Origin of the sequence: Streptococcus suis (genome assembly GCF_046032515.1) — a bacterium.
GTDB classification, from domain to species: Bacteria; Bacillota; Bacilli; order Lactobacillales; family Streptococcaceae; genus Streptococcus; species Streptococcus suis_AL.
The window spans coordinates 1-42,475 of the sequence record NZ_JARQPJ010000019.1; the positions used below are offsets into that span (position 1 = coordinate 1).

At 41.2% G+C, this 42,475-nt stretch carries 38 protein-coding genes; all 38 read right to left on the reverse strand.

The window, feature by feature from the left end:
• On the reverse strand, positions 1–243 hold a 243-nt coding region (locus tag P7J49_RS08725; protein ID WP_408570454.1), incomplete at its 3' end, for a hypothetical protein.
• A complete protein-coding gene (locus P7J49_RS08730; protein ID WP_029997235.1) occupies positions 243–1,061 on the reverse strand; it encodes a ParA family protein in 819 nt (272 codons plus the stop codon). The genes P7J49_RS08730 and P7J49_RS08725, both read right to left, overlap by 1 nt.
• A gap of 151 nt (positions 1,062–1,212) precedes the next feature.
• Positions 1,213–1,800 (reverse strand): hypothetical protein, encoded by a 588-nt coding sequence (locus P7J49_RS08735; RefSeq protein WP_408570455.1) that lies wholly within the window; start codon positions 1,798–1,800, stop codon positions 1,213–1,215.
• Between the two features lie 12 nt (positions 1,801–1,812).
• On the reverse strand, positions 1,813–3,150 hold the full coding sequence (locus P7J49_RS08740) for a CHAP domain-containing protein (RefSeq protein WP_408570456.1): 1,338 nt from the start codon (positions 3,148–3,150) through the stop codon (positions 1,813–1,815).
• A gap of 13 nt (positions 3,151–3,163) precedes the next feature.
• A complete protein-coding gene (locus P7J49_RS08745; protein WP_029175399.1) occupies positions 3,164–3,424 on the reverse strand; it encodes a hypothetical protein in 261 nt (86 codons plus the stop codon).
• A gap of 13 nt (positions 3,425–3,437) precedes the next feature.
• Entirely contained in the window at positions 3,438–5,387 is a 1,950-nt protein-coding gene (locus P7J49_RS08750; RefSeq protein WP_104930931.1) for a virulence factor, read from the reverse strand.
• A 15-nt stretch (positions 5,388–5,402) separates the two neighbouring features.
• Positions 5,403–6,050 carry a hypothetical protein gene (locus P7J49_RS08755; RefSeq protein WP_024389282.1) on the reverse strand — a complete coding sequence of 216 codons (648 nt, stop codon included), beginning with the start codon at positions 6,048–6,050 and terminating at the stop codon, positions 5,403–5,405.
• The gene (locus tag P7J49_RS08760) at positions 6,050–6,355 is read right to left on the reverse strand and encodes a hypothetical protein (protein WP_104930932.1); all 306 of its coding nucleotides are present in this window, start codon (positions 6,353–6,355) and stop codon (positions 6,050–6,052) included. Before P7J49_RS08760 ends, P7J49_RS08755 begins: the two co-directional genes overlap by 1 nt.
• Before the next feature lie 137 nt (positions 6,356–6,492).
• Complete coding sequence (locus P7J49_RS08765) at positions 6,493–6,777, reverse strand: BRCT domain-containing protein (protein WP_024389280.1); 285 nt, start codon at positions 6,775–6,777, stop codon at positions 6,493–6,495.
• A 4-nt stretch (positions 6,778–6,781) separates the two neighbouring features.
• Positions 6,782–9,079, reverse strand: a complete 2,298-nt coding sequence (locus P7J49_RS08770) for a pLS20_p028 family conjugation system transmembrane protein (RefSeq protein WP_408570457.1) — start codon at positions 9,077–9,079, stop codon at positions 6,782–6,784.
• 118 nt (positions 9,080–9,197) lie between these two features.
• On the reverse strand, positions 9,198–9,677 hold the full coding sequence (locus P7J49_RS08775; RefSeq protein WP_408570458.1) for a hypothetical protein: 480 nt from the start codon (positions 9,675–9,677) through the stop codon (positions 9,198–9,200).
• Positions 9,678–9,775: 98 nt separating this feature from the next.
• Positions 9,776–12,925 (reverse strand): VirD4-like conjugal transfer protein, CD1115 family, encoded by a 3,150-nt coding sequence (locus tag P7J49_RS08780; RefSeq protein WP_408570459.1) that lies wholly within the window; start codon positions 12,923–12,925, stop codon positions 9,776–9,778.
• Entirely contained in the window at positions 12,918–13,175 is a 258-nt protein-coding gene (locus P7J49_RS08785; RefSeq protein ID WP_024389276.1) for a hypothetical protein, read from the reverse strand. The genes P7J49_RS08780 and P7J49_RS08785 overlap by 8 nt, the downstream gene beginning before the upstream one ends.
• Positions 13,176–13,367: 192 nt before the next feature.
• Entirely contained in the window at positions 13,368–13,790 is a 423-nt protein-coding gene (locus tag P7J49_RS08790) for a single-stranded DNA-binding protein (RefSeq protein ID WP_408570460.1), read from the reverse strand.
• A 14-nt stretch (positions 13,791–13,804) separates the two neighbouring features.
• Positions 13,805–14,368 carry a hypothetical protein gene (locus P7J49_RS08795; protein WP_408570461.1) on the reverse strand — a complete coding sequence of 188 codons (564 nt, stop codon included), beginning with the start codon at positions 14,366–14,368 and terminating at the stop codon, positions 13,805–13,807.
• 3 nt (positions 14,369–14,371) lie between these two features.
• Entirely contained in the window at positions 14,372–14,998 is a 627-nt protein-coding gene (locus tag P7J49_RS08800) for a hypothetical protein (RefSeq protein ID WP_253220231.1), read from the reverse strand.
• 15 nt (positions 14,999–15,013) lie between these two features.
• The gene (locus P7J49_RS08805) at positions 15,014–17,578 is read right to left on the reverse strand and encodes an SEC10/PgrA surface exclusion domain-containing protein (protein WP_408570462.1); all 2,565 of its coding nucleotides are present in this window, start codon (positions 17,576–17,578) and stop codon (positions 15,014–15,016) included.
• 12 nt (positions 17,579–17,590) lie between these two features.
• Positions 17,591–17,947, reverse strand: a complete 357-nt coding sequence (locus P7J49_RS08810) for a hypothetical protein (RefSeq protein WP_024419443.1) — start codon at positions 17,945–17,947, stop codon at positions 17,591–17,593.
• Between the two features lie 167 nt (positions 17,948–18,114).
• Positions 18,115–22,509, reverse strand: a complete 4,395-nt coding sequence (locus P7J49_RS08815) for an SspB-related isopeptide-forming adhesin (protein WP_408570463.1) — start codon at positions 22,507–22,509, stop codon at positions 18,115–18,117.
• A gap of 26 nt (positions 22,510–22,535) precedes the next feature.
• A complete protein-coding gene (locus P7J49_RS08820) occupies positions 22,536–23,399 on the reverse strand; it encodes an LPXTG cell wall anchor domain-containing protein (RefSeq protein ID WP_408570464.1) in 864 nt (287 codons plus the stop codon).
• 21 nt (positions 23,400–23,420) lie between these two features.
• Positions 23,421–24,497 carry a hypothetical protein gene (locus P7J49_RS08825; protein WP_408570465.1) on the reverse strand — a complete coding sequence of 359 codons (1,077 nt, stop codon included), beginning with the start codon at positions 24,495–24,497 and terminating at the stop codon, positions 23,421–23,423.
• A 10-nt stretch (positions 24,498–24,507) separates the two neighbouring features.
• Complete coding sequence (locus tag P7J49_RS08830) at positions 24,508–24,855, reverse strand: TrbC/VirB2 family protein (protein ID WP_408570466.1); 348 nt, start codon at positions 24,853–24,855, stop codon at positions 24,508–24,510.
• 90 nt (positions 24,856–24,945) lie between these two features.
• Positions 24,946–26,778 (reverse strand): AAA family ATPase, encoded by a 1,833-nt coding sequence (locus tag P7J49_RS08835; RefSeq protein WP_408570467.1) that lies wholly within the window; start codon positions 26,776–26,778, stop codon positions 24,946–24,948.
• Position 26,779: 1 nt separating this feature from the next.
• Positions 26,780–28,528: a type IA DNA topoisomerase gene (locus P7J49_RS08840; protein ID WP_408570468.1), complete on the reverse strand. Its 1,749-nt coding sequence runs from the start codon at positions 28,526–28,528 to the stop codon at positions 26,780–26,782.
• 167 nt (positions 28,529–28,695) lie between these two features.
• Positions 28,696–34,059 carry a PBECR4 domain-containing protein gene (locus tag P7J49_RS08845; protein ID WP_408570469.1) on the reverse strand — a complete coding sequence of 1,788 codons (5,364 nt, stop codon included), beginning with the start codon at positions 34,057–34,059 and terminating at the stop codon, positions 28,696–28,698.
• Between the two features lie 18 nt (positions 34,060–34,077).
• Positions 34,078–34,335, reverse strand: coding sequence for a hypothetical protein (locus tag P7J49_RS08850; protein ID WP_408570470.1), 258 nt, complete (start codon positions 34,333–34,335; stop codon positions 34,078–34,080).
• Between the two features lie 124 nt (positions 34,336–34,459).
• Positions 34,460–36,826: a MobP2 family relaxase gene (gene mobP2 / locus P7J49_RS08855; protein WP_408570476.1), complete on the reverse strand. Its 2,367-nt coding sequence runs from the start codon at positions 36,824–36,826 to the stop codon at positions 34,460–34,462.
• 18 nt (positions 36,827–36,844) lie between these two features.
• Positions 36,845–37,405 carry a hypothetical protein gene (locus P7J49_RS08860; protein WP_408570471.1) on the reverse strand — a complete coding sequence of 187 codons (561 nt, stop codon included), beginning with the start codon at positions 37,403–37,405 and terminating at the stop codon, positions 36,845–36,847.
• Between the two features lie 10 nt (positions 37,406–37,415).
• On the reverse strand, positions 37,416–37,871 hold the full coding sequence (locus tag P7J49_RS08865; protein WP_099871174.1) for a hypothetical protein: 456 nt from the start codon (positions 37,869–37,871) through the stop codon (positions 37,416–37,418).
• Between the two features lie 7 nt (positions 37,872–37,878).
• On the reverse strand, positions 37,879–38,670 hold the full coding sequence (locus tag P7J49_RS08870; RefSeq protein WP_408570472.1) for a DNA/RNA non-specific endonuclease: 792 nt from the start codon (positions 38,668–38,670) through the stop codon (positions 37,879–37,881).
• A complete protein-coding gene (locus P7J49_RS08875) occupies positions 38,667–39,014 on the reverse strand; it encodes a hypothetical protein (protein WP_099871169.1) in 348 nt (115 codons plus the stop codon). The genes P7J49_RS08870 and P7J49_RS08875 overlap by 4 nt, the downstream gene beginning before the upstream one ends.
• Complete coding sequence (locus tag P7J49_RS08880) at positions 39,007–39,342, reverse strand: hypothetical protein (RefSeq protein WP_099871186.1); 336 nt, start codon at positions 39,340–39,342, stop codon at positions 39,007–39,009. Before P7J49_RS08880 ends, P7J49_RS08875 begins: the two co-directional genes overlap by 8 nt.
• A gap of 417 nt (positions 39,343–39,759) precedes the next feature.
• On the reverse strand, positions 39,760–40,035 hold the full coding sequence (locus P7J49_RS08885) for a hypothetical protein (protein WP_099871166.1): 276 nt from the start codon (positions 40,033–40,035) through the stop codon (positions 39,760–39,762).
• An 84-nt stretch (positions 40,036–40,119) separates the two neighbouring features.
• On the reverse strand, positions 40,120–41,124 hold the full coding sequence (locus P7J49_RS08890; protein WP_408570473.1) for a hypothetical protein: 1,005 nt from the start codon (positions 41,122–41,124) through the stop codon (positions 40,120–40,122).
• An 18-nt stretch (positions 41,125–41,142) separates the two neighbouring features.
• Complete coding sequence (locus tag P7J49_RS08895) at positions 41,143–41,373, reverse strand: hypothetical protein (protein ID WP_099871161.1); 231 nt, start codon at positions 41,371–41,373, stop codon at positions 41,143–41,145.
• The gene (locus tag P7J49_RS08900) at positions 41,366–41,812 is read right to left on the reverse strand and encodes a thioredoxin (protein WP_408570477.1); all 447 of its coding nucleotides are present in this window, start codon (positions 41,810–41,812) and stop codon (positions 41,366–41,368) included. Before P7J49_RS08900 ends, P7J49_RS08895 begins: the two co-directional genes overlap by 8 nt.
• A complete protein-coding gene (locus P7J49_RS08905; protein ID WP_408570474.1) occupies positions 41,812–42,222 on the reverse strand; it encodes a hypothetical protein in 411 nt (136 codons plus the stop codon). The genes P7J49_RS08900 and P7J49_RS08905 overlap by 1 nt, the downstream gene beginning before the upstream one ends.
• Positions 42,206–42,388, reverse strand: a complete 183-nt coding sequence (locus P7J49_RS08910) for a hypothetical protein (RefSeq protein ID WP_408570475.1) — start codon at positions 42,386–42,388, stop codon at positions 42,206–42,208. The genes P7J49_RS08905 and P7J49_RS08910 overlap by 17 nt, the downstream gene beginning before the upstream one ends.
• Between the last annotated feature and the right edge of the window lie 87 nt (positions 42,389–42,475).

Consider the following 42,475-nt stretch of genomic DNA (forward strand, 5'->3'; position numbering starts at 1 on the left):
CTCCCATTCCTGGATAATCAATTTTTCCAAGTAATCAGATGCTGACCTCGCTCTATTGTGAACTACTAGGTCTTCTAGCTTGCTGTGACGTACGTCATGGTGTAGCGAAAAGACAAAACGCCCTTTTCTATCATAGCTATCAGGTGCTTTTCGATTAGCTCCTGCACGTGGAGCTGGCGTTCGTTCTTTTGGTGGTTCTTTCTCAAAGCTTTCTTTTAATTGAGCAAAACGATTATTTGGCATTATGCAACTTCTCCTTCCAGTACTCTTAAGATATTTTGATAGACATACTCTATATTATCATAAAATTTTTGGTGTGCTTGTTTTTGTTTGTCTGTCATTTGTTCACGCTGCTCAAACACACTCTGGTTAATGACCAAGCTCTTAGCGACCAACTCTTTCTTCTGAATAGAACCCAGGTACGCCTCATCTTCTTGAATAACATCCAAGAATTGGTTACAAGTATCTGTTACATTGTTTCCGTAATACTCGATTTTATTGCCAATAATATAAGGCTCTGCTTTGACATAACTCTTCTTGGTGATAACCTCAATTGCCTCACTCTTAATCCGATCTACAAACCTTTTGAGAGCAAGCCAGGCACGAAAACCATTCGTTGAAGCATCAGTTACTCCTAAGACGATATCAGAAACAGCAATAAAGTTAGCTGTCACAAGACTTTCGTCATTGTGGGTATCGATCAAGATAATATCAAACTGTTCTGCTAGCTCATCGTAATGCTCACTAAACCACATGAACAGCTGAAGGTATTTATTATTTCTACTGGATAGGTCTAATTGTTCATCCGTTAAGCGTTCATCCCCACGAATGAGACTAAGATTATCGTTGATGCGACAAATTTCATACTCGCCAGATGTAAAAATATCATAGATAGTCTTCTCACTGGTTACGTCGAAGGAATGCGTTAAATTACATTCTCTTGCGCCATCAATCAACAGGGTCCGTTTATTTTTAATACGTGACAACCAATCACCCTGGTTGTAGGTCTGGCTGCTTTTTCCACCGCCACCCTTGTCTAGGTTTGTTGTTTGAATTTTCATGAAGAGACTCCCTTATCTTTGATATTGTTATATAAAAAGTTATATAACTTTTTATATACTTATTTTACAACATACAACTCCTTTTGTCAACAAAATATGCACAAATTGTTATATAACTTTTTGTCATATTGTTATGCATTCTATTGTTTAATTAACCAAAAGTTCCACCAATGTTTCCACCAACATAATTCTTCAGCTGAATCTGATTGACGGTAGTGTTGAAGTTTCCAACAAAGTAACAATTATCTTCCCCAGCCTTAGTCAATACAATAAGGAATTGGACAACGTCCTCGCTTTCTGACTTTGTCACTTCCAACCGAGAGGCTTGGTAGCTGTATTCATTTACCAGGAGCGCCATCGTCAAAGTTTGAACCATAGCATCCTGACTCATTGACAGATGATTCTCTATCGTTCCTTTTACTTCAGTCAGGTGACTGGCTTGACCGATCATCTGAATGGCTTCTTCAAATGCTTGGGCTACCTGTTCTTTCTCCTCCTCACTGCTTTCTGTATACGGGTGCTCTAATTTCAATTTGGCAGTTCTATAGTTCTTTTCATCCGCAGTTTCTGGGACTAGTTCTGACTCAGTTTCAGCCTCTGACGGGCTAGTTTGCTCACTTCTTGGTTCTTCCTGAAGCTTGCTGCTCGTGAAGTTCTTGGAGGCTGCTACTCCTGAGAAAATAAGCATTAATCCAACAACGATTACATATACCCAATTTTCTTTCATCCATTCTTTCATTGATTTATCCTTCTACTTTCCTAGCTTTGGTTCTTTACCATCTGGGTAGGCAAAGGTAGTGATCGCTGCCTTTTGCTGTTCTGGACTCCATACACGGTAGTTCCAGGTATAAGGCTTCTTGAAATAATCCCAACCTGATAGCACTGTATTTTGTTCTACAATCAAGATTGAACCATCTTCAAACACATGGCAGACAATCCCTGTGTGGCCATATCCTCCGCCTCCAGTCTGCGTAGAGAAGATAGCTCCTTTTTTAGGTGTTGTTGTAACAGTATTTCCAAAGATGTTAGCCCAAGCTGCAGCCTGGTCTTTCCCGTTTCCAATAACAGATCCTGAATGATCCCAGAGGTGATTACCCATGCTGATAGTTAGGTTGACACATTGACCTGCAAAAGAATCACTACCTGGGTTAAACCATCCCGTAGAGCTTGCGTATGCCATACCGAGACTTTTCGGGTCAATAATATACTGCTTCAAACTCTCTGGAATATTATCTGGACTATAGCCCCAGGCAGTTGCATCTGCTGGAACCTTCCCTGTCCCATCAGTAGCGACAGCTGAAGAAGAGTCACTACAATCTTTGCTTGTACTTGTTAAAGTATCTGACGGACTACTATCACCAGAACTAGCAGCAGCCTTGTATGGCTTGTCTCCATGAGCACTGATAGCCTCTTTATCCAACCACTGGTACTTTTTACCAAGGGTGTTATACATATCTATCAGCTTGGTCTTATAAGTGGTATCTGTAGCCCATCCACCATCAGCAATGGCACTTAAAGTAGCAATGCCGTCTGTATTATTGATCGCTCCAGTATAGAGAGTCTGATGGGCCATAAACTCTGCCTTACCGACGATCCCTGCTGCATAACTTGAAAACCAGGTATAAGCTCCACCTGTTCCATCTCCAACATTGGCTCCAGGCTTAGTACCCGATAGGTCCACACTATCTTCGCCATAGGTGGCAATTGTAACTGGAAAGTCGCTCTTCGTAGAGGTTTTTACCCCTCCCATATTGTGAGCTTGCCAGAAAGAAGTGCCGTTAGGATTAGAGAAATTGAATCCATTTTCAATCATCGTTTGAGTAATGGAGGCAGATGGCAAAAAACCACCTGCCTTCCAGGAGAGGATATAAGCCTCCTTGTGCTCCTTAACAAATGAATCGATGGAACCGTCACCTGAATATACAGAAGACTGCGTAGAGGTCGATGTTACTATTTCCGTTGAACAATTTTCTTGTGTCCCACCAATAGCAGCACCTAAAACCCCTACTAATATCGTTACGCCTATGCTGATTAGAAAAAGGAATGAAATCAGTGGAACCAGTATTTTTAAGAAAACAACTTTTTTCACGTCACCCTACTTTCTACCACAAGCCTAGAATAGTTTTTATGACAGCATAGAACATTAGAAAGACAATGAATCCGATGCCTAACTTCTTCAGACTTTTTAGAAACTCTCGATCACGGGCTTCTTGAGCAGCCAAACGTTCAGGGTCAGATTCTCCTTCAGAGGCAAAATATTCTCTAATTTCTTGGTTTCTAATTCTACGGACCGTAAAATAGTTATTGATAGCTTGTTTTCGTCTTGCAATTGGGCCAAGTTTGTATTGTCTCTTATTTGACATACCCTCATCCTTTCTACTGAATGCCACCATAACGTTGAATTTCTGGTGTCAATAATTGTTGGTTGAAGACTAAGTTCCCAACTCCTGCAATGTTCATAAAGAGCTGGCCCTTAGCTAATCGAGGTAGTGTTTCCAACTCAGATTGGTTCATAGACCCTGCTAGAGCATTAGCAAGCAGAGGGATGCTCGTCTCATCTGTTTGTGCAAACACACGATACTGCATCAATCCAAAGATACGCTGGACTGCTGTCACGTAGGGATCCTTATGAGTACCGATTCCTGATTCAAAAAGGATACCTCTCAGTGAGTTCACTGACAACACTACACCTGCAAAGTTCTCTCCCATAGAATCAATCATATCAGCTAGCAATTCCACACTGCTTTCATACTTGGGATTAATCAAGGTTTGAGCTTCACTGATATTCACAATATAATGCTCCATATCCATTTCCGTCAGACTTGGATTAGCCTTGATGAGCTGCTTACAGCGTTTACCATTATTGACAATATCAGCTGATACCAAAGATAGAACCGAAAAGATCTGAGCATTGAGCAAATGCGGTGTCCCCTTCAATCCTGAAAAGTCAAAGGTGACTACTTGCTCCGAAGAAATGTCCTGAAATTCTGTTGTACCTTCAAACATCTCAGCATTTGTTGTTAGCAGTTCATTGAAGGTCTTATGAATACGATTGACTGATTTAATTTCTATTTCATCAGGGTTACTTTGGCTCATCAGACTACGCTTATAGTCCTCTGCATACAAAATAAAATCAGATAGGATAGGATATTCTTCGTTTACCAAGTCCGTAGCCTTCAGTCTCTCTGGATTCAGCTTAGGATTACGGGCCCACAAGCCTTCTTCAATGTAAAATTCATTAAGCATATCGCCAAAAGTCGTCAGATCATCACCTGTTACTTCACTATTAAGTAGCTTGAAAATGCTCTTGAGTTTTTGAATATGAAGATTATAGGATTTCTTCTTATCAACTTCTGTCCCTGCCTCGTTGGTAACTGTTGGAAACACCTGAAAAATGTTAATGCGGTTGGCTTCACCTGATAAATCAAGTATGATGCCATGTTGCTGCCTTGTTTGATCTAGGAATGTTCCATTGGCATCAAAATTACGAATATAGTTTCCTTTGGAATAGAGGCCGTCTGTATGCTTCAGAAGGAAGGAGCGTTGTCCCATCTTCGGATTCCCTGAAATAATCATAAACGAGCGAGTCCGACGTTCATCCCGTTCTAGGAAATTGAAGTTTACAGCTCCCTTGGTCGGTGTCCATCCCATATAGACACCCCTTTGGTCTTCTAGCTTGGTATGGTTAAAGAAGTATCCACCTGCCAAATCACGTGCTCTAATCGGAATACCTCTTCTATGATTAGGCAAATCTATTTGATATTGTGCTGGTATGAATGGTGCATGGTACTCAAAATCCAATTCACCTGAGAGAATTGTTGATTTGAAGTTAGAAGTCTTATCTTTAATGTCCTCTACTTTCTTAAAGAGACCTTCTTTAGTCGATGCTGAAGAATAATTCCGAACATACATACCAAGCATTGCAATATTCTTCTTGGAGATCTCTCTATCCAATTGAGTCAAATCTTTAATTTCATCCATTTCTCGCTGGTTATCAACGATCTTGCTGTTGCCTGTAATACGAGTTGACTTTTCCTCGATGGCATCTTTTATGTCTTCCTTCAGTTCCTTATTATTTGCACGGTAAAGCGATAGAAAAGAACGTGTTCCTGGAATCAGCATGAGGTCGGATAACCAAAAACGGTCCAAGTCTTCTGAGGGGTACTCATAAAAATGAAGCACTGTATGGTAGCCATCTCCACTTACCCAGGAACGGTCATCCTTTTTGAAATCAATATTTCCTTGTGGTTGAATCCGACTGAGAAAGGCCAGGTCATATCCCTGGGCTTTTAACTGTCTCTGTCTACGCTTTGATAGTTCTGGCATCTTATCCTTCCCTTCTTAAACCTTTTCATTCATGTTGTTATACTGCTTGATAATTTGTTCCTTCTTAACCCTAGTAATTTCACGTGGAACAAAATCGCCATTTCCATTCGTCTTGGCCTTACGAACCAGATCGTCTAGTTCTGTTGTAGTAGGTGCAAAGAGCCAGAGGATAAACTCTGTATTATAAATTTCTTGTTGAATGCTCTCCTCAACCTGAATTTCATTGATAAGCAATGTTTCACGATCCAATAGTTGCAAGTATCGGCGAGAGTCAGGAAGCAACTTCGCTTTTTCTTGCCGAACCTTGCTCAAATGGTGTCGAAGATCCATTATCTGAGTATCAGTGTTAGTTGGCAAAGTCGTGGTCTCGATCTGAATATCTGTGTTAAAGTTGGTTAGCCAGGTTTCAAAGTTATCAAGAGTACGTCTAATCTCGTTATAAGAGAGCGACCCCAAGTCTTTCCCTGGAATCTCCATCAGCTGAAGATAGCCATAATCAACCAATTGAATATAAGCTTGACGGTTATCAATGATTGATTTGACATCGAGCAGTTCCACACAGGAATGAAGGTCAAAATACTCTTGACCGCCTTTCTTCGTATCCTGTTTTCGTCCCAACGGACGTTTTTCAATTGGCTGTGTTTGTGCTTGCTTAATAGCCATTAGTGAACCTCCCTTCTTTGATAATTAAGGCTAATATAACGTTTCCTTCGTCTTCTGAAAAAGAGAAGCATACTATGCCAATTTTTCTTTCCACCATTTGTTGGTAGAACCAAGTAAAGGCACATCAGAGGTGTTAAGAGAATAAAAGCAAGCAACTGTGGCCACTGGCCAGTTGGAAATATCTTCGTCCCAACAGATACCGCAGCAACCGCTGAACCTCCTACAAAGACTATATCAGCCATAAAGAGCCCTATAATTTTTACTTTGGCATAGATGTCACGTGGAACACCGTATTTTTCATCCATATATCTAATTCCTTTCTCTTAATACTTCCATCATAAGAGATAATGACATTTCCTGCGTTAAGAGGACAAACTGCCTAGCTGACAATCACGATATTTGTTATATAAAAAGTTATATATCTTTATGCATAAAAAGAGCCTCAAAGCTGAGACTCTTTAACCATATTGAAAAATTCTTCTTCTGACAAAATGATGATTGACTGGCCTTCTGCTATTCTAGACATAGCAGCCTCATATTTCTTGGAACGTTTATCAGGATCAAAGAGATTTAATTGCTTATGACCAGCAATAAGAATATCTGTTTGAGCCGAAATGTAATTCTGAACAACCGCCCCTCTACGCTCCAGAAAGGCAATCACATCTTGCCTGGTCATTGGGCGTAAACTCCCTGTGATCACAATAACCTTACCCGCAACATCAAACATTGATTTACTCCTCATTTTCATCAATCTCTGCACCGCTGATATGCGATTGACCTTGCATGTATTGACCTGCTTGCTGCATTTGGTGCTTCATGTAGTTCATTTGCTGCATCGATTGATCGAGACTACGTCTAGGAGGGGTTGAACCGCCAGTTGGTCGAGAGTCGTTGTGGGGATTATTTGGAAGTGGGCTATTTTCAATTGGATGAGTGCTTTTTTCAGATGAAGAAGCTGGGTCTTTAATTCCACCAGAGGAGTTACCAGATATTCCTGAGGGAGTTCCAGTTGGGTCACTGATGCCTCCAAAGGCTTCACCAGTTGGCTCTGTAGGCGGTGCCGTTGGATCTATAATACCTCCACCACTTGGACCGCTGTCGGTGTTGTCAGACACTTCTGCTGACTGTATGTTTGGATCGGTAATACCTCCGTCATTCGGACTACTATCGCCCTTGTCAACCGCCTGGGATTCATAAGGAGCTTCAGGAGATAGTCCTTCACCACCGTACTGACCTGAAGGATTTAAAGTATACTCCCCATTATCATTAAAACCTGGTCGTGGCGGAACCGCATCATTATTCAAACCTTTGTAGACAGCATCATGAGCAGCTTGTTCTTTTTTACCTAAATTGTCCGCTATAGCACCTGTAAAGTCTTTCGCCTTACCTACTGCTTCTTTGCCCATCACATCAGCCAGGTCTACCATGTTGCTGACACCACCTTTAGCTGCATTCCAAGCTCCTTGATCCCTAGCAGCGTTGAAAGCTCCTCGAATACCGCCACCTGTCGTTGCTAGACTATTTCCAAGGACTTTGCTTCCTGATACAACTGCACCTGGGGCTTTCTTAGCCATATCAAGACCAAAACCACCCAGTGCCATAGCACCGCTACCAACTGCACCTGCTCCAGTCGCAAAAGCATTTCCCATCATCATCGCACCTAGCAATTGCTGTGCAGTGTCACTATGTCCAGTAGAAACACCCAGCCAACGTTCGATCATGGTCACACCCTGCATGGCTGCCAGGAAAACGCCAATATATACCAAGGAGGCGGCTAGACACTGTTCCCACATGTTCAGTCCATCAAAGAAACCGCCTGAAAGTTTTGTTACTGCCGAAACCGACAAGGTTGGCAAATCTCGGAAGATTTCAAGAGTTACACGCATAATCACAACCTCAAAGAAGATGCCTGCCAGTGCGCCCCCGATTGTACGTAAAAGCTCTTTATACTTCTTAGAGTTGGACAAGGAAGAGTACCCTTGGATTGGTGAAATCATGGCTTCCACTACAATATCGAAGACCGACTTAACAAACTTGATTGACATAGAAATCAACAAAACAATCAGGATAATGTACTGCATGAACATCCCTATCCAGTTGACCTTGTACCGCATATAGACTGGCTCAAAGGCATTTAACTGACCGACAACACGGTGTTCAGTAATCGTCTCCACTCCTGTCTGACTAGCATTAAGTTTATGAAGAAATAATCCCTTTAATCCCTTTTGTTTGTCATCCATTTCATTCAACAGTTCAGAATTGGCGGCACCATAGGTAGCACCAAAATCAATTCGTGTTGGAAAATCGCTAGTATCTCGTTTACCAGGACTATCCGTAATATTATTTACGGGTGTTGAACCTTCTTTTGGCGGCTTAATGTAGCCATAATCATCTAGAGGAAAAAGCTCCGTTGAAAAGTCATTGTCGATCAACACCTTGAGATCTACGATATTGTTCTTCATAGGCTGGATCGCCAAGGATGAATAATGCTTACTCCCATCTGTGCCTTCACTAGAAATCGTCTGGATATTCATCGCATCTTGGGCCATGACAGATGAAATAGTCGTCAAGGCTAGAGGAAGAACGGCCGTCACCATTGTGACTAGGAGGAAATTGGTAATCACCCCTTTATACTTGACTGGCTTTGTAAAGACTCCAGTTATCGCCGAAACAACCAGAATTAGGCTAAAGAGGCTTGTTCCTACAACTTGAAACCAAAAATAGAACTGACCTATAACCGTGTTGCTATCTCCTAAGTAACCAAACAAACCAAAGAGCTTGAACATATTGTTAAAGACACGCTCAAGGCTAGCTGTAATGGAATACAGAGCTTTAGCAATTCCTCCTGGAATATAAGCTAAAAAGGATAAGAAGGCTGGAATTGATTCAAGATAGCTACTCCAGTATTTATAAAAGGAAGCAAGCTTTTCCGCATTATCCCCTGTAATATTTCCATTTATCGATCCATTAATATCTAAAAATCCTGTTTCTAGATCGTTGACCAAATCGGAAAAAGTATCATAATTCAATTAAAGGCACCTACTTTCTATATCAGCTACCTTCATCATAAGAGATAATGAGGATCCCTGCGTTAAGGGGACAAGTTACGGGAGGTATCAAAAAAAGCCTCAAATTTGAGACTTTTCTTTATTTAGCTTTGCCTGAGAAATCATAGTAGCCAAAACTGCGTGGCTCTCGTCCTAAGTAAAAAATACGAATAGATTCTCCGCCGTCTGACAGTGCAATTTGATAAGCTCCCTCAGAATCTTTTAAAGTTGGATTTTTTTCACGACTAACAATTATTGTAAAATTATCAGTCCCCTCTAGTTCATTTGATAGTTCGTCAATTACACGCTGTGTGTCCGACGGTATATCTTCTTCAGAGACGACAGAAAAGTATTTCATGTCTCCGTAGCTATTCGTTATTGAATTATCTTTTTTATCAAAGGTTAATATATCATCCCCAGCTCTAAACGGATATCCACCGCCTGACTCCTCAGAATAACCAACGTAGCTATCCTTTAATTCAGTTTTGACAATATCTTCAGTGGTTTTTTGACCACAAGCTACCAAAACAACTAGAGCGATGCCAAGTACAAATAGACTTAGATAACGTTTAAACTTCATAGTGAACTCTCCTTGATATTTCTTGGCTTCATTATAACAGAAATATTATGTTCACTCAATGGGTATATATTTTGTTATATAACTTTTTATTTACCTTGTTATATAACATCATCTACAAAGAAAATATCATCTTCGTCCTCATCATCGAAAACTTCAGCAATTACAGCTTGAGTTAATTCAACTGGAGAGGTGAAACGGGCCTGACTAAATGGTTTATTCTCCTGCCTTCTCGTAGCCAATTTAGGTGTTTCTCCATTGGTCCTCATACGGTCCGTCAGAGCTATCCGCCAATCAATAATCTTACCAAAGGTACTTTGGGCCCCTACTGCAATATCCTGCAAGTCAAGCTCTCTATGGCCACTTTCTACAGGAATATCAGCCAAGGTCATCGAATGATCAAACTCTTCTTGAAGGAACATATAGCGATACGGTAGACTGGTTTTCTCGTGTAGGAAAATTGGGTCCGTTGTTATCTTGCGACCTACATTGTCACGGCCCTTAACTCCACGTAAGATAACCGCTTCTCCTTCTTGTAGCTTGGCTAACTGTGTAGGCGTTAGAAGTTCCTGTTTTGGATTTTCAATGGCTACATTTGGATTAGCCTCATCTAGGATATTGCTTGACCGTCTCCGACGTGTGATGGTCCGAGTACCGAGGTCCTTACTAATGGAAGTGTTCGTAGTATTAGACGTTGATTTGATATAAACTGTGAGCGAACAGTTCTCCTTAATGGTTTCAGCAGTATTCTCACCGTACTTGTCAGTTAGCTGCTTGAGGTTCTGAATCCAGAGATAGTATAAGATATTTTGACCAAGACCGATTGAAATCTTGGTGTCCATATGAGGAATGGCTGGAATATTGGTGAACTCGTCTAGAATATGGAGGATGCGATTAACACATTTACGACCATTCGACAGGGCCAGCTCATAATTGGCATTAAACAGCTGATCCAGGAACAGAGATACAATACTGTTGTATTCTGTTCGGTTTGGCGGTGTGACCAGGTAAATCACTTTTGGATTATCTGAATACACAAATTCAATATCCTCTTCCTGGAGAAGACTGTCTGCTTGCTTATCTAGGATGGAGACTTTGATATAATCCAATATTGGTTTCTTCGTATACTCGTCCAGAGCAACTACCTTACCAAGTTTCTTATAAACTTTTTCAGCTGAAAATTGGAGGGTGCTATCACGAATAATAGAGTCACCATTGTTCTCCTGATCAAAATCGATCGTTACTACAAACTTATCAGGAAGTTTTGGCTCAATCACATAGGTTAGATAGCCCTCTCCATCGATAAGAGCCGTAGCTGCGTTTACGTGAACAACTTGTCTAGTTGATTTGCCCCAAGCTGTTTGACTGATAATCGTAACCTTGGCCGTCTTGTGGGCGTATTCGTTACGCATAGCGACATTAGAGCTTGATCGGAACTTAATCGACAGGCGACGTGGGAAACCAACCGATTCCAAGTCAATAGAATTTTTAGACGTGAGCTTGGCAATATTGTCTTGTAAGAAGAGGTTGATTCCAGACATCATACTGGAGAAGACGTTCCCCTTGGTCTCTTCAGAGGCAAAATCTGAGGACCTGAAGTTCAAGTCTGCCATATCTCTAAACTTAGAAAACTGTTCCTGGTTAATCTTACGTAAGTTATCAAAGTAAACTGTTATTTTTGATTTCTTCTTAACTGGCTGATCACGGTCTGGATTCTCAACGATTTCTCCAAAGTCATTAACAAATACTTCTTCTGAACCCAAATCAGTTAGAAACTTGGCAATGTTACGAACAGTGACCGTGTCCCAAGCATCCGTTTCTCCATTCTTAAAGGTTTCATTAGCACGATCAATTAAAGCCATAGCAATCGCATTGAAGAGGGAAATAGACGTATCTTCCCAGTATTTTGCGTTACCATTGCCAACACCTGGTTTTGTTTTACGATAGATTGCTTCAGCGACTGCATTTACCCTTGTCTGAGTCATTTCATAGTAGCCCTTCTTTGCAGCTGCAATTGCTAGAGCTAGAGGGTTATAAGACATTGACCAGTCCATATTCTGGAAAGATAGGACATTGACATCATAACCACGTCGACGCATGGTTTTGTAAGAGGATTGATAATGCTCACCTTTCGGATCAGCCAAGACCATAGACGGCTGTATCTCAGCCCGACTATTAATATCAATTGTTGTCGTGATATGGCCCTCACCTTTACCTGAACGAGTCATACCAATACCCAGCATGTTTGTTGTGCTGTCTTCTATATAGTAGTCTCCTGAAGGTTTGGAATAGATCCCTAGTATTCTTTCTGCGTTCGTCAGATAACGGCTAAACGTCCGATTTTGCCAGAGCATTTGAGAACCTAGAGTTAGTCCTGATAGGCTCTTCCTTGTTTCGTGGAGAACAGGAACCCCTCCTTCACCTGGATAGGTTTCTGTCTTGTTTGGGACCTTCTTATATTGTTGGTGGATTTCCTTGACTGTCGCAAAGCGATCATCACCTTCTTCATTGTGGTTATAGTCTCGATACTGCTCAAAGTTTACCCAAGCTGATCGCCAAGCTATCACCAAACTAACCAGAAAGATAGGCACTGCCAGAATTGGAGCAATCACAAATACCCTAGCATTGAATAGGTTTTGAATTAACAAGCTATCGATGTCAAAGCTAGCTACTAGGCTACTATCTCGCAAACTCATGACCGAGAAATAAAGAAAACGAATTGCTGCCCTTAATACAGTCACAAAATAGTTTGTGATAATAAAGGCTATGAAGCTAAACCCTATCCCCATAAGCACAAAGCTACGAACATTTTTGAAATATAGCAGAGGCTTCATTTCTTTGTCGAAACGCTTCCTGTCTGGTTGAATAAAGGGCAGTTTGTAGATGAGCCGAAAAAGAATATTCCCCAGGAGCAGGAACAAGAATGAGGGAACAATTGTTGCATATCGTTTAAAATATCGCCAGGCTTTCTTCCCTATTTCTTTTCCAGCTGAGCCCCAGTCAACCTCACGTCGATGTCTCCAGGGATGTGGCAGCGCTTCCTTTTTGTCCATGAAGTATTGTTTTATGATATCTTTATCATCTATAAAGCCTTTCATCACCTGAAGAAAGTCATGCAATGACTTCCTGATAGTCCTAACCCCCTGGTAACAAAGATAGCTGACAAAACTGACTACGAGTATTGCATTAAAGGGATTAATCTTCGCAAGCTGGACCAGAGTGTAATAAATCGCTTCTAGCCAACTAAACACGTTGCTCACCTCGCATATCTTCTAAAAAGCGTTTGATTTTCTCACCATAAAGCGTAGAGAAAAGGAAAATTTTGAATTTCTGCTGAGAGGAAGCTAGCTGGTAACGCTCCAGATAGGAGCTAACACCTGCTTCGATGCCCAATTGAACAGTATATAGATGGCATGTTCTACCTTGCTTCAGAAAATTTTCTATTTGAAGTGAATCAGCCATCAGATCATCTGATTGATATTCTACTTGTTGCTTCATCATAAGCAACCATCCTTTCTTATATTTTTGCACACTCTTAGTCTAAGGGATATTAGCCTTTTCTGCGTTAAGGGGACAAGTAGAAACTATATATAAAAAGTTATATAACTTTTTATATATAAACAGCGGCTTCAGGACCCTGATTAAAACAAAAATAGCACGTGAGTGGTTTATCTCACATGCTACTTTGTTAGTTTAGAAGGGTTCTCCTGAATCAAATGGTTCTGGATAGTCAGTAGGCGGTGGCGGTGGAACCTGCATTCCCTGTCTACGTCTGTTGGCTGCATCCTTAGTCTCCAGAAAAGTGATCCCTCGATTCTGGTCTGGGGAAATATATTGATAGTATCGACGTTGGCCTTGACTATCTTGATAAGCCCGTTGGATAATTTCTCCCTTTACCAGGATAGGAGAACCTTTTACAAGACTTTGAGCCATCACTTCAGCTTGTTTGCCATATATCTGAACATGGAAATAACTTGGTATTGGTTTTCCTTGTTCATCTTGTAGACTTGAATCACAAACAAACTCGAATTTGAAGCTGGCATTTCCTTTAGAAGTTCTACCGACAGCATCATCTGGAATGCTCGCTACTCTTCCGTCAGCAATAAAAGTTTGCATCTCTTCTCCTCCTCTTACTTGATACGATAATTGGCTTTGGCATGGTGTACCGTTGGCTCCTCCGAACTGGAATCTGCAACAGTCAATCCTTCTGGAGAAGCTGCTTCGCTTTCCTCTACTGTCCCAGGTCCCTGGTCAGCTTCATTCAACCAGTCCATCACATGGCCATAGCGTTTAATGGCATCATACTCCGCTATCAAAAATTCTGTCTTAACGTATGGCTGCAAGGCTTTAATGCTTCCAAGTTCCTCCTCGGTAAAGAGTGCCGCCTTCGCCACGTCGGCCGTGACAGTATACACAACTTCGCCTGATAATGGATTATTATTTGTGGTTGCAGTGATAAAGCCTTTTTCCTGCAAAGGAGCCAATACATTGATTAAATAATGGCCCGTGTCAATGACCCAATCATCTGCCATGACTGCCTTCACAAACTCTTCTCGGTCATAATCACTGTGAAAAGTCAGTTCTGTATTTGCTCTGGCAATGGCATCCATTTTGACAGCATAGCTTTTCAGCTCAAGATGTGCCAAAAATCTAGCTTGTTCCTTGGTAATAACTGCTTTTTGCTGTTCTGTCATTTCTCACTCCATTTCTAGTGCTGCGATCAATTCAAATAGTACTGAAGGGCGCTTTTTATTTGTCACAAATCCGACTGGAAAATCCATCAGCTTTGTGTCTCCGTTCCTACCTGGAGTGAGGGCTACTGTCTTAATTTTACTTCGGTACTTTTCTTTAATGGAATTTCCCATCTGACTGGCTACCATCGCTGCTGACTTCTCAATATCGTGTGGAATGTAGTCCAGCTCGTCATCAAGCTCAGATTTCAAGACAAGACTTGTAATCAATCGCTTAAATTGTCTATGGTAGAGCGTAAGAACAATCCAAGCCCCCACCAGATACGGAACAGAATTTACTAGGATAAGAACTCCGTCAGTCTGCCATAACAATATTCCCAACAAAGTCAGAGAGGCACTCCACAGAATCAACCGATATGGGTACTTGATATAGCGACGGTAATCCTCGGTTACGCTTGCGACAATGCTGCCAATGACCAACAAAATAGCGGATATTCCAAGGGTACCCCACTTGATGATTTCAGCAATCTCTTCACTTGTATAGGTTGTAACGGCATAAGCTGCCGCTGCGACCAAAATAAGTGATACAAGCAAAGGTCTGACAATCTTCGTCACCTTTTTTGAAAAAATCAACAGTTCTAGCATTGATTAACCTTTCTTACGTTTGTCTACCAAACCAACTGCTGAGAACAAAGTCATCAAACCTACTGCCAGAAGTCCCATGCTTCCTGCATCACCTGTTTCAGGCAATGCTGCCTTCTTGCTAGATGAGGTAGAAACTGGACGAGCAACAGTTTTTGTTGTTCCTGCTGGTGCTGGCTTGTTACCAGCCACGTAATCAACAATTTTACCTGTTGCATCTACAACTGGAATAGCAACTTGTCCTGTTGTCTCAAGGGCTACTCGTTTGGCTTCTAGTTCTGCTTGACGCTTCGCTTCTTCCTGTGCTGTAAAGCGGGCCAAAAGGATATCGTAATTCTTTTGATCAATCGTTTGTTTTTCGAGCAAGTCAGCAAGGACTGACTTAGCTTTTTCAAGTGCCTCCGCTTTTTCTGCCAAGGTAGCTTTAGCAGCATCTAATTTCGCTTGCGCTTTGGCAAGAACGTCATCAGCATTTAGCAAGTCATTCAAGCGTTTCTCACTTGCTGCTTGGTTAGATTTTGCGGTTGCAAGAGCTGACTTAGCTTTTGCAAGAGTTGATTCAAACTCAGTGACTTTAGCCTGCAAGTTTTCAAGCTCTTGCTTTTCTTTATCCAAGTTAGCTTTAACAGTTTGCAACTCTGCTTTTTGAGTTGCTAATTTAGCCTTCTTCTCATCAAGGTTAGCTTTTTTAGTCGCAACGTCGGCTGAGAAAGCATTTACCGCATCCTGTGCTTCCTTGGCACGTTCTTCAGCAGCTGTCAGGTTATCTTTAGCAGTTTGAAGTGCTGCAAGGGCTCCAGGAGTTTGTACTGTTTTATTTTGCCAGTAGGAAAGTTCCTCCTGTGCTCTTGTTTGAGCAACTAGAGCGCTGTTGTAATTGCTCTGAGCCAAAGTTTGAGCAGCTTTCGCATCAGAGTCAGCTGTTTGAGCTTTTGAGAGAGTTGCTTGGGCAGTTGATTGAGCAGACTTAGCCGCTGCTAACTCATCATCAATGTTGCGTGATGATAGATTTGAAGTAGTGTCAAACTTGCTAGCATCTTCGATTTGACTGTCTGCTACTCCCAGGATATGAACTCGTCCAAGTGGCATTGTATTTCCAGTTGAAAACTCATAGTCAAGCTTGCTCACATCAAGACCGATATATTTGGAGTTTGTTGTGGTACGAACTCCTGCAAGTGAAGTTGAATGGCCCCAATTTGAGTCTGCATCATCAAACAGCATTTCAGAAATCGTGTTGTAGACTGCTTTCTTCAGGTCATCCATCGTAACAGTTTGTCGTGGATCAAAGTAACCAGATGAGAAGTTCTCATAGTAGTTTACGCCATCTGTGCTGTCTAATCCTTTTCTGCCTGCTGCGGCTGGGATAGCTTGCAAGTCATGGCCCAAAGATTTTGAAGTGTTTGCTACATCATCTGCAAATGAGATAGCAGACAGATTAGCAACAACAGCTGAAGTACCTACTTGTTTGCGAACTTGATTCATCAAGTCAACCGCAAAAAGTGTCAACTCCTCACGTTGCGCTTGAGACAAGTTATTGACATCAGAGATAACGATTTGCTTGTCACTATCTAGTGACTTGAATTGGTTCAACGAAACTCCCGTTGCAGATGCGTTAGCGACTGCTACCTTGTTGCTTTCAGATTTATCTGCTGCAAATGCTTTGAGTGCCTCCGCATATCCTGATGGAACTGTGATGGTATTCTTGCTAGCCAATTCCTTAGTCAAACTGTCAACCAATTGTGTTGCTGCTGCCAAGTCTTTGTTCGCTTCTGACAAGGCAGTTGCCGCATTTTGAGCGGTCACGTTTGATTGATCCAGAGCTTGCTTGGCGTTAGCCACGTCAACTCCTCTGTTTCTGAGACTTGTTTCGCTGGCATCAAGCATGATGGCACGTGTTTTATCCGCTTCTTGCGCTGCTGCCAGGTCACCTTCAGCTACTGTTACAGCAGCTTCCGCTTCAGCAACGGCAATCTCTGCTGCTTCTTTCTCTGCAATGAGCTTAGACTGTCCAGTACCATCTAGGATAGCTTGAGCATTGTCAACTTCAGCTTGTGCTTGGTCTACATCGGCCTGCTCTTTGGAAACAGTTTTTTCCGCTTCAGCAACAACGGTCTGTTGTCGAGTTACTGCACCTTTTGATTCTGTCACAGATGATTCAGCAGCTGTTACCGCTTCTTCAGCTTGGGTTACTGCTGCCTTTGTATCTACTACCTTAGTTTCTTGTGCTACAATTGCTTCAGGTGTTGCTTCATCTACAAGCGCTTGTGCTTCAGTAACTTCAGTCTGGGCTTGCTCTACGTTGCTTTCAGTTTGAGTTGCTTGCTCTTGAGCAGTTTGCTCAACAGCTTGTGCCTTATTTACCTCTTGCGTAGTGCCTTCCAATTCTGCTTTCGCTTCTGACACTTGTTCAGCTGTTACTACTGTATCAGCAACCTTCTCAGCCTGGACAACTTCTGAAGCACTCTCAGCACCTGGAGCTTGTGTAGTTTCTTCTGCATAAGTTGTCACAGAACCTAATCCAAGAGTCAATACACCAACAGTTGCCAAACTTTTAACTACTTTCTTTTCCATTTTATCACCTATTTAACTTTCTTTATTTTTGATTTTATAGTGTGTTCCATTTTGTAAACTAGGATCGTACACCCCAGCTTTCTCTAGAATGCGTTTAACTTGCCATCCAGATAGCCCATAAGGCTCTCCATGCCGAACATGATACCAGGTACCAACTGAAGGGTTCTCTTGTTTTAACTTTTTCCAGGCGAGATATTCGTTTACTAGAGCTTCCTCCACCTCAGGAGGTTTTTCACTCCTAGACCTAATGGTCATCTCCAAGGTTCCATCCCTACTTCTAGTGGTTTCAAGTACTGTGTACTGCTCTTCAATATATTTGGTTAATCTTGCATGAGCCTTACTGGATAGCTTGAGATGCAACTTTTTCAATAAAGCGCCCCCCTTTCACCGTTGCTATTATTTACCCTACACTTTTTCTAGGTCAATATTATTATACACTATAAAATCTGCAAAGTCAATGATTTTTATTTTTTTTTATCATTGACTTTTGTAAAAAATCCAAGTCCTGTAAGAACCTGGATTTTTGCAATTAAAGACTAGTCAACTTCTGAATCACGCTTGCGACGAGCTAAGCCAAGCCCTGCGATTGCCATGCTTGCACCGAGTGCAGCCAAAGCCATAGAGCTTTCTTCACCTGTTGAAGGAAGTGTCTGCGTACGAGCTACTGGCGTTCCTGAAGTAACAGGAGTTTCTGGTTTCTCTGGAGTGTCTTCCTGAGGCTTAGGTGTGTTAGTCGTAACAATATCCTTATCTACTTCAACATCGTTGACATAGACTGTCCACTCATTTTCAATATTTTCACCGTAAGCGATACGTTTCAACATTGAGTAGACATCGATCTTGATTTCTTCTCCTTCTGCTAGAAGGTCATAGAACTCAGGATTCACAGTGTACTTAACCGCCACAACTTGTCCTGTCTTTTCATCTCGAATCAACTCTTGAACAATGTAGCGAGTCAGTTCTTCATCTAGTTTAATGATTGAACCGTCTTTGAGTTTCATATCACCTGAAGCAAAGACATAAAACTCACCATTGTACTCGTCAAAGTTTTCATCGAAGTTTTCAATACCATAAAGTGATTTCAACTTGCCATCAATCGTTGTCTTGACAACTGGGAAAGAAAGTTTAGCTGGGTAGGTTTGGCCCAATTCAATGATACCGCCAGTCAGGTCTTTATTAGAACCGATTGCCTCCAGGATCTTCTTGATACCATCCAGTTTTGGCACGTTGTTTTCTACCGTATTGCCTGCGTAGCCATTTCCAAAGTCAACTTGCCATACTTTATTGCTAAAGTCTCCAATGTAATTCCCAGTTTTCACATCAAAGGTATGGAACAGGTTCAAACCAGTGAACACGTACTTGTTGAAGTATCCCTCAAAATCTAGACCTTTAGGAACTACAACTGAGAAATACCCATCTGGAGAAATTCTAGCAGCTTTTAGGATAGCTACAACTTCAGCATCCGCTTTTTCAAGACTTTCATAAGACCGCACTTCAAAGTCAGAAGATACGTCACGGCCATCAGCTAAGGTTGTCTTCAAGGTAGAGAAGTCAAACAGAACTGTATTGTCTTGAGAATCATCAACCAGTGGTAGGAAGCCTTTAAGGATTTCTGCCTGAGTGGCTTTTAGTCCCTTATATTGATTGTTGTCTGTGACAGCGGTATAGGAATAGGTTTTGTTTGGAAGCAGCTGAAGACCGTCCAAATTAGCCCCACTTGATTGGCCCACCTGGTAAATGTGTTTCTCTGGCTCAATCAAGCTATCATTTGGAGTTGGTGTCTCTGGACGTGGTGTGATACGTTTGTACACGTAAGTCACTTCCGTAGTTCCTTCTATAACTTCTCCAGTTTCCTGACCCATTGTCTTTTCAGGAAGCAGTTCGTACTCGATTCCATCTTCAGTTGTAATCTTTACAGGTTTGTGGTCCGTGGTATCGTAGCTTGTACCTGTTGGAACATTTGAAGAGTCTACAACATCATTTGCGATTGTCTTTTCATCTTCGTTCACATAGTGGATGACTACGTTACCTTTACCTCGTTCATTTTCAACCACTTTGTAGAAGTAATCAACATAGATAGTTCCGTCAGTTACCTTACCAGTTTCAGTACCGACAACTTTTGAAGTAAGTTTGTACAAGTTGCCTTTATAGGCGATAACTTCTTGTTTTTGGTCCGTGGTATTGTATACTGTGCCAACCTTGGCATCCTCAAGGTCTACTTGGTTTGGTGCAATTTTCTTGTTTGTATCTTCATCAAAGTAGCGCACGACTACGTTACCGTTGTAGGTACGAGTCTCAGAACCTGGTGTGTAGATCACTGGCGTGTTAGACGTTGCCGTATAGGTCTTGCCTGACTTAGTTGTCAACGTCAGTGTGTAAGTGTTCTTGTACGTTGCAGCATCATTCAATACCGTGAAGACGGCATTAAATGTCGGGAGGACGAAATCTTTAGACAGGTCTGCGTTGACTTTGGCAAGTCCGTTTGCAGACAGAGTCACACTTGCCTTGCCAGTTTCATCATAGGAAACTAACCATTCTGGACTAAGTTTAGCGGTACCATCTTTGAAGAGTTTTGTTCCAGCTGGGAAAGGATCTGATAGGACAACGGAAGTCATTGCTTCCCGACCAGCCTTCAGTGTACCTGGATTGAGTACCCACGTCTCAGTTGAATTTTTCGCAACCAGCTCACCATCGATGCTAGTTCCTTCGGCATTGACAACATCTTTTGTGATAGCAGGAGCATCCTTGACCGCAACTGGATGGACCGTTGCTTTAATGGTTTTCGCTTCTGGAACAGGTACATGTGGCTTCACAACTGGTGTGATTGGATTATATACCTCTGGGGTAAATGTTTCAGGAACAAAGACTTCAGGAGTATACGGCGTGGGCGTGTACGTTTCAGGGGTAAAGACCTCTGGAGTGAACGTTTCAAATGTTGGTTCGTTTGGAATTTTAGATGGCGTTGGTGGTTCTTCATTGAACGGTGTTGGGTTAAAGGTTACCGTTTCAAGTTTTGGTGGTGTAGCAGGAACTGGTTTCAGCTTCTCTGGGGTTACTTCTTTGAGGGGTGGTAATGGAGGTAACACAGGAGCAGCAACCCTAGTATTGAAGCCAAAATAGTATGCCCCCGTGTTACCTTGTTCCGAGTTTGCCCAATTATTTACAATATCAAATGAAATATTTGTACCACTATCAACTTTTAGTACACCTGCACCATACCAACGAAGAGGTCCATCTAATGTATCCCAGTAATTATTAGGATCATTTGTAACTACCCCTCCTTTAGTACCGTCAAATCGTGCGCCTCTATCAGAGTTAGAATTATCAATAATAGAGGAGTAGATTTTATTCCCATCTTTTGCAATAGTTGAACCAACGATTGGAATAAAGGTCGTATTACTACTTGTAAGCTCCACTCCTTCACCTGTTCCTGTTCCAGAATAAGGTGAGTTTCTATTCAGGGACGAAAGACTAATAAGAGCTGGTGCATCGTTGGTAAATTCAATTATTTTCCCTGTTTCGTCATAATACTCCGCTTTAAATCCGAGTCTAGTTTCACCTGCACTTGTTAAACCATTCATTCCAACAAAGTTTATTGTTACGGTTGGATCTTGTAGGGGAGACAAATTGACAGCATCTTCTTTAGCGGTATATGTATAAACTACCTTACCAATTTTTGTGTTATTGTATGTGGAATTTTCGATACCTGTATAGGTCAGTATTAAGCTCTCCCCATCTTGTAACACAAACCCGTAATCGTTTTTATTGATGACCCCAGATGCTTCATAATGTGCATTTGGTTCAGAATTAAATTCTAAAGATTGATAGGTTAATTCTGACAAATTACCTTCTGTACCAATTTTTGACTTTATTTCAACCAATTTAGCTTGATACTCCGCCTGCAAACGTTCATTTTCTGCTTTTGCGACGGCTGCAGCGGCATCGTTCCGTTTCTGAATTTCATCATTGTCAGCAAGCAAGTCATTGTATTCTTTGAGAGCTTTGTCATACTCAGCCTTCAATGCTACATTTTTTGCATCCGCTTCAGCTTGACCTTTTGCGTTAGCTTCTTCATTTGCTTTTTTACGTTCGTTATAGCCAGCCAGTGCTGCTGCATCAGCTGCGATGGTGGTTTCTTTGTTAGCTTCCCATTCTGCCAGAGCGTTTGCGTTGCGTTTATCAACTGCTTCTTGGCCCAACTTATTTCGTTGGTCTGTCGCTGCTTGACCAGCCTTATTGCGTTCCTCAACTGCTAACTTTTCTGCTTCAATATCATCCAGTTTCACCTGATTGCGTTTATCAACTGCTTCTTGACCTGCTTTGTTACGTGCCTCTACTGCTTCCTGGCCAGCTTTGTTCCGCTGGTCTGTTGCTTCTTGACCTTGTTTATTGGCTTCTTCAACACGTTTTGCCTCCGCTGCATTGTCTGCATCGATTTGAGCATTCGTAGCATTTGCGGCTGCGATTTCTTCGTTGTTTTCAACCTTTTCGGCTTCTGCATTTTTTACAGCTGCTTCCTGATTGGCAGTATCATTTTGAGCGGCTTCAAGGCTATCATGGACCGCTATTTCACCCTTGGTCACAACTACACCGTTTGCCTCTGCCTCTGCAACTGCTCGATCAAGCGCTGGTGTTTCAACAGGTGTTACAATTGCCCCAGTATTTGTATTGGCATGGGCTTGAAGGTCTGTATTTTCAACTGGTGTAGCTGGCTGAACTTCAACCAGGTTAGTAGCTGGATTATCCGTTGTGACCACTGTCTCCGTCGCAACTGATGTCGTTACTTCATCTGCTGATACGGTATTAGCGCCAGCAACAGTAAGGGCACCTGCAAGAGCTATTGTAGATACGAGACCATAAGCCTTCGTGGTTACCAAACGCTGCCGCGCTTGAGTTTCTGCCGATTTGTTAAAAAGTTCTTTTCTATTCATACCTTAAATCTCATCCTTTTCTGATTTTACAAGTAAATGTAGCGTGATTCTGACGTATTATTTTTACCAGAAATAGTAAATCCAAATAGTAGGAGTAAAAATCCTAGTAAGGTTAGCGCTATATTTTCAACCACCCCTGTTTCTGGCAAGGTTTCCTTCTTCCCTTCTTTCGTAATGAAAGAAACGGTTCCGTTTTGATTAGTTATGCCACCAAAGTCTTCAGCTTTCCCTGTCGGCTTTGTACCATCGACGTTAGCAACCGTAACAACACTATTCTCAGTACTGATAACAGTGTAGCCTTGGTCCGTTACGATTGGTTCAAAATCTTCTTCAACCGTAGGAGATGGATCTACTTGAGGCTGTAATGGTGCCGTTTGAGTGTTGTTATTTTCGGTTGCTTGTGGCGTAGTCGGTGTTGTAGGCTGGTTGTCAGTTACAACTGCCGTTGACGGTTCTGTTGTGTTTGGTTGCTCGCTTGGAGGAACAACGGTAGAGTCAGTTGGTGTCTCAGTCATCCCTGGGGTAGTTGGAGTTTCTGACTCCTTTGGTGCTTCTGGCGTTTCTGTTGTCTCGCCAGAAGTTTCCGTTGGCAATGTCGGATCGACTGGAATTTCTTCCGTCGTATTCGTTGGTGTCATTGGAACAGTTGAATCAGTTGGAACATCGACAGTCGTTTCGCTCTCAGCTGGTGAATCATCCCCCGCATTGTCCGCTGGAACAGGGGTAACTGGATCAGTTGGCAGTGCCACAACTTCCGTTGCAGAAGTTTCTAAAGCGGTGTTCTCTGCATATGCAGGCTGACCATAGGTTAAGACCGCCCCCGTTGCCAACCCAAATACTACGGTTAGCTTCAGTGTGTTATTTTCATCATATAAGTCCTTGGTTCTCATATGTTGCATTTCCTTTCATTTTTATTTAAGATAACTGGTTTCCATTGGCTCTGTGGTCACCACAAAACCGTATTTACTAGATTCCGAGACTTTGACCGTGAAACTAAGGCGTAGACTGGTGGTCTTCTCCTCCTGCTTGACGGCAAGAACATAGGTAACTTGATATTCCTTAGCATCTGAATCATAAGTCATCTGCTCCAGAATCACCGATTGCAGCGTTCCTATTTTAGGGACAGTATACTTTGCATCTCCATCAGACAGAAAATCCACCAGGTTTTCTTTTTGACCAGAATAATAATTTGGTAAAAAGTAGCGACTGAAGACATCTACTTGATGCTCCGTACTTACTAAGTGCTGGATATGCTTTAATTCTTGATAGAGATAAGCAACCTGTTCATTCTGCTTGGCCAGTTGCGTATATGCAATGATAGATGAAGCTATCCCTCCGAGAGCCAATACTCCAATAAGTCCCATGAGTAGGTACACCTTCTTCAGGGATTGTGTTTTAGGAGCTTGATGAGGGGCTGTTGGAGTTGCATTCATTGAAACGCTCGATACTGGACTCGGTTGATAGGAGTTACCTAGCACCTGTTCCCCTTCTTCTGGAAAAAGTGGTAGGGCTGACTCTGGGAGCCCCAGACTAGCTTTATAAGATGGATAAATCTGGTTGATGAAATACTCACGCTTTTCCTGGTAAGTATAATGCTGAAAATCTAGTTCAGTCATAATAGATTGAATCAGTGGTAAGAGTAAATTCTGATACCTACGATCAATGATGAAAGGGCTGGCATAGACTTCCCCTTCAGAGACCGCCTCTCTTCCTTCCAGGTGGCAAATAGCCACCTTTTTCAGCTGCACCTGACCGTAAACCTCTTTTAAAGCCTGAAATAGTCGTTCTGCTTGCAGGAAGGTTAGATAAGGTAGCGACTCTTCAATGGTATGCTGGAAGGAATCTAGATACTGTTGGTCCAGTCCTTCAATAACACCAAGAAGCTCACTATCATCATCTGGAGACCTACCATCTTCCCAGCTCACTTCAAGAAATAAGTCATCTGTCACCAAGCATTTATTGCTTTTCTTAAAAGGTATAAATGCCATTGTAACCACCTTATCCCTTCACAAAGTTAAAGCACCACTCAATGATACTTGGTCCAGCAGAAACAGCAATAATCGCAATAGCAATAGCTACCCAATGCTTCTTAATTCCTGCTTTAAGTTCACGACCACCGAACCCATAGATTAGACCAGTCACTACAACAGCCAATCCAAACATCACGATACCAATTCCTTGCACTTTAGTAATACCTTGTTGTGCTAACTCTTCTGTTTTTGCGAAAGGATCATCTGCATAGACGGTATTTGTCAAGATGCCTGATAGAAAGAGTGATAGACTGAGCAAGTAGTTCCTGCCTTTGGTCTTCACTTCACCGAAATAATTTGTCAATGTTTCCTTCATAGAAGCCCTCCTTATTTTTATTGACATGATTAGTGTAAGGGATAAATAACATTCCTGCATTAAGAGGACAAATCGCAGGAAAAATATTTTTCAGCTGAAGAGAGAATCCATTTCTCCTTCAATATCTAGTTTGATCTGCCTCAAGTCTTTGCGATGTTGGCCATCTGGTGCCTCCCCTTCCACCCATAAATGAACATTGTAAGTTTGTTTACTCCTATCCAACAATAGAATCTTAGCCGAGATCGGTGGCAGTACTTTTTGTTTAATCAAATGCTCTAAGGGCCGTGCACCATTCTTTACATCGGTTCCCACGTCCGACAGATACTGAATCAAACTTGGTTCATAAGAGAACGTTACATTTTGTTGGCTCAACCTAGCTTCAATCTCAGATAAATTTTTCTCTGCGATTTCTTCAATAACATCACGCTCCAGGAGATTAAAGATGAGTTTATTTTCAATCCGATTCAAAAACTCTGGTCTAAATTCATTTTGAAGCTCGCTGACCATAGATTTCTCAAACTGAAGCCACTCACGATCGGATAAATTTTTGAAATTGCCTTTTAATTCCCACTTATTGATAATTTTCTTATCACCACTATTTGTGGTCATAATGACAATTGTGTTTTTGAAGCTAACCAGGCGGCCTGTACTGTCTGTCAAGCGCCCATCAGCAAGCACCTGGAGAAATAGGTCTATGACTTCACCGTGCGCTTTTTCAAGCTCATCTAGTAGCAAAACACAATAAGGTTTCTGCTTGACTCCTTCCGTCAGCTGCCCTTTTGTTTTCGTAGCACGATTTCCGATTAGTTTGGCCACATCTTCTTTCTGTTTATACTCAGACATATCAAAACGAATCATGGCATCTTCATCATCAAAAAGTGCTTCTGCCAAGGCTTTGGCTAACTCTGTCTTCCCAACTCCAGTCGCACCAAGGAAGAGGAACGAGGAGATTGGTCTGTTTTCATCTTGTAAGCCTGCTTGAGCAATGGTCACAGCATCAACAATTGCATCAATCGCTTCTTCCTGACCCTTGACTCGTCTCATCAATTTTTCCTTGAGACCATCTAGCCGCTCCTGGTCTCCTTTTAAAATTGTCGTAACAGGAATACCAGTTTTATCCTTCAAGACTTGGGCTATATCTACTTCTGTTACACTCTCTTTTCCTTCAACTGAAGCAATAGTTGCTGCTTCATCGATCAAATCAAAGGCTTTATCTGGTAAAAAACGATCTGTAATATAGCGAACAGACAAACGGACTGCTTGTCGAACTGCTTCTGAAGAAATTTTTAGCCCATGAAATGTTTCATAAACGCCTTTTGCCTGTTCGATAATCGCTATCGCTTGCGGAATTGTCGGTTCCTCTACCATAACTGGCTGGACCCGACGTTCCAATGCTCTATCTGTTTCGATATAGTCATGGAACTCATCTAAGGTAGTTGCACCGACCAACTGAATGTCGCCACGTGCCAAGACTGGCTTGATAACATTTCCTGCATCAAGAGCCTGACCGTCTTGGCCACCTGCACCAACAATAGTATGAAATTCATCTACAAAGAGGAGATTCTGTCCTCGTGTAGCAACCATCTCCTCAATGATTTTCTTGAACTTGGCTATGAAGCCACCTTCTTCTTCACTCATTAAGCTAGACAGTTCCAAAGAGCGTACCGTTAAACCCTTTAAGGCAGATGGAACCTGACCACGCAAGATAGCAAGTGTTAAACCTTCGACAATAGCTGTCTTCCCGACTCCAGCCTCTCCAACTAAGACAGGATTGTTTTTCGTTCGCCTGAGAAGGGAAACGATGACGGCCTGAACCTCTTTATCTCGTCCATAAACCTGGTAATCAGCCACCTTCTTTGAGACTTTGTCTGACAAATTGTCAGTGTACTTATCAAGATAGGGTGTCTTCACTTCGTCTTCCACTTCAATCTCTCCTTTCTTTTGCGGCCAAAATTTGATGCGTTAATTTTTCCTTGATAGCATCCACAAATTCACGTGGGTTTATCTCTCCTTCTCCAATTTGAGATAGAAACGTTTCCCATCCGCCTGTGGTTTCAGGACTGGCAAACTCATTATCATAGAGGTAATGAATCAAGAGGTAAGCCTTATTCGTTGGTAATAATTGCCCTGTCTTCTTGTCCTTTTTGATATAACCTCGATCTTGAATGGTTTTCAACATGGTTGCCCTAGTTGCCTGTGTACCTAAGCCGTACTTGGGTAGGATTTCACTAATCAATTGGCTTTCTGTAATCCTCTTTGGTGGCTTTGTCACTCCCTCAAGGATATTGACCTTTGTCTCAAACTGATCTCCTATACGATAATCTGGTAGCTCTACATCCCCTTTTAGTTTTTGCTGGCTAAGAGCGGCCCATCCTGGCTCAACCATTTGACGGCCTTTTGTTTTGAAAACCATCCCCTGATTTTCCACTTCAACCGTCGTTGTTAGATATCGACAGTCAGCTGCAAACATTAGAAGCATTCTTCGGACTACAGCCTCATAGATTAATCGTTCATCTGGCTTCAGGGTTACTAGGTTCGGGATATTCTCGGTTGGAATAAGAGCGTAGTGACTTGTTTTAGCTACCTTCTTAGGATTAACATAATCTTCCCTTGGTTCCATATTTACTGGTTCAAAAGGACAATTAATCGCCTCTTGATAACTCTTCAGGTAGTTTCTTAAATAGCTGAACTCTTCCTCATCGATATATCGAGTATCTGTTCTAGGATAAGATAAGTATTTTTTCAAATAGAGACTTTCTATTATGCTTTCTGTTTTAGTTGACTCAAATCCCCATTGTCTAGCTGCCAATCCTTGAATATCAGATAGATTGAATAGAGGTGGTGCTGCTCTCTGTTCCTCTTCTGTTTCAACTGAAGAAACGGTAGAAACTGTGCTTAGTTCTCGTGACGTTGCAAGGATAAGTTCACTATCTGAGTACTTATCCTTATTTGTGAAACTGATCTCCGTCTCCTTATCTTGCAATTGTAATTTCCAATAGGTTTCTGGCTGGAAATTTTGAATCGCAATATCGTTCTCACAGATTAGCCGTACTCCAGGAGTTTGAACACGACCGACAGACAGACTATTGCCCTTCCCTTTTGGAAGTCGGCCCTTACTTTGTAATTCTAAAGTGACCAATGGAGACAAATTCATACCCACCAGCCAATCTGACTGTGCACGTGCTTCAGCTTCTAGATAGTAGTTATAGGTCTCAATAGGTTCCCTTAGATTTTGAAAGGCTTTCTGAAGACCTCGTATGGTCAACGAGTTGGCCCATAGGCGCTTGGTCACTTTTTCCTTCCCATCCGGAATGTGAGATAAGATTGAATAGGCAATCCGCTCCCCTTCCCTATCAGAGTCTGTACCGATAATCACCTGACTCGCTACTGTTACTTCCTGATAAATCTGTTTGAAAGTATCTTTAGAGACTTTGTCCTGCTTTAAGGTCTGCTTAAAGGAAACATCAACCAATGGTAGTTTATCCAAATCCCAGTTATCCTTGGGTAGCCCATATTCAAACAAATGCCCCTCTGCTGCAATGATATGCACCTCATCTGAAAAATAGGCTGTTTGTTTAATAATGTGTACCTTTCCTTTTTTACTAGCTTTGCCCAAACACTCTGCATAAGCCACTGCCTGTGTTTCTTTCTCAGCTAGAATCACTGTTACCATATCTTATCTCCTCTCTCTTGATAGTTTCATCATAAGAGATAATGACAATTTGTGCGTTAAGAGGACACTTAATTCTTATTATTAGAAACAGCATAAATTGTTATATAACTTTTTACGCTATTTCTTGTATACAAAAAGGTACCCTCTCAATGAGAGTGCCTGATTGATTATCGACTAGGCCCTTTCACTGGGGCTTTAGGAAAATTTGGAGCTTGTCCCCTCATTTTCCCAACCTGATAGGGCTTAGTATGAGTTTCAACTTGCTTCAGCATCGTAGAAACGGTTTTATGGACTCGTTTCAATGAATCCGCCAACTGCTTATCATCTAAGGCTGTCAGATTCTTTGTCCAACCTGCTATATAATCAATAGCTTTTTCAGAAGTATCCAAGCCAAAGTGTTTTGAAAGTAGATGACTGGTCATCTCGGCTTCAAGTTCTTTTTGACCTTTCGGAAGGTTGTCCTTGTACTGTTCAGCTAATTTAGGGTTATGGAGTGTGGCATGCGCTAACTCGTGAATGGTTGTGGCAATTTTTTCTCCAGGTGTATTGTCTGGATTGATCAAAATGAGCTGTTCTCCTGGGAAAAAGGCACCTTTTGCATTACCTAAAACACGAGCCTCATCTTTCATCATCTTAACCCCAATGCTTTCAGCATAATCACACAAGCCTTCCAGCACTTCTTTTGTCTTAACCTTATCAACATTAAAGTTGTAGTGACGGTTAGGCATGGCTTTAGGATAACTTTCTGGCTTCAGTGTAGTCTGCGATAGTTCAAAGACCTTGTAAGTCGTAAAACGTGCTTGACCTGTTTTAGGATCCCTTTCCTGGAATTGACGTACAGGAATCTTACCTTCTTTCACTAGCGCCTTTTCTTGTGCTGTTGCTTCTGAGTACTTCTTGTACTTTGGATTTCCTTTGTCATTTTTTACCTGGCGACCATTCTCATCAAGGACTGGAATCATCTTAACCATCAACGGTCTAAACAAAGTGATCTGCGACTTTTCACCTGTTTTGACTGACAAACCTTGATGAAGGACCTCCTTAGTTTCACCCGTCCGCTTGTTGGTGTATACTGCCTTGGTTTGGATAACATCCTCTGGCTTAATTCCTAAAACGTCTCCCATAGCTTGCCATTGGTCATAGGTTGCGACCACATTTGCCCCACGCCACTGGTCATGAATTAGAGCGACGTTGCGTGGTGATAGTTGTGGGAATTTACTCATGAAGTCCATATACTCCAACATATCTTCTGGTGATTTTGTATACTCACGAATTTTCTGGAAAGCATGTTCGCTTATTTCGTAGGCAGTGGCACTGCTATAGTCAAAGGGGTCATCTGAAGTTGCTGGTTTCGACTCTTTTTGAGTATTTTCGTTTGTCTGACTTGTAGCAAGGAAGGTATCCACTTCTTCCTGTTTATACAGGCCTTTTGGTGCTCTTCCTGATCCGATTTGTTCAGCAAACTTCTCTAACTCTTCTTCAATTTGGAAGTCGTTGCCCCAATCACTACCATAGGCCACATAGCCAAGTGGTTCGTCCCCCTTGATAAGTGCCAAGGTCCAAGGTGCCTGGGTATCAGATAGCTGTTCAATCATCATTGGACTGTGAACTGCTAATTCTAAATGATAATCTTGGCCGAAGTCTTCTCGGTTGATATATAGCATTCGGCCATCCAACTGAGAAGTGCCAATCAAGTTACCTTCAAATGATAAACTTTCTTGGATTTGAGGAATGGAAGAAACTAAAATCTTGGCTGCATCCTCTGCCATTATCTCTTCAACCCGTTGAGTCAATCCAACCTTCATAGCCTCATTAGGCGAATGGAAATTCCCCCTGGAATGACCACTTTCATCAGGAATTATCTCTGTCGCCTTCAAGCTCTGCTCATTAGCTTCCGTAGAAATTTCCTGATTCACTTCCTGATTTTCCAGCTGAGAAAGGACCTGTTTATCAATAGCAGCTAGTTGAGGTTGGCCTTCTAAACGACGATAGCCTAAACCAAGCAGACGTGAAATCGGTTCTGTTTCATCACCAATATTATAGCGAACATCTGACTTAATCAGTGTCCCACCAGGAGCATATATATCAAATTTCACTTTTGTAAATGGAATATATGCCTCTTGGTTTCCTGTCTCATTAACTATTGCCATACTGTCTTGATGACGTTTATAGAAAGCTTGATTTTGCTCATACAACGTTTCAATGAATGTTTGGTAGGCTACAAGTTCTGTTTCCTTAAATGGAATCTGAGGACCTTCTGGCCACTCCTCCGCCCACTGAAGACGTACATGGTAATCATTCTGGTATATCTGGTCCTGATGCCACTCTTGATAGAGGTTTGAGGTCTTAACCAACAGCTGATCACCGTCCGCTGCAGCAATGATTTTCCCTAAGTCGTCGCCATGCTCTTCAGCATAGCTAAAGTAACGATTCCAGGCCGCATGAAGCTCTTCTGGAATGCGTTCAAGACCTTCTGGGGCACCAACGTTATAGACAGCATTCAATACTTGGGTGAACTGTTCAGCTGAGACGACATCCGTTTGAACTGGCTCTTCTGAACGCATTTCTGTAATCTCATCAGCAATATTTTGGTCAAAATATTGTGCATCACTACTTAACGCTTCAGAATAGCCTAAACCAGCAACAATATCGTAGCCGTTGACCTGAACATTTCCAAATTCACTCATAATCTCTATGCGCTGTTTATTGGTTGCAGATTCTGAATTGAATAACTCAACTAACTCACTATGATATTCTGGATTGATAGTCAACCATTCCTGTCCTTCTGATGATTGTAAGTAGGCAGCACCTGCTTTCAGAAGACTATCAACATCGTTATAAGCTGTATGATTAAAGTGATAAGAAGAAACGTTCACTACTTGACTATCCTCATCAAAAGCCTCTTCATATTGTTTGCTCTCCAAAATTGATCGCATCTCTTGACCACTATCACTTATATACTTGTCATTAATAGCAATTTGTTCTATCTGACCGCCCCTCTCGCGGAAAATGCCCACAATTTCATTTTTTCTAGCTTCTTGTAACTCTTTTCTTAAAAGTTTTCTTGCTTTAAACACTGAAACAGGAACCATTCCATCTTCAGTATTCATACGAAATAGTAGCATCAAATCACTGTCATCGGATTTGATTAGACTGTCAAAACGATCTTGATATCTGGGAATATCTTGTAAAGAGTCAAAATAAAAGGAATCAGTCTGGAGAACAGTCTCTAAATCAGGAAGGACCTTAATTTTATCGAATGGAGACTCCGTCGCCTTCAAGCGAATGTCATCATAACTTAGCTCACCGCCTTCAGCAAAGTCGTGTAAAACTTTTTCAGGCGTTGCATCATCATCAACCACCTTCAAGCCAGTCAGGTGCATAAAGTTATTTTCTAAAAAGTTGACCTGTACCAAACTATTATCCGCTGTAAAGTAATGAATTGTACTGTTTGCTAATTCGTTTAAATAGAACTGAGCCGCCTCTTGAATATCTTTACCCCTTCTATTCAACTTACCTAAATTATACGCATCAATAGATTTCTCAAGCCTCGTTTTTCTTGACTTAAAGCCATCTTTTATGGTAATATTTAAATACTGAGAGGATATAGTAGGACGACTGGTAACAGAGCGTTCAAAGGTACTTGTTCCAAGTACGGGTGAGGTGCTACCTTCAGCTTCGGGCTGTAAAGAACCCTTGTGTTGATACATCCTCTCCTTTTTATTTCGCTCTGATGGCCCTTCTTGGGCTTTTTCTTTTTCCTGCAAGCCAATTTCACCTGTCTCAGCATAACTCTTCAAAGAAAATTCAGGATTATCCAGATATTGTTTAAGATCAACACCACTTATCCCATTCTCAATCATTCGTTCAATAAGATTATCTACTTGAACTTGGTTCAATGTTTCATCATTGATAACTGCAAGCATTCTGCTTGGATTGACTGCCCAACCATACCCTAGCTCATCTGAAATGCTGCCTAAATCGCCTTTGTTGAATAAATCGTCGAGATCGATGGTCCCAATCTTTTGATGCTCTGAATATATGGTGACGGGGATCCCTGATTCTTCTAGAACAACTTCTGGAAACGATATTTTCGGGAATAGGGCATCTATCTGTTGTGCAATTTCCAGATATTCGGAGGGAATTGAGCGCCCCAATCTTTCTGAAATCGACTCATTTTCTACCCCAATGTCGTACCTAAATCTTTCAATTATGGTATTCCCATTCTCGTCTAGCAGACCAAACCAGGTTCCACTTTCATCTTCTGGCAGGTGTAGTACTGGGAAAGTAGGTAATTCAGTTGCTTCCTCTAGTCGTTTCCTATTTTCCGAATAGAGATCTTTCACAAATATATCGTAAGGAACAATTTCTCCTGGCTCGTATTTATCTAAAATCAACTGTTCACCAGACGATTGAAAAACAATTTGCAAATTTGGCTGCCGCTCTGGATCTTGGGAAGAGGCTTCGTCCTTTCCTGTAATCGTTTTTGGAGGCTGCTTGAGTGCATCGTTCCAGTCAGTTTTTACTTGCCCTTCTTTCAAAAGAGGCAAATCCTCAGTAACAGTAGCCCCTTTTTCACGCAAAGAGTCGATAAAATTCCGTCCACCTTCGTCGTTGTCAACTGCCAGGGTGATCCAATACGCATGTTTGTCATCTGCAAAGAAGCCGTTATCGATCGCAGTCTGCAAACCTTCCGCCAGCTGATCATGGCTCCAGGTCAGAGGCCGTCCTGAAACTTCCGACTGGAGTTGTGCCACATGTCGGCCCACAACTGCTTCCTTCAGACCATCCATTGAGATTAACCGCACATCTTGAAGATTGTCACGGTGCAATTCATAATAAGACATCAGGTCAATTGCACTTTCCGCAAAGATGAGGCGGTTAGGCTGACCAATATCTACGTGCATGCCAATAATACCGTCTGAGTTTCTGACAATATTCTTAGCATAGCCACGTTCAGGCCATTTCTCCCAATTTTCTTCAATACCTTGTAGTGTAGCTCCGACAATCTCGCCTGAAAAATCAAGTGATTTGAAGACAACAACGGGTTCGATACTTCCGTTTACCTTGGCATTAGCCTGAGCAAGTACCCCTTTTTCAAAGAAAAAATCAATGGTTTCATCTGAAAGCCCACGTTGGTCTTTTAGATAGCTTCTTGCAGCTTCAAACGGCTGCTCATAAGGAGCTAGATAATAAGAAAAGGGTTCCTGGACATGTTCGACTTTTGTAAATTCTTTAAAGGTGCCGTCATTGAGAAAATCAATCGCCTGATTAAAGTCAACTTCTTTCATTGTTTGAACTAATGCAATAACATCACCACCCTGATGACGTGAAAACCAGTTCCACATGTTTTTCTTAGGCGAAACAACCATAGAATCATGTTCTTTCCAGCGATAGTCTCGTCCTGATTGAACCAACTCAATATTAAGTTCATTAGCGACATCTAAAATATCACGTGACCTGGCATACTCGACCCTCTCTCGACGGCTCTTTCCTCTTGATGATGGCTGCTGTGTATGTTCTTCTACCATAAAGACTCCTTTCATCCACTAAAAACACTCGTATTGGGGTTGGTAAGGTGTTATTTCAGGCACCAGGAAAATTTCTCTTGGTAGCTGAACAAGTTTTCCAACTGAAAAATTCTCAAACTGCTCGGGATTAGCCTGGTAATCAAGTTCTAACTCTAGATCACCATTTTTTCCTTGACCGGCAAAAAGAATTTTCTTTTGAATATCATCGGTTGCTTTTACCAACCAGTCAGCATCAAAATCAAACTCTTTTTCTGATACACTTGGGAAATGTAACATTGTCTGTTCCTCCTTTTTCTATAGTCAGTTCTAGTGTAAGGGATAATCAAAATCCTTGTGTTAAGAGGACAAATTGAGGTGATTTTTCGATGAAAAAAGCCATTGATAAGGCATCAATGACTGATTATCGCTGAGCTTGTTTGCGCTCTTCTTGCTCCTCACGTTCATCACTTCTAGCACGGTCCATAAGGGCTTTTTTACTGGCTTGTTGAGACCGCTTCAATGAAGCTGTTAGCTGTCGCATGAAGTTTGTATTTATCCTAGCAGCTCCTTTTGACTGCTGCAGTTGGGCTTTTTTAACGACTTTCCGCTCCTGCAATTGCTTAGAAACAGCTTGAACAATCTGACTTTGGTTTTCTTCAGTCGGTTGTAATTTAGCATATAAACGTTTCAATTCTGAAAAGCCCTGAGCATTAGCTATCCTCAGCTGCTTGATAGCTGATTCATCTGAAAGTCGTTCCATCTGTTGGTTCCTGGTATTGATCTGATACTTCAGCTGAAAAATAGAGACGTGAGTTTGAAGTTCCTCAATATAGCCTTCTTTTGTCGTTGCAGAGCCCTTCAGAAGTGATAGGACACTATCATCCTGAAGTCGACTGGCAAAATTTATTTCTGTACGTAGCTTCCTGATCGGAAGCTGGATAGTTCCAGCAGTAGCCTTTTTGATAGGAAGTGCAACGCTATCTTCAAATTGATTCTTTAAACGTTGTCTCAGTAGCTGCTGCTCATCAGACAGTTTGAAATTCGGGGTAAGCTGTAGCTTAATTACTTCCAATTCCTGATTGATTGACTGTTTCTTGAAATCTATAAACGGCCGATCAGAAGCTAAAGGTTGAAGCTGGTCCAAGAGTTTTTGTTGGATCTGTAATTCTTTCTGGCTTGCTTCCAGCATACTCAATTTCAAAGCATAACGGAAAGTCCCTAATTCACGACGTTCTTTTTCAGTTGGATTTGATTTCAACTTAGCAGCATCAACCAGCTCTTTTAGTTCATCTGATGATAACAAGGATAGGTCCCTTAGGGTCATTGTCTTCATCTGGATATTCTCTGTCAGCTGACTGACATCATAAACATAGTCTGTTACAAAATCTGGCTGACCTATTCCTTTGCCGTTTTCATCATATTCCCCGTACACAGGTTTTATAATTTCAAGCGCTTCTTCTCCAGCCTTCACTGAATAGCCTAGTTTTTGCCAGGCTTCTTTGCTTTTTACTACACTGGCTTCAGGCAGTCGTTCTAATATTTTTTCCTGGTTCAGAGTAGAAAAGTTATCCAAATTTTTTTCCAGCTGAAGGCTTTGAATTTGAGGGGCTGCCTCTCTAAATGAACGAAGGATATTATTGGCCAACCGTTCTCTTAGATCCATAACTCGACGGGCCAGATGATGTTCTAGATCATAGCCTTTCGATTCTGACAATGACCGAATGGTTCTTCCATCAACCTTTCGGATCTTCTCATAGGCTTGATTTTTTTCAGCTGAATAGACAACCTCATAAGTCGCAAGAAACTCTCTAGTTTCCTGTAAAAACTCTTGATAGGCAGCATTTCCTTCATTCTGCAAATAAGAATCTAGGTAACGATCCAGAAAGAACTTACTCACCGCAAAATCCCTGGCATTAGACCCATACCGCCACTTCTTACCCATTGGCAAGTGATTGTAGGCTTGTTCCAAAAAATTTTTTTCAGCTGAAGAGGTAATTTTGTCTTCCTGGTAAACTGAAGTTAGTAAATTAGCTTTAAGGTTAGCCAGCACCTGCTCTTTTCGCAGAAGATTTGACCGTGTCTCCTCTTTTAGAAGCCCGTGATAGATACCACTTTTAAATCGATTGATTGTTTTTTGAGAAAAATTTCCCTTATATTCCATCCGACCTCGTGGACGATAAAAGATTTTTTCACGATTTGACTCAACCTCTGATAAACCAAAGTGGATATGGATGTTGTCAGTATTAAGATGGATATTCCCCCACCAGAAAGCCGAGTCAGAAAGTCTTTCCTTCTGAATGAGTGTTGGCATCATATCACGCATAACAGTCTTGATTGCTTTTTGGTCAACTTGTCCAGTCGCAACGTCATATAAACCTTGTTTAGCTAGAAAAGTATTATCAAATGAGATAACACCCTGCCAAAGTAGAGATCCATTTTGGTAAGCGGCCTCTAACTGATTTTTCAAATCCGTTAACCGTCGCTTTTGAAGATAGTCGGCTTCTTGCGTAAAGACAGCAGTCAGTTCTTCTGACTGCGATTCTGTAGCGTAAGAACGGTTCATATAATCAATATACTCTCGAAAGTTTAACTGTGTTTCAGGAACGGCTTCCTGGATACGATTCAACTCCGCCTCAGTCAATCCTTCAATCATTTGGCGGTTGATTTCTAAAGATAGTTCCTCATCTATTTTGACCGCTTCGCTACGATTAGTGTAATCAACATACTGGCTATTTGCCTCTGTATATTGCAGCATGAATGTGATATTCGGGCTAGAAGACATGCTCATCATTTCACCCCTCTCTAATTAAAATAAACCATCTTTCCTTAATCGAGCATAGTCTTTCAGCAGTGGCTGCAACTCTTCAGCTTCGACCTTGAATCCATTAAACCATGGACCAGAAAGAGAAATATGCAGTTCCTTCTTTTCCTCGATAAACTGCATTGGAACCAACAAGATATTTGGTTGCTCTAATTCCAAACCACTCTCTCGTTCTAGAAAGGCAACTATGAAGTCCTGATCTCCTTTTGTTCTAAATTGCCAATGATAAGAGTCTCCATCTTTTCTTTTGTGCAGCGAACTATACTTCACATCAATTGTTAAACCATCAAACCAGAAATCGTAGACAGGATTGTTTTTCTTGAAGTATTTATTGGCATCTGTTGCTTCAGGAACATACTTTTGAAAAAGCTCTTCGGCCATTCCTCCAAGTCGGGCAGTCCGAGAACCATACTGGATTTTATCTTGAAGTTTTAAGCAGCCGCTTTTAATCAATTGTAGGTGAGCAACATGAGTCGGTAAGCCAGATTTCTTTACTGCTTCATGAAAGTCACCTGTCTCTAAATATAGGTCAATAATATCTGTCATTTTTAGAACCTCAATGAGAATGTTTGATCACTTGTCCTCGACTAACATCCTCTTTTATAATATCGTCAATACGTGCGATCAATTCATTTTGCTTTGGATCAAAATGAGAGTGAATGGACTCCAGATCTTGAATGTCAAACTGATTTCCTTTCGTAAGTGCATGAAAATTGGTCAGCTCCAAGTAGAGCAGTTGGTCCATTTGATGGTGGATTGATTTTAAGATTTTTTGCTCATCTGAATTGGCCAAATTTTTTTCCAGCCGAGACAGCCGTTCTGCGAACGGTTGCTTTTCTTCTGATTCTAAAAACAGTTTATGAAAAGCGTGAATCACCTTAACAACTGTGGCCGAATGATTAGGACTTTGACGGTTCAAACTGCCTCCCATTTCTTCTTCCAAGTAGTTTTTTATTTCACTGAACTTCTGTAATGTCTCTTCGTTAAAATAAACGTTGATTCTTTTTGTCATATTATCCTCACTGTAATTTTTCTGAAGTACCTGTCAAATAGTTAATCTCGTATCCTGGTTGGATATTAAAAATATAAACATCAAATGATATGGTATCATCTTCTACACTTTGTGCTTCCAGACGAATACCACGTGCCACCAATTCCACATTTCTAAAGAGTGGGGTTACTCGATAACGAACATGATGGCCCGACTGTCTAATATAGTCGGCAACCAAATTTTCATAATAAACCATTGACGATTTTTCATCATCAAAATTTGCATTGAGAGCCCGTGTTCCTGTAAATAGATTTTTTACATTTGCATTCTCTCCGCTTAACTGAAAACCAATCAAGTGTGAGCGGTTATACAAATAATCTTCTTTTCCATTGAACACGATTTTTTTATTTTTCCAGCCAGTAGGTTTCACAGATGAAATATCTTCACGTTCGCTTGTCGACATCAAATCTTGGCCAAGCATTGCCTCAGCAACTCCAACACGATTCAAAAAATCTAGATCACTATAGTTTTCCCAGGAACCATTTTCTAAACTCAATTCTTCTGTCGTAAACTGTGCTCGTTCATTGACCACAATTATTTGTTCTTGACCATCAAATACTTTTGATTTTAATTCCTCGTTCTGGGTGTGATGGACATTTCTTAAGTCAGCATTTTTTTCTTCAGGAGAATCCGAGATATTCAACTGACTAGCCAAATCATTTTGAGTGAATGCGCTTTTTATAAATTGAAAATTTTGTGGCTGCACTAGAAGAATGACAATAAATATAATACTGAATAGCAAGAATTTATTTTTCTTCATAATCGACTTCCTCCTCGTTCAGCAGCAAGTGCATCAACATCATCCATGAAACGAAGCCAGTCTACTGTTAACTCTTCTACAATATCTTGTTTGGCGCTGCAACCTAGTAACTTGATTTCATTTCTAAGCAACATATCCAAGATTTTCGCTTGTTGCTCCTTAATGTCGGCCAGCGTTTCCGCAAACTTGTTATCATATAAATCTAGTCCATCATTCTCAACAATTCGTTGAAGTTGGGCCAGCATAAATTCATTAAAAGATGAATACTCATACTCTTCTGATATCATGTGTAACTGTGTCCATGTTTTTTCTGGAATGGACCTTATTTTAATTTCTTTAGTCACTACTTTCTACCTCGCCTTCGTATTCTAACCACCTCGAAATATGATCTGCATAACGATCCATTTTCTCTTCAAAAACAGACATAAGATCCGTCTGCTTTTTAGTCAAAAGCAAAACATGATCTGATGTCAATTTCATATTTTCTAAATGAGCAAGATAGTTCGCTTCTACAAAATTGAACTGACCTTTTTCTATTTTTTCACGGCACATACCAAGCAAAAATTCATTCAATGATTTTGCTTTGGCTTCCCTCGCAAGGGCCTTTAAGTAATCTAGCTCTTTGGGAGACAGCCCTCGAATTTCAATTCTTGTTTGGTGGCTTTTTGCCATTTCAGTTACCGTCCTTTCTTGCAAGCAGTCCGCCCTTCTTTTTTCTTTTGACGAGGCAAAAGGAAAAAGAAGCAAAAAAGAAAACCTCAACCTCGCAACGTCACGAACCTAGAAGGTTCTACTGTTGCGGTTTTTCCACACACAAACACACACTGTTGAGGCTAATGCCTTTTGGGTGTGTTGTGCTAGAAAAGAGCATAAGGGAAACTGTCCCCACATTCCGTGTGGAGTTGATAGTATCAACATTTCCCGTACCGGTAATTTTCTCGGCTACGCCTACTTACACACACTGTATTTACACACCTACACACACGACGAATGCGGAAACGCACACTTAGACACACTATAACAGCTACAAACACACACTAGATTTAACACTTCAAATAGAGTGATTTTTCAGCTGAGAAGTGAGAACATCTAGGTGTTTTGTTCTCCTGCTTCTTGCGCCATTTTTGCTGCCTGGCGTTTCTCTTTTTCCTCTTCTTTGATAATCGCCAGTTCTGTTTTGAGATCATCTAGGATTGAATCATAAGTTTGATTTTTATCTTTTTTCAATTGTATCTGTACGTAGATTTTACCAATTTGTTTTTGAAGATTTTCTTCGGCCGCCTTACGTTCATTTTCTAAAAACGCTACTCTTTTCTTAGCTTCTTCCAGTTCATTATCAATTTTAATCAGATCTTTTTTTGCCATCTGAAGGCCTCCTTTTCTTTAATTAGTTTTAGTATAAGAGATAATAGTAAGTTGTGTGTTAAGGGGACAAAGGTTTGTCATTCTTTAATCCATTTCAATCGTTTCAATAGGGTTAGAAAATTCAAAAGTCCCGTCTTTAATGGCTGCCTCTTTCTTTTCTAAGCTGTTAATTTTTACTTGAACTTTTTCAATATTTTGGAGAGCTGTTTCAATAGATCTGTTTTTCGTTTCAATATGAGTCTCGACAGTTGCAATATCCCTTTGGTTAGATTCTAAATCATCACCTGAGAGGTACGCAGCTTCTTTCATGAGTCCAGCTTTTCTAGACTCATCATCCTCAATAGAGCTCTTTAATTGTTCAATGGAATGATTCAATTTTTCAATCTGCCCTTCTTGAAATTCCTTTTCTACTGCAATTTCTGATAAGGCAAATTCCTCACGAGAAACACTCTCAATTTTCTCAATTTTGAGTTTACTATTTTGAGTAGTTACGTAGAATTGAACAACTTTACTTTCGTCACTCACTGCTGTCTTTGTGTTACTTTCCTGGTCCGTTGAAGGACTAGAGACATCAATATCAATAGAGCGAGTGGCGACCGTCTTATTAGTAATATCAATCGCAAAAGCACCAAAATTTTCAGGGACATTTCGGATAATTACGGAGATTTTATTATCTACGATTGGAACAATTTCCATAAACGTATCCGCTGATTTTTTCTGAGCGTATAGGTTCCATTCGAGACGCTTTGTGTCAATCCCACGATCTATCGGAGAAGTAGCATCCCTTGTCTCAAACTGTAGGACAATGATGCCTGTTTCAGGAGAATATATTTGACTTGATAGCCTGATTTCTCCAGTTCCATTTTCAAATGTTCTCTTTGTTTTTAGCTGTTCATCCGTAAAAGTTTGCCTCTGTGGAGAGTAAATGGCTCCCAGCAACAGACTCAGCCAGACGGTAAACAGAACTGAAAAAATAACCAATTTCCGCTTAATCACATTGTCTTTGAACCATCTGTTCGTAGCTATGAATGGTTTAGCTATCGGGCTAGATTTTATCTTCTCAATCCAACTTTTGATTGTAGCAATCATAATCACTTCTCCCCTTTCCTAAATACAGTCCATCTTCTCTGGAGCTAACTCAAGTGTTAACCACAGGGCTTCATTTTCTGAAATATGAGTCAGTCTCCCACCCTCATCGTTGAAACGAAACAAGGTAAAGGTTCCATCTAGAAGTCTCCCTAAAACAACCATACCTTCTTCTGTTTTTGCTCGCCATAATTCACTATCAAAGCGAAAGGCAGTTTCGGCCCACTTACTGAGCTTGCTTTTTCTACTCACCCATAGCCTCCTTAATCGTTACCTGATCAGCTTCAATCTGCCCAGGTTTATTTTTTATCGCATACTGATAAATGGACGACTTCCCGTCTCGAATTTTGATAATAGATGCAGCGTACTCGACCTGGTATTTCTTCACAAGAATTTGACCATCTTCTGACTCTACATCGATGAAAAATGTCGTATAGGGGCTGTTCTTCGCAGCGCTAATAACAGCCTGCTTCCCCGTTTCACAATAGGGGCAACCTGATCTATAAAAAACTAGATTAACGTTCTGTTCCACTGCAGCATCCACATAGACCTGTTCAGTAAGCCGCTTATCATAATCTTTGACGATATATTCACTCCACACCGTTTGTACGCCTACAACTGTAAAAAATAATATGCCGACCACTGCTAATGACCCTAAAATCATCTTAGGGAATCTAAAGTTATCAGACATCATACTTCACCTCCCATCAGCTCGAACAAGTCCCCTTGGACATAGTTTACTTTTGCCAATCGTTTTATATCGTCTTTCAGACTATCAAAGACAGCCATCATAGAATTAAAACACAAAGGATCAAAATGCTCATACAGGCCAACCAGTGGCAACATAGGAATACCGTCCTTCTTCTCACCCTGAAGAAATTTATGAACTTGCTTTTCTGCCTCGATGATACCATCTACTCTGATCAACGCTGGAACACTTGTTATTGCATCCCCATTCTGGTAAAAGGTCAAGGCAACATCGCCTGCTTTTATAGTTTCAAACTCAGGAAACTCCTGATTGATTTTAAAGTAATAGACAGAATCTTCTTGCCCTACTCCTGTCAAATAGTAGCCACGTACTATCTTAAATTTCTCGGCCATCCTCTTCCTCCTCATCAATAAATTCCACTTCAATAATTCTGTTCCTTCTGAAATCTAGAGAAATAATATCTATCCACTCCCTTTTAGTATGTGTTTCCTTCCATAATGGAATAATTCCAAATAGATAAAATCTCGATTCATAAAGCTTTTCATCTTTCTCTCTCATCACAATCCCCTTCCCTAGCAAACCTTTTGAACCCTAAACGGGGCCTGGTAGTACTTCGGATAATGAATAATCCTTTTTGTCTTCTGA

What these genes read in the sequence shown, in the direction of transcription:
- P7J49_RS08750 (WP_104930931.1), bottom strand. Translation starts at nt 5,387, where the DNA reads ATGCCAGAACTATCAAAGCGTAGACAGAGACAGTTAAAAGCCCAGGGA.
- P7J49_RS08790 (WP_408570460.1), bottom strand. Translation starts at nt 13,790, where the DNA reads ATGCAAACTTTTATTGCTGACGGAAGAGTAGCGAGCATTCCAGATGAT.
- P7J49_RS08880 (WP_099871186.1), bottom strand. Translation starts at nt 39,342, where the DNA reads ATGGCAAAAAGCCACCAAACAAGAATTGAAATTCGAGGGCTGTCTCCC.
- P7J49_RS08775 (WP_408570458.1), bottom strand. Translation starts at nt 9,677, where the DNA reads ATGAAGTTTAAACGTTATCTAAGTCTATTTGTACTTGGCATCGCTCTA.
- P7J49_RS08755 (WP_024389282.1), bottom strand. Translation starts at nt 6,050, where the DNA reads ATGGCTATTAAGCAAGCACAAACACAGCCAATTGAAAAACGTCCGTTG.
- P7J49_RS08885 (WP_099871166.1), bottom strand. Translation starts at nt 40,035, where the DNA reads ATGGCAAAAAAAGATCTGATTAAAATTGATAATGAACTGGAAGAAGCT.
- P7J49_RS08730 (WP_029997235.1), bottom strand. Translation starts at nt 1,061, where the DNA reads ATGAAAATTCAAACAACAAACCTAGACAAGGGTGGCGGTGGAAAAAGC.
- P7J49_RS08840 (WP_408570468.1), bottom strand. Translation starts at nt 28,528, where the DNA reads ATGGTAACAGTGATTCTAGCTGAGAAAGAAACACAGGCAGTGGCTTAT.
- P7J49_RS08860 (WP_408570471.1), bottom strand. Translation starts at nt 37,405, where the DNA reads ATGACAGATATTATTGACCTATATTTAGAGACAGGTGACTTTCATGAA.
- P7J49_RS08850 (WP_408570470.1), bottom strand. Translation starts at nt 34,335, where the DNA reads ATGTTACATTTCCCAAGTGTATCAGAAAAAGAGTTTGATTTTGATGCT.
- P7J49_RS08745 (WP_029175399.1), bottom strand. Translation starts at nt 3,424, where the DNA reads ATGTCAAATAAGAGACAATACAAACTTGGCCCAATTGCAAGACGAAAA.
- P7J49_RS08830 (WP_408570466.1), bottom strand. Translation starts at nt 24,855, where the DNA reads ATGAAGGAAACATTGACAAATTATTTCGGTGAAGTGAAGACCAAAGGC.
- P7J49_RS08905 (WP_408570474.1), bottom strand. Translation starts at nt 42,222, where the DNA reads ATGGCCGAGAAATTTAAGATAGTACGTGGCTACTATTTGACAGGAGTA.
- P7J49_RS08900 (WP_408570477.1), bottom strand. Translation starts at nt 41,812, where the DNA reads ATGTCTGATAACTTTAGATTCCCTAAGATGATTTTAGGGTCATTAGCA.
- P7J49_RS08785 (WP_024389276.1), bottom strand. Translation starts at nt 13,175, where the DNA reads ATGATGAAGCAACAAGTAGAATATCAATCAGATGATCTGATGGCTGAT.
- P7J49_RS08890 (WP_408570473.1), bottom strand. Translation starts at nt 41,124, where the DNA reads ATGATTGCTACAATCAAAAGTTGGATTGAGAAGATAAAATCTAGCCCG.
- P7J49_RS08735 (WP_408570455.1), bottom strand. Translation starts at nt 1,800, where the DNA reads ATGAAAGAATGGATGAAAGAAAATTGGGTATATGTAATCGTTGTTGGA.
- P7J49_RS08825 (WP_408570465.1), bottom strand. Translation starts at nt 24,497, where the DNA reads ATGGCATTTATACCTTTTAAGAAAAGCAATAAATGCTTGGTGACAGAT.
- P7J49_RS08795 (WP_408570461.1), bottom strand. Translation starts at nt 14,368, where the DNA reads ATGACAGAACAGCAAAAAGCAGTTATTACCAAGGAACAAGCTAGATTT.
- P7J49_RS08870 (WP_408570472.1), bottom strand. Translation starts at nt 38,670, where the DNA reads ATGAAGAAAAATAAATTCTTGCTATTCAGTATTATATTTATTGTCATT.
- P7J49_RS08910 (WP_408570475.1), bottom strand. Translation starts at nt 42,388, where the DNA reads ATGAGAGAGAAAGATGAAAAGCTTTATGAATCGAGATTTTATCTATTT.
- P7J49_RS08765 (WP_024389280.1), bottom strand. Translation starts at nt 6,777, where the DNA reads ATGTTTGATGTTGCGGGTAAGGTTATTGTGATCACAGGGAGTTTACGC.
- P7J49_RS08820 (WP_408570464.1), bottom strand. Translation starts at nt 23,399, where the DNA reads ATGAGAACCAAGGACTTATATGATGAAAATAACACACTGAAGCTAACC.
- P7J49_RS08845 (WP_408570469.1), bottom strand. Translation starts at nt 34,059, where the DNA reads ATGGTAGAAGAACATACACAGCAGCCATCATCAAGAGGAAAGAGCCGT.
- P7J49_RS08760 (WP_104930932.1), bottom strand. Translation starts at nt 6,355, where the DNA reads ATGGATGAAAAATACGGTGTTCCACGTGACATCTATGCCAAAGTAAAA.
- mobP2 (WP_408570476.1), bottom strand. Translation starts at nt 36,826, where the DNA reads ATGAGCATGTCTTCTAGCCCGAATATCACATTCATGCTGCAATATACA.
- P7J49_RS08815 (WP_408570463.1), bottom strand. Translation starts at nt 22,509, where the DNA reads ATGAATAGAAAAGAACTTTTTAACAAATCGGCAGAAACTCAAGCGCGG.
- P7J49_RS08805 (WP_408570462.1), bottom strand. Translation starts at nt 17,578, where the DNA reads ATGGAAAAGAAAGTAGTTAAAAGTTTGGCAACTGTTGGTGTATTGACT.
- P7J49_RS08865 (WP_099871174.1), bottom strand. Translation starts at nt 37,871, where the DNA reads ATGACAAAAAGAATCAACGTTTATTTTAACGAAGAGACATTACAGAAG.